This window comes from Pseudoalteromonas shioyasakiensis (genome assembly GCF_022398475.1).
Classification (GTDB): Bacteria; Pseudomonadota; Gammaproteobacteria; order Enterobacterales; family Alteromonadaceae; genus Pseudoalteromonas.
In genome coordinates, this window is sequence record NZ_JAKEVM010000018.1 from 1 (window position 1) to 47,318 (window position 47,318).

The window sequence follows — 47,318 nt, forward strand, 5'->3', positions numbered from 1 at the left end:
ATATTTCGGATAATAAACGTAAGAACAGTGGGTTAGCTTAACTTACGAGTGTAGCTTTGCGGTTGTTTACAATTTGTCAACCTTGAATTGCCATGCTCATTACCTTAACCTTTATTTTAATTGAACGTTCAATCAATAAAAAATTATGCCGAAAGTTGGAATGGAACCTGTTCGTCGTCAGCAGTTAATTGACGCCACAATAGAGTCGGTTGCAGAGCTTGGTTTGCAAGGCACCACCATAAATAGCATTAGTAAAAAGGCAGGCTTATCGTCTGGCATTATCAGTCATTATTTTGGTGGTAAGCAGGGCTTAATTGAAGCCACTGTGCGTTATTTATTGACCAGCTTAAAGCAAGCACTTTTGAATCAAGTAACGCCACAAACTAGTCCAGAGCAACGATTAATGTTTATCGTTGAAGCAAACTTTTCGCGTATTCAGCAGCAAAGCAATAACACCAAAACTTGGTTGAGCTTTTGGGCGCATTCAATGCACGACGCCCAGTTGCATCGCTTACAAAACGTAAATAGTAAACGTTTATTTAGTAACTTATTAAGCTCATTCAAACAGTTAATGAGCGATAGCGATGCCAATTTAGCTGCTGAGCTAAGTGCAGCCATGATCGATGGTTTATGGCTAAGAGCCGTATTAAGTAAGTCAGACCAAGATCAATTCGAAAATTGTGAGCGTTTAGCCAAAGACTACATTCGTTCACTGATAAAACAGTATGGAGCCTAAAATGACCACACCTGTTTACGAAAATTTTATTAATGGCCATTTTTTAAAGAATCAAACTGGCGATACCTTTGCAGTTAAGAATCCTGCAACGGATGAAGTGATTTATCACGTTGAAATTGCTGATGAGTTTATTCAAAACGCGGCAATCGAAAGCGCAAAACAAGGGTTTGCAGCATGGTCTGCAATGACGCCAATTGAGCGTAGCCGTATTTTATTAAAAGCCGTGGCAATCTTACGCGATCGTAACGATGAACTGGCAAAAGTAGAAGTACTTGATACGGGTAAGCCTTGGCAAGAAGCCGAGTGTGTCGATGTTGAAACTGGCGCCGATGTTATTGAATATTTTGCTGGTCTTGCTCCTGCGCAAGTGGGTCAGCAACAAATGGTTGGCAATGATTTTTACTACACACGTAAAGAGCCTTTAGGTATCTGTGCCGGTATTGGTGCATGGAACTACCCACTACAAATTGCTTGTTGGAAATCAGGCCCAGCACTGGCTGCAGGTAATGCGGTTATTTTCAAACCTTCTGAAGAAACACCACTTGGTGCAATTAAACTTGCAGAGATTTTCATCGAAGCGGGTGTACCTGCTGGCGTATTCAACGTTGTGCAAGGCGCTGCTGAAGTAGGGCAATGGTTAACAGCAAACCCAAATATTGAAAAAGTGTCTTTCACTGGTGAAGTAGGCACAGGCAAAAAAGTAATGGCAAGCGCTGCTGGTTCACTTAAAGATGTGACCATGGAGCTTGGTGGTAAGTCACCGTTATTAGTATTTGATGATGCCGATGTATCACAAGCTGTTAGTGCGGCAATGTTAGGTAATTTTTATACGCAAGGCGAAATCTGCACTAACTGTACGCGCATTTATGTACATAAAAATGTTTATCAGCAGTTTATTGATGAGCTGAAAACACGCACTGAGCAAAATATTATTGCTGGCGACCCAATGGATCCTGAGGTGAATTTAGGGGCGCTTATCTCTAAAAAACACCAGGAGCTAGTACTTGGCTATATCGATAAAGGTATTCAAGAAGGCGCAACCTTATTAACCGGCGGTAAGGCACTATCACCAGTATCTGCGCCAAACGGCTACTTTGTGGAACCGACCGTTTTTGTCGACTGTAAAGATGACATGACCATAGTTAAAGAAGAGATCTTTGGCCCGGTAATGAGCGTGTTGGTGTTTGATGATGAAGATGACGTTATTCAGCGTGCAAACGATACGCACCTAGGCTTAGCCGCAGGCGTGTTCACTAAAGATATTCAGCGTGCACACCGCGTTATCCACCAGTTACAAGCCGGTATTTGTTGGATAAACAGCTATGGTAATTCACCTGCAGAAATGCCAGTAGGTGGTTACAAGCAATCAGGTATCGGCCGTGAAAACGGTATCGAAACTTTAGATCACTATACCCAAACTAAATCGATTTATGTGGGTATGAGCAATATAGAGAGTCCATTTTAATGAGTACACAGAACTATGATTACATCATAGTCGGTGCTGGCTCTGCAGGCTGCGTGTTGGCAAACCGACTATCAGCAGACCCTTCGAATAAGGTGTTATTACTTGAAACGGGTGGTAGTGATAAAAGCATTTTTATAAAGATGCCTACCGCGCTATCAATCCCAATGAATACTGACAAATATGCATGGCAATTTCATACCGAGCCAGAGCCATATTTAGATAACCGTCAAATGCATTGCCCACGAGGTAAGGTGTTAGGTGGCTCATCATCGATTAACGGGATGGTCTATGTACGTGGTCATGCCAAAGATTTTGATGAGTGGCAGCAACACGGCGCTAATGGTTGGGATTATCAAGCATGTTTACCGTACTTTAAACGTGCGGAATCATTCTACTTAGGTGGTAACAGTTACCGTGGCGATAACGGCCCATTAGGGGTTAATAACGGTAATGAAATGGCTAACCCGCTTTATAAAGCCTTTATCAAAGCGGGCCAACAAGCAGGTTATGCGCAAACTGATGACTACAATGCAGCCCAGCAAGAAGGTTTTGGGCCAATGCATATGACGGTAAAAGACGGCGTAAGAAGCTCTGCTAGCCGTGAGTATTTAGACCCAGTTAAGTCACGTAAAAACCTAACGCTAATCACCGGTGCCTTAGCTGAAAAAGTTCTGCTAGAAGGCAAAAAAGCCGTTGGTGTTGAGTTTTCAGTGTCTGGCTCTAAGCAGCAAGCATTTGCAGCAAAAGACGTTATTTTAAGTGCGGGCCCAATTGGCTCACCGCATATTCTGCAATTATCAGGTATTGGTGATAAAGATATCCTGAGCGAAGCGGGGGTTGAGGTTAAACATCACTTACCAGGTGTTGGTCAAAACTTACAAGATCACTTGGAGTTTTACTTCCAATATAAGTGTAAGCAACCAATTACTTTAAACGGCAAATTAGGCCTTGTTTCAAAAGGGCTAATTGGCGCTCGTTGGCTATTAAACCGCTCAGGTTTAGGGGCGACGAACCATTTTGAATCATGTGCATTTATTCGCTCAAAACCGGGTGTTGAATGGCCAGATATTCAGTATCACTTTTTACCAGCTGCCATTCGTTATGACGGTAAAAGTGCCTTTGATGGTCATGGCTTCCAAGTTCATGTTGGGCATAACAAACCAAAAAGCCGTGGTGCAGTAACGATTAAGTCGGCGGATCCACAGGTTGCACCTAAGATCCAATTTAACTACTTACAGCACCAAGATGACATTGAAGGCTTTAGAGCTTGTGTACGTTTAACTCGTGAGATTATCGAACAAAATGCGTTTGATGAGTATCGCGATGGTGAAATTCAACCCGGTAAAGATATTCAAAGCGATGAAGAAATCGATGCGTTTGTTCGTCAAGCGGTTGAGAGTGCTTACCATCCGTCATGTTCGTGCAAGATGGGTGAAGACGAGATGGCCGTGGTTAACTCGCAAACTCAAGTGCACGGTATCGAAGGTTTACGGGTTGTAGATTCATCTATTTTCCCAACCGTTCCAAACGGTAATTTAAATGCGCCAACCATTATGGTGGCAGAAAAAGCGGCGGACCACATTTTAGGTAAGCCTGTGTTATCGGCATCAACTGCAGATGTTGCCATGGAAAAACAATGGCAATCAACGCAGCGTAGTTCGGAGATCTAATAAGGCCACCCGCAGTTTCGGCTGTGGGGCTTGCAGTGGCGCGCATCACGAGTTGTTTGTGGTGCGTTAATGCGAGGAATAAAACTGGAGAAACAATGAAGTATTATTACTTATTTTGGGGGGGTAACTATGACCTTTTGGCTTAGTGCTGGCATCATTTTTACCCTGTTAGCAATTGCGGTTATTTTATTTAAATGGGGTACGGTAAGGTGTGTTGGCGTCACACCGGTTAGAACGTTTACGTTCATTGCAATTTTATTTACATCGGGCCTAGATGTTGGCTTGATTATGTTTCCACTGACAGAGTTTGCAGGTTATGCAGACATAAAAGCAAGCCCAGAGTATGCGTTTGCCAATCCATTAGCCATCGAGTTTGGTTTTTGGGGCTTCTTGATCTGGGGATTTTATTTCCTTACGTGCTTTTATTTCTGCGTAATAGAACCTAAAGTAAAATTCTTTGAAATTGCTTGGGTAAAACTAATTAATAACATCGTTATTATTGGTACATGCGCATTTACTGCATTTTTACTGCTGTCGAATTTACCTTGGTATTTACCGTCGCTTGGTGATGGTGAGTCAATTATTCCGACATTCTACGTAATGGTGTTTGCAGCGATTTGTTTTGCTGTTTATTCGAGCACAGACATTAAGTATGTACGCTTTTTAAGTATTTCTACTACTTGGTTGTTTATCGCTTTAATCGCATTTATGTGGTTCGGTGCCTTTGTGGGTTCTGATGCACAAACATCAGCATTTGTTGATAACCTTGCGTTAATTGGCAGCTACTTTGGCAACATCAATGAGTTTGTATTACCACTGAATGATTACCATGCCTTCTACCTGTTTTGGTGGTTTGCTTGGAGCATCATGATTGGTCAATTTACTTCGCGCTTTGTGGGTGGCTTAAAAACTTACCAAGTGCTGGCGGCTATGTTGATTTTCCCGTCTATTCCAATCGCTATCTGGTTTAGTGTTTTGTATCAATATCATGAAGCGGGTATTGCAACAGCAGGCCTGAAAAACATCGCTATGGTGTTTGTTGGTGTGGTGTTTGTGATCAACTCACTTGATTCTTTGATCCGTTTATACACAGATAACCTAAACTTAACGGTGAAGCGTTTAGGTAAATTTAATTACATTGCCTTAAATGTGGTGGCGCTTTCATTATTAACCCTGCTGTTTAAGTTCGACTTTTTACAGATCCAATGGGTTGGTGCGCTCGTTATCGCGTTATTTTTCGGCTGTGCTGTGTTTATTGGCTACAGCAAGTTAAAAACAGTGAAAAATATCGAAGGCTCACCAAAAGACAACAAATTAGATTACACAAAAATAGAAACAGTTAGCTAAGGGAAACCAACATGACAACAAGACAAACAGTATTAGCAGCAGCGTTGCCATTGGCATTACTATCGACATCAGCTATGGCTGACTTATCGACTACGGTTACATTGGCTTCAGATTACACCTTTAATGGTGTAAGCCAAACCATGAATGACCCCGCGATTCAGGGGAGCTTAGATTATGCCTTTGCAGATTCAGGTATGTATGTAGGTACTTGGGCTTCAAATGTAGATTTTGGCGATGGCACAGACATCGAGTGGGATGCGTATTTTGGTAACTATGCTGAGTTAACTGACGCTCTTAGTATTGATTATGGTATTGCTTACTACTCATACCACGGTGAAGATTACTCAAGCGATGGTAATTATTTTGAGACTTATGCAAAGTTTGGCTATACCAATAGCCTAGGTTTTACAGAACTTAACTTCTGGTACGCTTGGGATTACTTCGGTACCGATGCTGGGCATGTGATTTCTATGCTTGCCCATACCTTTGAAATTGCCCCAAATCATGCAATTCGTGCCAGTTTTGATGTATCTAACTCATTAGATGGCAATAAGTTTGCTTGGGATGGTAATGATAAGTCATACAACCATTATCGTTTAGCCTATCAAACAAGCTTTGCAGGTTTTGATTTTGAGCTTGCAGGAGAAAATACCAGCCTTGACTGGGATACCGCAGATGAGCGCATTGTCGCGTCTATTTCACGTAGCTTTGATTTATAAGTAGCGTTTTGCTAGCGCAGCTTTAATAAAAACGGCTAACCTTTGTTAGCCGTTTTTTTATGCTTAGAATATGGGTATTAAATCTCTTCGCCTTCGTGCTGCATCGCTAAATCATCAAGCTCAGCAAGGGTGTAATCAAAGCCACTGGTATCGACTTCGTAGCGTATTTTCACGCCATAACCACCTTGGCAAAGACTCGCAGTGACTTTAGCCACTGACCAATGTTTAAGCTTGTTTAAAAACCGATTAGCGGTTTGCTGTGAGTCAAAGCGATAACTGACTTGCGATTCCATCTCTTTTCTAGCCTAAATTTTTTCGAGAGTGTATGAAATTGCTCTGTTTAAATCAATTGCTCATTGAAAAACGCCAATGTGCGTTGCCATGAAAGCTCCGCCTGTTTTTCATCATAACGAGATGTAGAGTCGTTATGAAAACCATGATTTGCTTGTTCATACATGTGCATCGTGTAAGGCACTTGATGCGCTTTTAAGTCGCTCTCATATTCTGGCCAAGTTGCATTAACGCGGTTATCAAACTCAGCTAAGTGTACTAGCAGTGGGGCTTTGATATTTTGTCTCAGCTCTTTAACAGCCGGAGTGCCGTAATAGGGTACGCCCGCATTAATTAGTTTGCTATCAACTGCAGCTAGGTAGTTAACCATATAACCACCAAAGCAAAAGCCTACCGCACCGAGTTTACCGTTACTATTTGGGTGTCTTTTTATGTATTCAGCTGCGGCGATAAAGTCTTGTTGGATTTTTTCTTTATCCATAGAGCGCTGCATTGCGCGGCCTTCATCATCATTACCAGGATAGCCACCAAGAGGGTGCAATGCATCTGGCGCAAAGGCAATAAAACCGGCTTTGGCAAGGCGGCGAGCAACATCTTTAATATAAGGGTTTAAGCCTCTGTTTTCGTGGATCACTAATACTATTGGGAGCTTGCCCGTTAAATTAGCGGGTTCGACTAAATAGCCTTTACCTTCGCCGTGACCTTTAAACGAATCAAAGGTTTTATAACTGGCTTTAATATCAGGGTCATTAAAGGATACTTGCTCAGCTAATGCGTAGTTCGGTAGTAAAGCGCTACTTAGCATTGCCATTGAATAGCCAAGGGCAGCTAAGCCACCCAGCTTTTTCATAAAGGTGCGACGGTCCATTAAGCCATGTGCGTATTCATCGTACCAATCGAAAGCTTCTTGGGGAATGTGGTTATGGCGTTGCTCAGTCATACTTATATCCTTTAAAAACGAGTTAGGTTTATAACTTTAGCTGAAATATCAGCGATTAACAGCCAGTTGTTTTGTTTGCATTACTACGTCCATAAAGCGGCGTTGCCAAATAGCCTTAAAGGCTTTGTTAAATAGGTATAAAAATATTAGCGGCATTAATAACAGCTTTAAAATCAGCAGTGACAAGATATTCAAAAAGTCGATAAATAAGTCTTCGACGGCAGCCACCATGTTGCTAATACCAGAGGTGACGGTATCGATAATTTTACTCACCTGCGACGATTGGTCTTGATTGAGTGATGCGTTAAGGTTTTCTAGTTGCTTGTTTAAGGCGTCTTTGTCTAGGTTCAGCTGTCTTTGCTGGTTTAGTACCGCATTAAACTGCGCTGTTAATTGCTGCTTTTTATCAAGTAATGGCTTGGCTTGTTCAAGCTCAGTAAAGGTCAGTCGCTCAGACAAGCTGCGGGTTGCTTGAATCGCTTCTATTTGGGCTTCGACCTCTGCTAAATCACCTTTGAGCTCAGTGGCTCGCTGGTGGTTCTTAATCTGCTGCTCATTTAATAGCGAGAGCTTGTCGAAGATGGTTTGTTTTTCACTATCGACCTCGGCTTTTAGCTTGGCTGATAGGGCAGAGGTGTTATTTGCACTACTATTCACCGTCTCGACTTTTTCGCTTACGATTTCACTTTGCTGGTTTATTTGCTCATCTAAGAATACTTGGCTCACGAGGCCTGTTGTAAGCACCACAGCAGGCACTAAAAAGCGAATTAAAATAAGACTCGCCATAATTTTATGACGTAAGTTGGGTAAGAAGTTACGCCATTCACAAATAAAGTATGCGACAACCGAAACTGTAAAGAGACTGCTAAAAATAACCCCAGAAGAAATGGTGTATAAAATGCGTTGTAAAAATAACGAGCCTATAGCTAAGCGCATAGCATCCGACATGTATTCAGCTAGGTCATTTACTGGGTCGAGTAGTTGTGCAGGTTGAATACTCGCAATACCAATGCCCACTTCGGCTGATTGCAATAGCGAAATAGCAGCGTTAACTGTACGTGATGAAGCGTACACTAGGGTTGATTGTACTAGGGCGCTGTCGATAAAGCGCATAATGAAATGGTTATAATGCTCTAGCCAACAAAGAAGTAGCAGTATTGTAAGAGATAAATACTTGATAATATGTTGTTTAGTTAGCATAACGCCCCCGACAGTTAGTACGCTTCTTCACGCTACACTATTCATAGCTGTTGAAGCAATCTAATAGGATTGAATTATTTTTCCGATTAACTGTCTATGAATTGCTATTAACCGCTTTAGAGGAAATATGAAAGAACCTGCATCAATTGGCCAGTGCTGTATTGAAGATTTAGATCCCGTGCAAGACTTAGGTCGCTTAGTCTCTTACTTACGTTCAAACCTAGTGACTCATCTTGATGATGCTTTAGAGGATAAAGAGCTAACGTCGGCTCAGTACATTGTGGTTGTGCTACTTGCGCGCGGTAAAGTAAATACCTTGGCTGAGCTTTGTGAGCACATGGTGTATGACCGTGGTGCCATGAGTCGATTACTTTCTCGTTTAGAAGACAAGGGCTTAGTTGCTAAAAAGCAGTCAGTTGAAGATCGCCGTTCAACTCTTTTATGCCTGACTGAAAAAGGCCAACAGCTTTACCCAGAAATTTTACCTACTGTAAATGATATCTATCGCAAAGCACTCACAGGCTTCTCTGATGATGAGCAAGAGCAACTCGCAAGCTTATTGTTTAGAGCAATTCATAATTTAAAAGCATAAATTTCTCTAAGCGGTACATTGTCGCTGTAGACGCATTTTGATAATATAGTTGCCTAGGCATTTAATTTTAACAAGTCCGGGTTGTTATGTTTGAATCATCTTTGCTTGCGCAGCTTCACGCTCAATTTCCAGCTCATCAATTTAGCCCCGAAGGTTTGTCGGTTGTTCACACAGGCCGCTTTGCCAATGCCATTGTTTATCGTTATAAAGACGCGAAATTTGATTTAATTATTAAAGATTTTCAGCACAGCCCATGGTGGGTGAGAAAAACCATCGCGCCGCTTTTTATCAATCAAGAGTACAAGGGGCTGGCACGCCTGCAAGATGTAGACGGAGTGGTCGATAACTTTTGTCGTTTGTCATCAATTGCTATTGCTTATGATTTTATTGAAGGCACGCCACTTCGCCAGCTTGCCTTGCAACAGCAGCATTTACCGAGTGAGTTCTTTAAAGAATTTGAGCGTTTGGTAGCAAAAATGCATCGCCGCGGCGTGGTGCACCTCGACTTACGTAATTTAGGTAATGTTATTTGTTCAAAAGACGGCAAGCCTTACATTATTGATTTTCAGTCAGCGATTCGCTTTGCACGCTTTCCTCGCTGGTTACAGCGTTTTATGCGTGGTGCCGATATGAGTGGGGTTTATAAAGCATGGCATAAGTTAGCCAAAGACTCGTTACCGCAAGCAAAGGCTGATTATTTGCACGACTTTAATCATGTGCGTAAGCGTTGGATTTTTAAAGGTTATCCGATTCAACGTGCCTATTTATGGTGTAGCGGGGCTGTAACTCAGATTCTTAATTCTGAATTTGTTCGCAGTATATTAGATAGATTGTAAAAAGCGCGCTTGCACGCGCTTAGTGGGGAGAACTAGTATTTAGGCCAACCATTCGCATCCCAATTCAGGGTGCTGATGAGCAATTTAGGGGTACCATTATCACCTGCATCATAGGCATGACGAACAATCACATCGGTATTTAAAATGTCTTGTCCACCTGGACCTACCCATTGGCTATTACCCGCATCAAGAATGCTCCCGCCGCTGGCTAACATGTCGGTACCATTTTTATCTAGGTATGGGCCGCGGATGTCACTAGAGCGACCATACGCAATACGGTAAGTACTATTCGTGCCATCACAGCATTTGCCAACTGAAACAAACAAATAGTAATAGCCTTGGCGATACACTATGGTAGGTGCTTCGATGCCACCAGAGCGACTTGCTAAAGAGTAGATTTGACCAAATGGTTTCATGGTCATTGGGTTAATACGCGTTAGTTTAATACCCGAATTCCATGAGCCAAAGGCAAGCCAAGGTGCTCCATCTTTTGCTACCACGAGATCGGGGTCAATGGCGTTATAATTATTGCTATTGGTCGTGTTAATTACTAAACCATCATCACGCCAATCACCGGCTGCCACACTACTTGCTGAGGTAAGGCCAATAGCGCTAACACGTGAACCAAAGGTCGAAATCGAATAATAAAGCCAGCTACGACCATTGTAGCTTTTTAATTCAGGCGCCCAGACATCAATTCCATCATGATCTGGCACATAGTTACTCCACCAGCTTAAACCATTTGAGAAAATTGGTTGCGCATCATTCCAATCTACACCGTTGCTTGAATATTTACCGTAAATACCAGGGCCTGTTTGAAAAACCCACCAAGTGCCATTTTCATAGCCAAGTGTTGGATCGTGGGTGACTAAATTACCTGTAAGTGGCCAGTGGTCTGCAGCGCCATTAGTTGTGGATGGATCCCAAGGGGTTGATTCAACATTAGCAAGCTTGGTTAGCTGCCACTGCTGTGCATCGCTGCCGTTATAGCTCCACTGGCTAATATTTGCGCCATCGTTGCCATCAAAAGCATATAGGTCAAGAGCCTTACCACTGTGATCGTTAATAAAGCTGTAATAGCCGCTACCTTCCTCATTAATTTGCCAGTGTTGGCTGGCAAGATTAGCGTACTCATATTGCACCACATTGCCGCCATCGGCGGTCGAGAAGTCAAACACCTCTAGGGCTTTACCACTATTTAAGTTAATAACCGAATAGTTGCTGCCACCTATGTTGGTGATTAACCAGCGCTGGGTGTCGTGATTAGTGTCAGCCCACTGACTAACATTTGCACCGTCGTTGGTTTGCGCGCTGGCTACTTCAACAAACTTAGCACTGTACTTTGATTTAATGGTGTATACGCCATTATCAATCGCATAAGCACTGGGCAGTATGAGGGTTGTTGCCAAGCTGAGTGCAGCTAGGGCTTTTTTTGAAAGTATCATTGTGTCTCCAAATCATTGTTATTGAGCTTTCCTTGTGTGTTCTGCTCCTTGGATGAGTTTTGATCTACAGCTACTAACTCAGTTAAGAGTATTGGTGCAAATGAAAACCATTTATAATACTTTATTATATTATTACTTTTGTAAAGGTGGATGGTAAAAATAATTAACAAAAATTTTACCTTTCACGATTTTGGAAGGGACTTTAGTGTTTAGCTGAGATACAAAAAAGCCACTCAGTGAGTGGCTTTTCGGATGTTATTGAGTAATAAACTGGCTGGGAATATCCCATTTGAGGGTATGCAGTTGGCCTTGCCAAGTTTGGATGGTGATCCACAGTTTATCATCTGCTGAGATGGATTTAGGAGCTATCGCATGGGCGTGCTGACCATGATTGGTGCCATGCATTATGCCTTCTTCATCTTTAGCAAACTCCGTTAGTGCTAAAGGTGCTTGGCCAATATTTAAATACGCCTGACGAACATTGCTTATGTCACCTTGATTAAAGGCGATAAAGAAATCTTTCACATACTCATTGTGGTGTGAGTACGGGGCATCTTCATTTAGCGGCATCGGGGCGATTTTAAATTCGCCCGCTTGTTGCTCTTGCCAAAGTGCAGGAAACTGAGGGTTTAATGACTGATAAATAAACCATACAGGTAAAGCCAGTACCACAGCATGTAAAACATACTTTTTACGTTGCCACCAAGTTGCTTGTAAACGAGCCATTAGTTTGCCTCCTGAACGTTATTCACTGGCGCTGATTGGCGCGCTTTTACAGGTTTGTTATTTACTAATTTTGCGGCATACATCATAAAACCAGTGATCGACATACCACTTAAAATTAAACCAAAGATAAACCAGATAACCTTTGTCCACAGACCGCCAATGTTACCGTAATGCAGCGGATCGGCGATATGTGAAAGGGTGAGTAATCCCGACATGGTTTCTGGGCTTTTACTTGCTGCAATTTCACCTGTCCAAGGATTGATTGAAGTTGAGTAAGCGTAGTTATCGTAGAAAATAGTATCGCCACTGCCCATGATATTAAACATGCCGCGGTTATGCTCTGGCAGCATCACATAACTAGGTTTGAAATCTGGGAATTTCTCTTTGGTAATAGCCAGTGCCGCTTTTAAGTCGGTTGGCGGTGTTTGTTTATCCGCAGGTAAAGTTGACACTGCCACGAGCGGTGCGTGCTCTTCAATGTCTATTTCGTTATGCCACATGATGGCTTGCACTAAATACCACAGACCTGTGAGTGCCATTACTACCATAAACCAAATTGACCAAACACCACTTAGGGTATGTAAATCTTTTAGAAAGGTTTTTTTACCTTGGTTAAAACGTAGTTTTGGCTGACTAAATGCACGCCAAAAGTTTTTATAAATCACTAAACCAGTTACTAGTGCACCTAAAATAACAAAGGCCATGGCGCTGACGAGGTAGTAACCTATGCTGTAACCTTCTTGCCAAGGGAAGAATAACCAGCCGTGTAGGGTACGCATAAATTCAATGAATGAGATAGTGTCATTAACCGCTTGTACTTCGCCGGTGTATTGATTGACATAAGCCACAGCATAAGGTTTGTCGGTATCAGTGAAAATAACCGCATTAACCAAGTAAGGCTCATAAGTAAGCACGCTCATTACATCGGCAGTCGGGTAGGCTTTTTCAACGCTATTAATAACTTGATCAACACCAAGTGCAGGTAAATCATTTGGGTTGTTTGCGCGTGCCTCACTGTTGGTGAGCCAGGTAAGCTCATGGCTTATCACAGACACAGTGCCTGTGACACAGATAAAGCAAAATAGCACCCATACAGGGAGTGAAAACCAACCATGTAGTTGGAACCAAAGACGTTTACTCATGGTAAAAATAGCCCGACGTTAATTGATGATAGTAATTGTTATCATTTAAATTGTACTACAATCTTTTGAACAAACACAATCTCTGTCGACGAGCTGCAAAAAAGGCGCTTTAAGCGCCTTTATCATTAGTTTGATTGAGGGTAACAATTCGTTGTGGGAAAGGAATTTCGATATCCGCTCCTTGAATTGCTTTAAATACATTGCGGTTCACCGCTAATTTGGTCTCAATAATTTTGGTGGTTGGCACCCAAAAGCGATAGCTCAAGGTAACACCGCTCTCAGCAAAGCGCTCAATACCGACTTGTGCATGAGGAGAGTCACTAACTAGCTCATGCTCGTCTAACACTTTTTCGATAAGCTCAATAGCGAGGTCTGCATTGGCATCATAAGCGATGTCTATTTCACCTTTAACTAATGAATAGCTAAACGAATTATGTAAAATCTCACCAACAATATGTTTGTTAGGAATGGTGATTTCGACTTTTTCTTCGTTAATCAAAATTGTGTGACCAAGCTCAATGGTTTTAACTTGCCCACTCACGCCTTTTACTTCAATAGTATCGCCAACAACAAATGGCCTTGTTGCAATGATGGCAAGGCCCGCACCATAGTTTGAAAGCATGCCTTGCATTGCTAAACCAGCACCTAAAGATGCAGCACCAATGGCAGCGACAAATGGGGTCACGCTAATGCCAATTTTGCCAAGGGCAATAACCAAGAACATAATGATCAGCAATACTTTGATGACATTACTGACAAAGTTGGTGAGGGTAATATCGATATTGTGACGCTGCATGAGTCCAGCAACCATATTCGATACTTTTTGCGCAATCCATAAACCAATAAATAGAATTAAGATGGCACCTAAAATTTGCATACTGTAGGTGACCAAATATTCCATGATCAGATTGTAGTATTTTTCGACTTGCTGTATTTCTGAGTCAATCATGTGTTTTCCTAACAAGGTTACTGCGAATTCTGACTATACCAGAACATGCTGAATAACAGGATAAAGTATCGGCACTATTATCGCGCTGAGTAGCGCACTTAATGCCATCGCCACAGAGGCAAAGGCACCTGCTTTTGGCTGATCACTAATCAGTGATGCTGTGCCAATGGCATGGCAAGCGGTACCAATGGCAACACCTTTTGCTTGGGCGTTGCGGATATTTATCAGCGAGAAAATCAAATTACCAAATATAGCCCCAAGTACGCCAATAAAAATCACCATGGCTGCCGCCAAAGAAGGAATCCCCCCCAGTGACTCAGTTACTAATAAGGTGATGGGTGTTGTTACAGATAAACTTGCTAGGGATGCGCTTAGCTGAGCAGGGGCAGCAAAAAAATAACATATTAGCGAGGCGACCAAGGTGGCATTGATCACCCCTAAGCTACAACTTATGAGGATTAGCAGTAGGTTCTTTTTTACGTGGATAAATTGCTGATAAAGCGGTAAAGCCAATGCCACAATGGCAGGCTCAAGCAACCAGCTTAAAACTTTACTGTGCTCGGCAAAAGGCTCATAAGGGAGCTTAAATGCCACTAACAACGCTGCAGTTAACACAATTGCCCAGCACACAGGATTACTAAGCGCTTTGGCAGTGGCATGCTGGGTTTTCGCGTTTAAAAACCGCAGTACTAAGAAAAGCGCAATAATGCACGGAACGCAGAGCCACCATAAACTAACTGTCATTTTCGCGGCCCTTAAAATAAGCGATAACAGCGCCTATGAGTAAAACACTGGTCAGTGGCACGACAATAAAAATAGTTAGTAATAAAGTCCAGTTCTGCGAAATTAAACCTAGGTGCTCAATAATGCCAACCCCTGCAGGGATGAAGAACAACGGCATATAATTAAGTAAAGGGCTGGCTGTTGGTTTTAAATGTTGTTCTTTAACGAGGCCCGTTAACAGTAGCACGAGAAGTAACACCATACCGAGTAATGGGGCAGGGAAAGAGCTTTCAAGCAAAGCCGTTAAAAACTTTGCAACGGCTAAGCAGGTAAGAATAATGACACTACTGATAAGGTATTTCATAAGTCAGGATAATTGCGAATAAAGTACAACTACATCATACCCTTGTCAGTTGTACTATGCGACTTTAGCTTACCATGATTTGGCATTATTAAATTGAATATCCTCTGCACCTTTCGCCTTTGCAATCGCCTTTTTAGTATTAGGGTTCATCAGTAAGCGAATTTGACTCCAGGTTTCTTTAGCGAGAATTTTACGCTGCTGTGAACGGTAGCTTTGCTGAGTAATTCGTTTAATTGCTGCCAGAGTATCTGGTGAGCGCGCTAGTAGGGTTTCTAGTACAGCATCGGTTTGTTTATCAACGTCATCAGTGAGCTGTGTAACTAAACCATACTCCTTAGCATCTTCAGCAGAGATTGGCCCTGCATGACTTGCTAACCAAAGTGCTTGATCACGCTTCATTAAACCTGCAAGCACCACGTTAGCTCCCATATCAGGGCATAAGCCCCAACGAGCTTCCATGATCGCTAATTTAGCGTTTTTATCGACGATGCGGTAATCAGCACCGAGTGCGATTTGCATACCGCCACCAAAGCAGTGTCCGGTTACTTTCGCAATCACCGGAATACTTAAGTCTTGCCAACCTAGTACAACTTTTTGCGCTAAGTTTTGGTTTCCTGGTAACCACTTGAATAAAAGCTTGATGATATTGCTTGGCTTTTTCATCACCGCAGCAACATCCAATCCAGAGCAAAAGTGTTCGCCTTCACCAGAAATAACCACCGCACGTAAACTGCGATCACGTTTAATTTTTTTGATTACGTTTGAAAGCTCGACAAACATGGCAAAACTGAGTGCATTTTGTTTCTCGGGACGAGCAAGGCTAACCCATGCGACTTGTTGTTTTATTTCTAGTTTTATCATGGTAACTCCTCTGACCTGTTTGCTAGAGCTTACGAGTTAATTACAACTAAGTAAAGAATTGCTGATGTGTCGCAAGTAATCATTATATTTTCCAAAAATGGGTAACCTTGTCATATATTTAGTTACAAATTGGTGTATATTTTTAAAACAAAGATGCTAGTTCATCGCTAGTTTGATTTTGTGATTAGTTAGATACTTTCGCAAAATCCCATGACACGACTAGACTTAGCTTTAAGTCGCGCAACAAGGAGTAAATATATGCTGATGCGCAAAACAGCTCGCATAACTAAACAATCATCTCGTTCTTTGGCTTTTGCTGCAATTTCTGTAGCATTAACAACTACATTGGTTGGCTGCTCAGATGATAAAGCACAACAACAAGCTACGCCGCCACCGGCCGTATCAGTATTTAATGTCGTCACACAAGAAGTTGGTAATTACCGAGAGTTTGTCGCGCGTACTGAAGCATTCCAAGAGGTTGCTATTAGAGCCCGAGTTGAGGGTGAACTAATTGAACGTCACTTTAATGAAGGTTCATCGGTCGAAAAAGATCAGCTTTTACTGCGTATTGACCCATCAGAGTACCGCTCTACTGTGGCAGAAGTTGAAGCTGACTTAAAAAGTAAAGTTGCCGCAGCGGGCGCCGCTGAACGTGATTTAAAACGCGGCAAAGATGTGGCCGCGCAAGGTTTTATTTCACAATCAGACCTCGATAAACTAACCACTAATTTTGAGCAAACCACCGCAGCTGTTAAAGCCGCAGAAGCTGAACTTGAAAAAGCAAAACTTAATCTAAGTTATACCGAAATTCGTGCGCCGTTTGCAGGGCGTATTGGTAAAGTGAACTATGATGTGGGGAATATTGTTGGGCCATCATCCAATGAGCTTGCGGAGCTGACCGATGTAGACCCAATTTATGTAAGTTTTCAGGTTGAAGAAGCAGACTACATCTCTTATCGCCAAAATCATCAAGCACCGTCAGATAAAGACCCTCGCGATGTGCCAATCGATTTAACTTTACGCTTACCGAATAATTCGACCTTCCCTGATAAAGGCGAACTTGATTTTGCTGATACCAAAATTAACCGCAACACAGGCACGGTTGAGCTAAGAGCCGCTTTTGATAACCCAGATGGCATTGTCATGCCGGGCTTATTTGTCACCTTGATCGTTGAAAGCACCAATAAACAAGACTTGGCACTCATTCCTCAAGTAGCGGTACAAGAAAACCAGCAAGGTAAGTTTGTGCTCGTTGTTGATAACGAAAACAAAGTGGCTATGCGGATTGTTAAACTTGGTCGTCGTATTAATGCAATGTGGGTTGTTGAGTCAGGCTTAGAGGCTGGTGAAAAAGTCATTATTGAAGGTTTACAAAAAGTTCGCCAAGGCGCTGAAGTGAAAGCTGTTGAAAAAAATGTCGATGAAACAACCGGCACTATTTCTAGCAAAGCTAACTCTTAGGAGTGAGATATGATCAGTAAAACTTTTATATCTCGCCCAAAATTTGCCTTGGTAATTTCGATTGTTATTACCATTGCGGGTTTAATTTCAATGGCCTTGCTGCCTGTGAATATGTATCCGCAAATAACCCCTCCGCAGGTACAAATTAGTGCTAGTTACCCAGGTGCAAGTGCGCAAATTGTCGAAGAGTCGGTGATCCGGCCCATAGAAGAGCAGGTTAATGGTGTTGAAGATATGATGTATATCGAATCAACATCGTCGAATAACGGCACGGCCAACATAACTGTGTATTTTAAGGTCGGCACAGATACAGATATTGCCCAAGTTAACGTACAAAACCGTGTGGCACTTGCAGAAGCAGGCTTACCTGAAGAGGTTAAGCGCCAAGGTGTGTCGGTTAAGAAAAAATCGAGCTCGATGCTACTTGGTATCAACTTGTACTCTAACCAAGAAAATATCGACGCTATTTTCTTAAGTAACTATGCAACTAACTATTTAACCGAGCCACTTGGCAGAATAAATGGAGTTGCATCTGCTGAGGTAATGGGTGAACAAACCTATTCAATGCGTTTGTGGTTACGCCCAGATCGAATGGCGTCACTGGGTTTAACTGTGTCAGAAGTTCAAGCTGCGCTGCAAGAGCAAAATACTATCGTAGCAGCAGGTAAACTGGGGGCTGCCCCCTCTGCACCGAGCCAGCAATTTGAATATTCGATTCAGGCAAAAGGGCGTTTAAAAACCCCTGAAGAGTTTGGGCAAACCATCATTCGCTCAAGTAAAGATGGTAACTTCGTGCGCTTAAACGATATTGCCCGTATTGAATTAGGTGCGGCAAGCTACAGCACAACAGCAAAGTTAAACCAGCAAGACACTGCATTCTTAGTTATTTATCAGCTAACAGAAGCGAATGCGACACAAGTGGCTACCGATGTAAAAGCACGTATGGCTGAGCTTGCTAAACAGCTACCTGATGGTGTTGAGTACTCAATTCCTTATGACACTACAGAGTTCATCAATCGCTCGATTGACGAAGTAGTTGTAACCCTTGTTCAAGCGGTTGGCTTAGTTATTTTAGTGGTGTTTTTATTCTTACAAAATTGGCGCGCTACGCTCATTCCAACGGTGGCTATTCCGGTATCCTTGGTGGGGACTTTCGCGTTTATGATGATGATGGACTACTCCATCAACTTAATCACCTTGTTTGGTTTAGTGCTTGCAATAGGTATCGTGGTAGATGATGCCATTATCGTTATTGAAAACGTTGAACGAATACTTAAAGAAGAAAAGCTGCCAATTAAAGAAGCGGTTACCAAAGCGATGGAGCAGGTATCGGGGCCGATAGTGGCAACGACCTTAGTTTTGCTTGCGGTGTTTGTGCCAGTAGGCTTTATGCCGGGAATAACCGGGGAGCTTTATAAACAGTTCTCGGTGACGATTTCTTTTGCAGTACTCATTTCATCTTTAAATGCACTGACATTAAGCCCTGCTTTGTGTGCTTTATTGTTAAGTGAAAAAGCCATGAAGCCGATTAAATGGCTAGCACCATTCGAGAACATTATTACTCGTTCAACTAATGGTTACAGTAAAGTTATTAACTTTATCCTCAAACGTACAGCAAGAATGGCATTGTTTGCAGTGGTTATTTTTGCTGCTGCAGGTTGGTTGGTAAAAACGGTGCCTACAGGCTTTGTACCAGCAGAAGACCAAGGCTTTCTTTTTGTTGATGTGCAATTACCAGATGCCGCAGCTAGCGGTCGTACCCAAGATGTAATGCATAAGCTGGGCGACATTGTAAAAAATGAACCAGCGGCAACCGACTTTATTGCGGTGTCTGGTTTTTCATTACTCGGTGGTGCGGGGTCTAATAATGCGCTTGGTATCGTAGTACTGAAAGACTGGGAAGAGCGAACTAGCCCTGATCTTGGTTTACGAGCGGTACTAACGCGCTTAATGGGGCAGTTCTGGGCGATGCCTGATGCGCAAATCATGGCCTTTAACCCGCCTGCAATTCCGGGGCTTGGTAACAGTGCTGGCTTTGAGTTTAGGTTACAAGATAGTGAAGGGCGCGAGCCTGCAGAGCTTGCTCAAGTTTTAAATGGCTTAATTTATGAAGCGAACCAGCGCCCAGAGCTATCAAATGTTTACAGTACATTTAGAGCCAATGTGCCGCAGTATTTTCTTGAAATTGACCGTAATAAGGCAAAAGCTCAAGGGGTCGCGCTTAGCGATATTTTCTTAACTTTACAGGCGCAACTGGGCTCATTATACATTAATGACTTTAACCAGTTCAGTCGTACTTACCGTGTCATCATGCAGGCGGAAAGCCGTTTTCGTCAAAACCCCGCAGACTTACAGCACTACTACGTGCGTAATGATGAAGGAGCAATGGTGCCGCTCACTACATTGGCTAAACTTGAGCCAATTCTTGGCCCTACAAGTTTAACGCACTTTAACTTATACCGAAGTGCAAGCATTAGCGGACAACCTGCGGCGGGTTATGCTAGTGGTGATGCTATTAAAGCAATGCAAGAGTTGGCTGAGCAATTACCAACAGGCTATGTGTACGAGTGGGCTGGGCAGTCTAAACAAGAGATTGAAGCGGGTAACATGGCGCCAATCTTGTTTGGCTTAGCGGTAGTATTTGTGTATCTATTCTTAGTAGCGCAATACGAAAGTTGGACAATTCCGTTTTCGGTCATTGCAGCGGTACCGCTGGCGTTATTTGGTGCCATGCTTGCGCTGTATGTAATTGGTATGGAAAACAACATCTATGCACAGGTTGGTTTAGTGCTACTGATTGGCTTGTCCACCAAAACCGCCATTTTGATTGTTGAGTTTGCTATGGAAGAGCGCGCGGCAGGCAAAAGTATTTTTGAAGCGGCTCTTAACGCGGCAAGATTACGCTTTAGAGCGGTGTTGATGACGGCACTGTCGTTTGTACTTGGCGTATTGCCGTTGGTGTTTGCAAGTGGCGCAGGGGCAGGTAGCCGAATATCGCTCGGTATTACCGTGTTATTCGGGATGTTAGCTGCAACCATTTTTGGTACCTTGCTTGTTCCTCTATTTTATACGCTCGTGCAATCAATGCGCGAAAAAATAAAAGGCACAGCAAGTGCTGAGTAAAATCTGTTATTAATTACAAAAAAGTCAGGGCAACCTGGCTTTTTTTTTGGTAAAACTCAAAAGAGGTTTGTTATCATAACCAGATTCAAAGCGACACACATGTGCAGAGGTTTAAGGAATGGCTGGTCCACGCTTATACAGTGAAGAAGAAGTAACTCATCAGGCTTATGATATCTTTTTAGAATTAGCGCCTGATAATTTAAGCGAGCAAGATATTGTTGATTTTAACGAGCACAGAGAAGAGCTTGGCTTTATTGAAGAAGGTGAGCCTGACGAGCAGTGGCAAGATTTTGTTGCACTCGAAATTGAACCTGAGCTATTTGTACAAGTCTTAGTAGGACTAGAATTCGACAATCAAGATATCTTGTTTGCGAAAATTTTAATTAGCCGAGACAAAGATGCACCGTTTTGCCACATTCTTTGGAAAGATAGCGAATAACTCTCCAGCCGATGTTTGACTCTACTTTTAGTTGTTTTAATTCAATAAAACGAATTATTTTGCCCGCCCTGCTAGTTTGCAGTTGGCAGGCTTTTGCTGTTGATCCGTTTGAAGACTTCCATGAGTACGGCCAATTATCAGAAGAAGAAATCCATAAAATTCATAAAGGCGAGTTGCTGTACGGAGATATGGAGTTTGGTTTTATGGTAAGCCGTGGCAATACCAACTCAACCAGCTTCAAACTTAAAGGTAACCTATACCAAGATTTCGAAAAGTGGCGTAACCAATTTAAGCTCGATACTTTATACAAACGTGACCGTAATGAAGAAACTGGTGATGAAGAAGTCTCTGCTGACCGTATTTTTGTATCGGGCCAAGGTAACTATAAGCTAAATGTGAAAAATGAGTCATTTTTCATATATGGTGACTATGAGCGAGATAAGTTTAGTGGTCTTGAGTTTAAGAGCACCATAGCGACTGGTTACGGTAACCGCATTTACCAAGGCAGCAAGAATAAAGTCGATATCGATGTGGGCCCTGGTTTATACCGCTCGGTGGCTGATCAAGAGACTGCAACAGAAGAAGATGAAACAAAAACAGGTTATCTGCTTCGTTTAGCGCTGCAGTGGGAGCGTACGGTCTCTGCTCGTACTCGCTTTAATCAAGATGTCAGTTATGAACAATCATTGTCAGGGTTAAACTCGCGTTTAAAGTCAGAAACATCCCTGATCAGCAAAATTATGGGTGATGTATCACTCAAATTTACTTACATGTATCGCTATAACTCAAAACCAGAGGAAGATAAGCTCAAGTACGATTCTGAGCTGAGTGCAACCTTTGTTTATAGCTTTTAAGAGAATACTTCAGAATGTATCAACATAAACAGTACGCTATTTTTATTTTTGTTATCTTAGGCTGGATTGGCGCCTTCATTGCCTTAGCTTGGAACTTAATTGGTGCAGATATTCCTCTTATGGTGTTTAGCGCTATCTTAGTGCTGGTGGCCTTTTTGTTTCATGGCTTAACGATTAAGGTGAGCGATAAAACAGTAAGCTGGGCATTCGGTCCGGGTGTATTTGGTAAAACAGTGACTTTTGATGAGATTGAATCAGTTCGAGCGGTAAGTAATTCATTTCGCCATGGTATTGGTCTGCGTATCACGCATGATGGCTGGGTTTACAGTGTATCTGGATTTAGTGCTGTTGAATTGGCAATGAAAGATGGCACGCACTATCGCTTAGGGACAAATGACCAAGAAGGCTTACTTGCTGCGCTTAGAGAGCATATTGCAGAACCTGTGACAGACGCTTCTGTGGATACAGAAGAAGTAGTCGAATAAGAACACAGCAGATATAAGAAAAGCGCCAATGGCGCTTTTTTTATAGTAATGGTTTAGTGGCTGTGACCACAACCACCTTCACCGTGCACATGACCATGTGCTAATTCTTCTTCAGTTGCATCGCGTACTTCAAGTACTTCAACATCAAAATGAAGGGTAATACCTGAAAGAGGGTGGTTACCATCTACAATAACGTCTTCGTCTTGAATTTCAATGATCATTACTGATTGGTCGCCAGCGTCTGTCGTAGCGCGGAACTGCATACCAACTTCAATTTCCATACCTTCAAACATTGATTTTGGCACTGCTTGCATTAGGTCATCGTGACGCTCACCATAGCCTTGCTCTGGCTCAACTGTTACGCTGAATGTGTCGCCCGCTTCTTTACCTAATAGCGCATTTTCGAGGCCTGGAATTAAGAAACCCGTGCCAACGATAAACACTAGTGGCTCGCCATCGAAAGAGTTGTCGATGGTGTTTTTGTTATTATCCAATACTGAATAATGCATTTTTACCACTTTGTTTGCTGCTACGATCATAGTCATTCCTATTTATTCATCTTCGAGAGAGTAAGGCAGAGCTTGAATAGATAACTCTACCTGAGGGAGGTGTTTTGCTCGCAAAATTTGGCCTGCTTCATTGTCGTTAGGAAGCACAACCAGACCCATTAAGGTTTGCGTTTGTTGATTAAAACTTTGGCTAATAAGCTTGCCAGCACGGCGCCAGTTTTCGCCCATTTGTGTTTCGAGTTCAAGCTCGTCAAGTAAGCCTTCAGCTTTGCCCGAAACTATATACATAGCACGTTTATTTTTGCCTAGGTATTTCATACGAGCGACGGTTTCTTGCCCTGTGTAGCAGCCTTTTCTGAAACTGATACCACCAAGCGCTTGCAAGTTAACCATTTGCGGTACGTATTCGCCAATAGCGTCGCTGTTTAATGACGGCTCGCCTGCGGCAATAGCTGCCTGTTGCCATAACGCGTCATCATCAAGAGCTGTGACGTTATCAGGTAAGCTAAATTCTTCGTTGACCATAAGCAAGACACGGTTATCTGCAAGCTTTAACGCTTTACCGCCAGCAAAGTCGACTGCGCTGTGCTCGTCGTCAAAATTAATTGCTAAGGTTTCTAGAGTCGCTGTTAGGTCATCACCTAGTAAGCCAATTAGCGGTTTTTCAGATTGCTGAATTTCTACTTGCGAAAATACCGCATATTTTTTTAACTCGACTAGCGATTGCTCTACCTCAGGTTTTGAGCCCGCAAGGTAATAGCTATCAAGGTGTGAAAACAACCTAAACACACCCCAAAGCTTGCCTTTTGCATTACAGTGGCCAGCCCAAAGGAAGTTATCATCAGTTAATTTGTTGATATCTTGCGTAATTTGTCCGTGAAGGTAAGACAACTTATCTTTGCCAGTTAGGCTGATAAGTGAATAAGATAAAGGACATGCGTAAACAGTCGACATAAAAACCTTCTTTACGATATGAATGAGCGCTAATGATAACTTAGTTAGGGTAGCAATTTAAATAGCTGTTTATTCGATAGCAATTTGGTAAACTGCAGACAAATAAGTACGAGGTTTAAAATGACTGAAATTCACAGTAAAGAACGTATTCGTTGGGCATGCCGTCGCGGTATGTTAGAACTAGATGTTTTATTTATGCCATTCGTTGAAGAAGCGTTTGACTCACTATCAAAAGAACAGCAAGCCGTTTTTCAACGCTTACTTGAGTGCGATGATCCTGATTTATTCGCCTGGTTCATGGGTCATGAAGAGTGTAAAGACCCAGAGCTTAACGGTATGGTCGCGTTAATTTTAGACCGAGTTCGTGTATAGATTTACCGTTACAAATAACACCCCAGACCACAAACCCTTTGTGGTCTTTTTTTGCTTAACAGCCATCATATTATGCTTTGTTTACCAGCATGTTTTCGCTCAACTTTTGGCTTGTTTAGCGTGCTTTTTCTTAGCCATTCTTAGTTTTAAAAAAGTCCAGCAAGCACAGCCTGAAAAGGGTTTTATAATTTTAGAGCAAGCAGAGCTCAGGTTTGTTAACGACAAACTTAAAATTCAAGGCCAGATAACAGCTAAAAGTTATGTGTTTGCTAATTTTGTAGTGCTGAGGCTGGTTGGGTTTTATCAATCACACTGGCTGATTATAAGCTCAGCCAGTGTTGATAAAGAAAGTTTCTCGCGTTTAAAGCGTGCGATTATTGCAGTGCAGCAACCGACTTAGGGGTTAAAATTGTTGGTGTTGGATTTTCGTTTTGCTCTGGGTAATCAATCGTGTAATGAAGACCACGACTTTCTTTACGCTCAAGGGCGCTGCGAATAATAAGCTCTGCAACCTGTACTAGGTTTCGAAGTTCTAATAAGTTATTTGTAACTCTAAAGTTGGCGTAATAGTCGTGAATCTCTTGCTGCAGTAATTCAACGCGGTGAAGCGCACGTTCTAAACGTTTTGTTGAGCGTACAATACCCACGTAATCCCACATAAATAACCTTAGTTCATGCCAGTTGTGGGTAATAACGATTTCTTCGTCTGAGTTAGTTACGCGACTTTCATCCCAAAGTGGTAAGGCTTCAAGGGCAGGGCTTGCATCGATTTTGCTCAGAATATCTTTCGCGGCAGCATGGGCAAACACGATACATTCAAGTAACGAATTACTCGCCATACGATTAGCACCATGTAAACCTGTGTAAGCTACTTCGCCAACCGCGTATAAGTTATCTAAATCTGTACGGCCATTAAAGTCGGTCATAACACCGCCACAGGTATAGTGTGCAGCAGGCACCACAGGAATGGCTTCTTTGGTAATGTCGAGGCCAACACTTAAGCATTTTGCGTAGATAGTTGGGAAGTGTTCAATGATAAAGTCTTTGTCTTTGTGACTAATATCAAGGTACACACAGTTCGCACCAAGGCGTTTCATTTCAAAATCGATAGCACGAGCAACAATATCGCGAGGGGCAAGCTCTTCGCGCTCATCAAAGTCTTTCATAAAGCGAGTGCCATCAGGGCGTTTTAAATACGCACCTTCACCGCGCATTGCTTCGGTGATCAAAAAGTTTTGCAGCTCTGGGTGGTACAAACTTGTTGGATGGAATTGGTTAAACTCCATATTGGCAACACGGCACCCTGCACGCCATGCCATTGCTATACCATCACCACTCGATACATCAGGGTTAGAAGTATATAAGTACACTTTACTTGCGCCGCCTGTTGCCAGTGATACGAATTTAGCTGCAATGGTTTCAACTTTTTTATCAACACAATTCCAGACGTATAAGCCGTGAACATGCTTGCCTTTTTTGGCTAAGCTTTTATCTGTAATTAAATCAATGGCATTGTAGTTTTCTAACAGAGTGATGTTAGGGTGTGCTTGTACTTGGCTAATTAAGGTTGTTTGCACTGCTCGGCCAGTTGCATCGGCAGCATGTAAAATACGACGATGACTATGACCACCTTCGCGAGTTAAATGAAAACGCTCTTTACCTTTTGAATCGAATTCCATATCAAAAGGTACGCCTTGCTCAATAAGCCACTTTAAACATTTTTTAGCATTGCTTGCTGTGTAGTGAACCGCATCACGGTCACATAATCCGCCGCCTGCATCGAGTGTATCTTCAACATGAGATTCAATACTGTCATTCTTTTTATCAAATACTGCTGCAATACCACCTTGAGCATATAAGGTAGAACCTTCAGTTAATGCGCCTTTACTAAGTACCGTCACCTTACAGTAATTAGCAAGCGATAAAGCAAGAGAAAGGCCAGCGGCGCCGCTGCCAATGATAGCGACATCAGTAATGTGATGTTTATTTTGGTTCATGTCTGTGGTCTTTGCGGTTACAATGCTCGGCTAGTAGTGCCAAAAGTTTGAGCAAATAAATTTTTATGTGGTATACGTATATGTACCATATTTGCTTTAACACTATTAGTCATTTTAATACGTTATACCAATCTTATTAGTTTTATCGTCACATAAACAGTTTATTGTTAGCTGTTTTTAATTGTGAATTCAATTTAGATAACCGTTGATTTTTAAGCAGTTATTGAGGTTGTCGTGTAATAAGATTGGTATGACTCAATTTATTTGCGTGCTATTTTATAAAAAAATCATTTTAAACTGAACTTTTATATTCATGGTGCAGTCAGAGTTTGTGTAAACAATGGCGAGTATATGAATAGCAAGCAAGAATCAAACAGAGGAGTACCGGCTCGAATGAGCGAGCAGGATTTGGATTTAGCGCTAGTTAAAAGGGTCCAGCAAGGAGATAAAAACGCCTTCAACCTATTAGTTAGAAAATATCAGAATAAAATTGCAGGTTTGATTTCACGTTATGTATCGAACCAAGGTGATGTTGCTGATGTCGCACAAGAAGCTTTTATTAAAGCTTACCGTGCTTTACCTAACTTTAGAGGTGATAGCGCCTTTTATACTTGGTTGTACCGTATCGCCGTAAATTGTGCTAAAAATTACTTAGTTGCGCAGGGCCGTAAGCCCCCAGCTAACGATGTTGATGCCGAAGAAGCAGAATTTTATGACAGTGCAGATGCAATGCGTTCAAACGCATCGCCAGAAAACCTGTTATTAAGTGACGAAGTACGTGCTGTAATTTTTAATACGATTGATAGTTTGCCTGAAGATCTTAAAACCGCGATTACCCTTCGTGAAATTGAAGGTATGAGCTATGAAGAAATAGCCGTGGTTATGGATTGCCCTGTGGGAACGGTGCGTTCACGTATTTTCCGTGCCCGTGAGGCGATTGATAATAAATTGAATCCATTAATAGGTGAGTCTTAGTATGACAAAAGCAGACGTTAACAAGTTGGATAATGAGCAGTTGTCCGCGTTACTTGACGGCGAGCAGCAGTTAACTGATCAAGCGATCACAAACGACGATGTATCTACATTTGGTCGTTACGCAATGATTGGTGATGTAATGCGTGCTGAGGCAAATAATAACGCTTTTAATTTTGACATTGCAGATGCAGTGGCAGAATCACTTGAGCAAGAACCTGTTTACGCAGATTTCGCGAATAAAACAACGGCACCAAAAAGCGAAGAAATCGTGGCGGCAACAGGCACAGATAACGTGGTAGCATTTAATTGGCGCCGTCCATTTGCCCAAGTGGCTATTGCTGCTAGTGTTGCTATGTTTGCGATTGTGGGCGTACAAACATTGCCACAAAACACCGAGTCACCGCAAAGTGACATTCCAACATTACAAACAGTACCGTTAACGGGTATGGCTTCTCCTGTAAGTTACTCATCTGAGCAGCCTGCATTAGAAAATGCAGAGCAAGGTTTACGTGAGTTACAACAGCAGCGTATTGGCGCATTAGTTCTTGAGCACCAACGTCAAGCACGTGTTGCATATTCGCTAGAAAAATCGCAAACTGCAGAAAATGCAGACGAGGAAAAAAACTAATTAAATGAAAGTTTTTACTTTTATTTTGTCGCTGGTATTAACGGCTCCTGCCATTGCCAGCGACGAAAATCCCGCCAAGACTTTATTAAATGATATGGCTACGGCCGTTCATACTCGCAACTTTGACGCATCATTTGTGGTTGTAAAAGGCCAAGCTATGGAACCCTATCGCTGGTTACATGCAAAACAAGGTGATATTGAACTTGAGCATCTAAGTTTACTCAACGGCGCTGGCCTAGAAATGGTGCGCGTTGACGATCAAGTTACCTATTTTGAGCCTCATTCAGAGCCTTATTCAGTTAAAACAGACTCTATCGCTGGGCCAATTCCTGAAGTACTTTTTAAAGATATTAACCGACTAAGCGCTCATTATGATTTTGTGCTTGGCGGAAAAGGCCGTATTGCAGGGCGCTCAGCACAGTTAGTGCGTATTGAATCAAAAGATGAATACAAATATAACTATTGGATTTGGTTAGATACTGAGTCATCGTTGTTACTTAAATCTGCCTATGTGAATCACAAAGGTGAGATGCTTGAGCAGTTACAGTTAACTCATATCAGCGTAACAGAACAGCCAGCGCCTATGTTAGTTGAAATGCAAAATCGTGACTTTCCTGCGGTGTTGGCGACTAACGATTTAGCCAATAATGAAGACAGCGCAGCGAATGATTGGAAAATTGGTTGGTTGCCAGATGGCTTTAAATTATTAAAGTCAGATCGTCATAAACTTGACTTAAACAATGAACTTGCTGACTATTATTTATATTCAGATGGGTTTGTTGAAGTGTCTGTTTTTATTCAAAGACCTTTACCGGGTAAGCGCGCAAGCGGTGCTTTAACGTCAGGCGCAACGACTGTGTATGTACACAATGGTGGTAGCTTTGATGTATCGGTTGTTGGTAATATCCCTGCTATGACAGCCAAAGCTATAGCTGAGTCGGTAGCGCGACCTCTTTAAATCATGATTGAACAAACACTCACTGTCGTGTCGGTAAAAGGCACGACAGCGAATTTAGAAGCAGAGCAAAAGCAAGCCTGTGCCGGCTGTAATGGTCGTTGTGGTTCGCAAGTTTTTGCAAAGCTGTTTGGAACAGCTAAAAAAACCTTTCCTTATACCTTCGAAAAAGAGCTCCAAGTAGGGCAAAAAGTAACATTAGCACTCGATGATAGTCACTTAGTTAAACACGCTATGGCTGTTTACATGCTACCCCTTTTGTTTAGCTTAGGGTTTGCTTTGATCGCATTTTCGGCTTTTTCGCTTACAGAAGGCTGGCAAATTTTAGCCGCCGTGATTGGTGGCATAACGGGCTATGCGATAGCAAAATCAAGGGTTAAGAGCCTTAAGCATGATATTAAAGTAATAAAAATTCACCCAATTACTATTCCTTTCACTCAAATAGATGGTGATTAAAGCCAATTAAATGTAAAATTGTCGCTTTATACACTTAGTCCATTTTATATAGAAGTTTAGAATCCAGTTTATGAAGCATATCCGTAATTTTTCGATCATCGCCCATATTGACCATGGTAAATCGACTCTCTCTGACCGTCTTATCCAAGTTTGTGGTGGTTTAACAGACCGTGAAATGCAGCAGCAGGTGTTAGACTCAATGGACATTGAGCGTGAGCGTGGTATCACCATCAAAGCGCAAAGTGTAACGCTAAATTATAAAGCTAAAGACGGCGAAACATATCAGTTAAACTTTATCGACACGCCAGGACACGTTGACTTCACATACGAAGTATCACGTTCACTTGCAGCCTGTGAAGGTGCACTTTTAGTTGTTGATGCGGGTCAAGGTGTTGAAGCTCAAACTTTAGCTAACTGCTACACAGCAATCGAAATGGACTTAGAAGTTATTCCAGTTCTAAATAAAATCGACTTACCACAAGCCGATCCACTTCGTGTAGCAGAAGAAATTGAAGACATCATTGGTATCGATGCCCTTGATGCTGTGCAATGTAGTGCTAAAACCGGTATTGGTATTGAAGAAGTACTCGAAATCATTGTTAAAGATATTCCGCCACCAGAAGGTGACAAAGATGAGCCACTACAGGCGCTTATCATTGACTCATGGTTTGACCCATACCAAGGCGTTGTATCATTAGTACGTATTAAGCACGGTGAATTGCGCGCGGGCGATAAAATTAAGATCATGTCGAATGATCAAGTTCACATCGCAGATAAAGTAGGTATTTTCACGCCAAAACAAACCAACACGGGTATCTTAAAAACCGGTGAAGTAGGCTTTGTTATTGCGGGTATTAAAGAAATCCATGGTGCACCTGTAGGTGATACCATCACTTTACAACGTAATTCTGCTCCAGAGCGTTTACCAGGCTTCCAACGCATTAAACCGCAGGTTTATGCTGGTATGTTCCCAATTTCATCAGATGACTATGAATCATTCCGTGATGCGCTTGATAAATTAAGCTTGAACGATGCGTCGTTATTCTTCGAGCCAGAAAACTCAACAGCACTAGGTTTTGGTTTCCGTTGTGGCTTCTTAGGTATGCTACACATGGAAATCATTCAAGAGCGTCTTGAGCGTGAATACGACATTGACCTTATTACTACTGCGCCAACAGTAATCTACGAAGTAGAGACTAAAGACGGAACTAAACAGATAGATAACCCGTCTGACTTACCGCCGGTGAATAATATTCTTGAAATCCGTGAGCCAATTGTTGAAGCTAACATATTAGTTCCGCAAGAGTTTTTAGGTAACGTAATTACGCTTTGTGTTGAAAAGCGTGGTATGCAAACTAAAATGAGCTACCATGGTAAGCAAGTTGCGGTGACGTACGAATTACCGATGGCTGAAGTAGTCATGGACTTCTTTGATAAGTTAAAATCAACAAGCCGTGGTTTTGCATCGCTTGATTATAACTTTAAGCATTTCCAAGCTTCAGACATGGTACGTGTTGACGTATTAATTAATGGTGAGCGTGTTGATGCGTTAGCGATTATTGTACACCGCGATATTGCACAATCACGTGGTCGTCAGTTAGCCGAAGCACTGAAAGACTTAATTCCACGTCAGCAGTTTGATATTGCGATTCAAGCAGCGATTGGTCAGCATGTTATTGCCCGTACAACAGTTAAGCAATTACGTAAAAACGTAATCGCGAAATGTTACGGTGGTGACGTGAGCCGTAAGAAGAAACTACTACAAAAACAAAAAGAAGGTAAAAAGCGAATGAAGCAACTAGGTAACGTTGAAGTACCTCAAGATGCATTCTTAGCTATCCTTAAAGTTGGTAAATAATTAGAAGTAAATAAAGGAATTAATGCATGGCGGGTTACTTTTCTATTTTCTTAGTGTTGTTAACGCTAGGCTCAGGATTAATTTGGTTAATTGACCACTTTATGTTTGCGCCAAAGCGTCAGCAACGCATTGCCCTTGCTCAAAACGCAGCAGGTGGCGAATTAGACGAAGAAACCGCTGCATTAATTGCGCCTGAGCCAAGTATCACTGAAACGGCAAAGTCAATTTTTCCGATGATTGCAGCGATCACTATTTTTCGCTCTTTCATTTTTGAACCGTTTCAAATTCCATCTGGTTCAATGATGCCAACCCTATTAGTGGGCGACTTCATTTTAGTGCAGAAGTACTCATATGGCGTTAAAGATCCTATTTGGCGTAGCCAGTTAGTTGATGTTGATGAACCTGAACGTGGTGATATTGTGGTATTTAAATACCCATTAGACGAGCGCGTAGATTACATTAAACGTACGATTGGTTTACCGGGCGATAAAATTGTATATCGCAATAAGCACCTTTATATTCAGCCAAAATGTGCCGAAGGTGTAACGCAGCAAGGTGATTTGCTGTGTAATGAATACAACAAAATTGATATGGAAATCCTCAATAGTGACGAGTTCAAGCAGGGTTCGATGAATTTAGTGCGCTTAGAAGAAAACCTAAGCACATTGAATCATAATATTTTAATTAACCCGCAAGCTCCTGAAATGAAAGGCCGTTATTATCAACAACCAGGTACACGCTCAGACGAGTGGGTTGTTCCTGCCGATCATTATTTCATGATGGGTGATAACCGTGATAATAGCCAAGACAGTCGCTTTTGGGGCTTTGTACCTAAAGAAAACTTGGTAGGTAAAGCCGTCTTTATATGGATGAGTTTTGAATTTGAGAATGGCCCAGATGACTTTTTACCAGGCTGGGTTCCAACTGGTGTTCGTTTTGAACGCCTAGGTAATATTCAGTAACGATGAAAAAAAACGTAACAGAGTTATACAACAAAATAGGTTATACATTTACTGATCAAGCTTTGCTTGAGCAGGCAATGACGCACCGCAGTCATAAAGGCCAACATAACGAGCGCTTAGAGTTTTTAGGTGATTCGATTTTGAGCTTTGTGATTGCGAATGCACTTTACACTAAATTTCCAAAAGCACGTGAAGGTGATTTAAGCCGCATGCGTTCGACCCTAGTTCGTGGTCAAACGTTGGCTGAGTTTGGCCTAGAGTTTGGCTTAGGCGATTACTTACGCTTAGGTCCAGGCGAGCTTAAAAGCGGTGGTTTTCGCCGTGAATCAACCCTTGCTGATGCCGTTGAGGCGATCATTGGTGCGGTGTTCTTAGACTCAAACATTGAACAATGTGGTGAGTTAATTTTAAGCTGGTACGAGTCGCGTCTTGATGCAATTTCGCCGGGCTTAAATCAAAAAGATCCAAAAACATTACTTCAAGAATACTTACAAGCGCGCAAATTATCGTTACCTGGCTACACTGTAATTGATACAAAAGGCCAAGCGCACAATCAAACATTCACGGTTGAATGTATTGTTGAAGGGATGGATAGCATTATCTCAGTAGGTAGCTCACGTCGTAAAGCTGAGCAAAAAGCCGCTGAAAAAGCCTTAAAGATACTTAAAAATGAATCTTGATGATTTAATTAGCAAAGAACCTGCAGAGCTAGACACGCACTGCGGTATGGTTGCCATTGTTGGCCGCCCAAATGTAGGTAAATCAACCTTACTTAACTATATTGTTGAGCAAAAGGTGTCTATTACTTCTCGTAAGCCACAAACCACACGCCACCGTATCATGGGTATTCATACCGAAGGTAAATACCAAGCTGTTTATGTGGATACACCAGGCTTACACGTCGAAGAAAAACGTGCTATTAACCGTTTAATGAACCGTGCCGCATCAAGCTCAATTGGCGATGTAGAACTGATCATCTTTGTGGTTGAAGGCACACACTGGAACGAAGACGATGAGATGGTACTAAATAAAGTACGTCAGAGCGGTCGTCCAGTATTATTAGTTATGAATAAAATTGACCAAGTTAAAGACCGTGATTTAGTGCTTCCGCACATGCAGTTTTTAGGTGGTAAATTTGATTTTGTGGCTATTATGCCGGTCTCAGCAAAGCAGGGTAAAAATATTGATTTAATCAAAGATGAAGTGAAAAAGCGTTTACCGCTTTGTGAGTTTTACTTCCCTGAAGATTACGTAACAGACCGTTCAATGCGCTTTATGGCGGCTGAAGTGATCCGTGAAAAGCTGATGCGCTTTATGGGTGATGAGCTACCATATTCAGTCACCGTCGAGATCGAGCAGTTTAAATGGCAAGAAAACGGTGTTTGGCAAATTAATGGTTTGATCCTCGTTGAGCGTGAAACGCAAAAGCGTATGGTGATCGGCAATAAAGGCGAAAAGCTCAAAGTGATTGGCCGTGAAGCTCGTAAAGACCTTGAAGACATGCTTGATAACAAAGTGTTTTTAGAACTTTGGGTAAAAGTGAAGTCTGGCTGGGCTGACGATGAGCGTGCGCTACGTAGCCTTGGCTATGGTGAAGACTAAGTAAAGTCTTACACGCCATGGATAGCGAATTCTACACAGCATACTTGCTGCACCGACGTCCATTTAGCGACTCGCAAGTCATGCTCGATATGCTGGTAGAAGGCGTAGGTCAGCTGAGAATGCTGGCCCGTGTTAGTGGTCGCCAGGCCACTAAACATAAAGCACAATTACAACCTTTCCAATCTCTGCTCGTACAATATAGCGGCAAGTCTGATTTAAAATACATTAATCGTTTTGAACCCCATGGCCGGCAAACTATGTTGCAGGGTACCGAGCTTTATTGCGGCTTCTATATGAACGAATTAACCAATCGTATCGTACCTATCAATGAGCCGATGGAAAGTGTATATCATCTTTATAAACAGCATCTAGACGAGTTATCATGCACTAAAAACCTACAAGCTGTGCTGCGCTCTTACGAGTTTCAACTATTAGAGATGCTGGGTTATGGCGTTGATTTTAGTGTTGATGCCGAAGGTGATGAAATTAACGATGCAGCAAATTACCAGTACTTTGCTGAATACGGTTTTTTACTGCATGACGACCCCCATAGTGGCTTTTCAGGAAAGCAATTAAATGCCATAGCAGCTCATGACTTTAGCGCCCCTGATGTGTTATATATGGCAAAGCAATTAAGTCGATACCTACTCAAGCCTTTACTTGGTAAAAAGCCATTAAAAAGCCGTGAGTTATTTATTAAGTAGGCTGATGTTCAGCCTTGAATCGTTGTTTTAAACAGGTAAAAAAATGAAAGATATTCTTCTTGGTGTAAACGTTGATCACATTGCCACTTTACGCCAAGCGCGTGGCACGAGTTACCCAGATCCTGCGCATGCTGCAGCTGTTGCAGAGCATGCTGGTGCAGATGGTATCACCATTCATTTGCGTGAAGACCGTCGTCATATTCAAGACCGCGACGTATATGTGATGGCAAAAACGATTCAAACACGTATGAATCTTGAAATTGCAGTCACCGATGAAATGATCGACATCGCCCTTGAAGTGAAACCTGCTTATGTTTGTTTAGTGCCTGAAAAGCGTGAAGAGCTCACCACTGAGGGTGGCCTGGATGTTGTGGGTAATTTTGAAAAAGTAAAAGCAGCAACAGAAAAGTTAACTGCAGCAGGAATTAAAGTCTCGTTATTCATTGATGCCGACAACGCACAACTTGACGCTGCAAAAGCGTGTAATGCTCCATACGTTGAAATTCACACAGGTGCTTATGCTGATGCTGAAAATGACGAAGAGCTTCACACTGAGCTTGAGCGTATTCGTAGCGGCGTACAATATGCTGATAGCTTAGGTTTAATCGTTAATGCCGGCCATGGTCTTCATTATCACAATGTAAAACCTATTGCGGCAATGCCAGAAATTTATGAGTTAAACATTGGTCATGCGATTATTGCCCGTGCAGCGATTGATGGTTTAGAAAAAGCAGTCAGCGATATGAAACGTTTAATGATTGAAGCAAGACTTTGAACTGCCGCTCTTTTATAGACGCTGGTAAGTTTGAATACTGAGCGCGGTGGATATGATATCCACCGCGTTTTTATTTACTCATTTATTTACTCAGATAAACAATAAATTGTGCAAGCAATGAAGATAGCCAAGGCGAAAGGCAGAGTAGGGCCACTAAATATTGATGTTTTTTCTTAAAGCTTTTTAAAACATCATCATCTATTGCCGACAATTCACCTTTCTTGATTGAATGAAAAACCATTGAGTTAGGTTTTGCCTTCATCAAACGGGCTTGGCTTTCGTATGTTTGCCATTGCTCTGTGTAATTGGTTTTTACGTAATTATTAGCTTCAATACTTAGTTTTTTATAGCGGAGGAAAAACCAAGTGATTGAAATAGCACTAAAGATGATAAGTAAGATAAAATACAAAGCAAGCTCCCTTTAATACTTCACTACGCGTGTACCCGTGGAATAAATAATATCTGAACTAGGGCATGAATAGTTAGGTTTTAGCTTTTTGCAAGATTGCTCAGGTGTGTCAAAACAAAAATCAAAGCGAGTTTGGGTTTTCACCGCTTTATCAGTAATATTTTTCGCCAGTTCATTCCAGTGCCAATTAGTGATTACATCTTTTGCTGCAGCGGCAAATACAGGGTTAGTTGAGGCAACTACCTGAATATCTCTAATCTCATTTTGTGGCGTAATGACATACTCAATAGTTGCGCAACCTTCTTTTGCTTGGATAACTGCTTTTTTGGGGTATCTGGCAGGAAAGCGTTCAAGCGGTTGCCATTTTGCTGACTCCATTTCATTATAGCTAACAGCTAAATCTGCATACTCTAATTTTACGGGTTTCTCTTCGGTTGATGTGCAACCAAATACAAACAAACTACCAGCTAGCAATAAATAGTTTTTCATTAATATATTCCTTTATACAATTTATTGAGTGTTCTCTTATCGTTGTTGCTCAACCATTCCCGCATCACTTAACAAGTTATTCAGCTCATCAATCAGCTCAAATAATTCAGGCTCAATGTAATTTAAATCGCAATCGCCTTTTAAAGCGGTTTCGAGTGTTTCTGCAAGTGATTTTAGTTTTGGTACGCCGGTGTAACAACATGCGCCATGGAACTTGTGGACTATACTAAGTACATGTTCACAATCTTCTTTTTCTATAGCTTCATTGAGTAGGCGCAAGGTTTCAGGCACGCTGAGTAACAACATATTGAGCATTTCAAGTGCTAGTTCTTCTTTTCCGCCTGCGCGTTGTAGTGCCAATTGCCAATCGAGGCGGGCACTTTCAAATGGAGGTTCAGAGTCAACTGCGGCAGTTTTGCTACGTTCACGATTAATCGGCGCTTGTGGGCTATGATCGCTAATTATTTGTTTTAGCATGTCTTCATCAATAGGCTTAGTTAAATAGCCTTTAAAGCCATCTTTAAGTAGTTGCTCTTTTTCACCTGCGAGGGCGTGAGCAGTAACCGCAATGATGGGGGTATCTTCATTGAGAGATGACTCGCGAATAAGTTTACATGCGGTAATACCATCCATAATTGGCATTTGGATGTCCATGAAGATCAAGTCATATTTATGGCTTTTACTTAAGCTGTAAGCTTGTGAGCCGTTGTGTGCGGTATCAATTAGCTCAATTTGTTCTTCAAGCAAGGTGCAAATTAGTTTTAGGTTAGCATCGTTATCGTCAACAACCAGTACTTTAAGTGGTAATAATTTTTCATCACCTTGCTCAATGTTATGCACCGGGTGGTCAAGACGGTAAGGCGCAGCAAGTACCTCACATAATTTACGGTGGTTAAGCGGTTTACTTAAGCAAGCATCTGCGCCGCTACCAACAAAGGCTTCACGCATATTATGCGAAACAGTATTAAGCATTATGTATAAATAATCAGTGACAGGACGCACTGCTTTTACATAACTCTTAAGTTGCTGCATATCGTCAATAGTAGCGGTATGGCCAATAATACAAATATCGTAGCTGAAGTCTTTGTTGATCTCATTTAAGAAGCTTTCTTCATCCATGCAGGCGGTAACGCGAGTTTGCCATTCATGCAGTAGCGATAACGTTGCTTGATGGGTATGCTCATGAGGCTCAAGATACAAAATACGCTTATTGATCAGTGATTGTGTTGGTAAGTCACTGGTAATTGAGTTACTTGGCGTTCTGAATACGGCGTTGAACGTAAAGCAGGTACCATTACCTGGTGCTGAGTTTAGGGTAATGCGGCCATTCATCGCTTCAACAATATGTTTAGTGATGATTAACCCAAGACCTGTGCCACCAAATTTACGGGTGATACTCGAGTCTGCTTGGCCAAATGGTGTAAATAACGCATCTTGTTTATCCATTGGGATACCCACACCGGTGTCGGTGACAGACACCAAAATAGAGGCGCGCTCTTCATCTAATAAGCGGTAGCCAACATCAACCTTGATTGAGCCTTTTTCAGTAAATTTAATGGCATTACTTAATAGGTTTATCAAAATTTGTTTAAAGCGGGTCGGGTCGCCAGTTAGGTTGTCTGGTACTTGCGGATGGATAAATATTGAAAGCTCAAGTTGCTTTTCGTGGGCACTTGGTGCCAACAAGGTCATAACTTCATTAATATTGTCACGGAGCTGGAATTGCATTGACTCAAGTTCCATGGCACCGGCTTCTAATTTCGAAAAGTCTAAAATGTCACTGATAATTGTAAGTAAGCTATTGGCCGACAGTTCAATGGTATCTAGATAATCTTTTTGATGCTTATTCAGCGGGGTTTTATAAAGCTGACGCGTAAAACCAATTACACCATTTAAAGGCGTACGTAATTCATGACTCATTTTAGCTAAGAAGTCTGATTTTACTCGGTTCGCATCTTGCGCGTCTTTTTTAGCAATACTTAACTGAATATTTTGGGTTTCGTATTGTTCAAGTGTTTCGCGGTAATCAGAGGTTGCTTGGTCTATGTGTTTTTGCATCTCATCACGTTGTACAACCATGGTTTCTGAAATGGTATTTAAACCTGTGCGTAGTAGCTCAAACTCGCCAAACATTTTTTGATCAAGCCCGGTGTCTACTTTACCTTCAATGAGTTTGTCGGTAGCTAGTACTAACTTATTAAGAGGCTGAATGAACATGCGAGTTAATCTAAACGCTAATACGGTGGCAAGTATGAGCGCGAGTAAAATTACCACGCCACTGACTAATAATGCCCGTTGCTGGCCAATAATGGCTTGTTGTTTGTTAAGCATGATCACCACAGTGCCTAGCGATGCTTGGTAGCTGTGATGATTCCAAATCATGTCTTGGCGGCTATGATTAATTATGGCAGTAGAAAATGTTAAATAGTGCTCAGAATTTTGTACTTGAATGCCATCCATGCTGTTTGCATTGCTGCTAACAATTTCTTTGAATTCACTTTGGTATTTACTAAAAATCACTAACTCATTGTTTTCATCAAAAATAGCAATTGATTGGATAGCAGGGGAGTGTTTGTTATGTGTATGACTAACTAAGCGAGTTAATAAGGCTTTATCACGCTTTATTAATGGTTGCTCAACAGCAATGGCGAGGGGCTCAATAATAGTCACGCCCTGTTGATACAAAATTTCATCGAGCTCAATGTAACGATTTATTGTAAAATAACCGCCCAGCAACAAGCCTATGATCACAGTCGGTATAAGTGTAAGGGTTAAGACTGAGTCACGTAAGCCAAATTTAGTCATAAAGAATGTTGTTATCATTATTATCGTTGTTTAAGAGTATATACTTACTCCCGCTTTATCAATAATTAAGGTGTTGCCCGATGGCACAGATTTTCAAAGCCAAAAAGAAATCCGTTTCGCAAAAAATGCTAACCCTCAATGTCACTGCTATGGATCACCAAGGGCGGGGCGTTGCTAAGCAGGGAAATAAAGTCTGTTTTGTTAATGGTGCTTTGCCGGGTGAAGAAGTAAAAGCGTTATTGATTGAAGATAAGGCACGTTTTGCCAGTGCTGATTGTAAAAAAGTACTATCAGCCTCAGCGCATAGGGTTACTCCTTTTTGTCAGCATTATCAGGTTTGTGGTGGTTGTCAGCTACAGCACCTTAATGCAGAGCAACAATTGGTTGAGAAGCAAGCTGCGGTGAGTCAGCTGTTTAGCAAGTTTGCTAAAGCTGATGACTTAAATTGGCAAGCACCTCTGCTTAGTGAAGAGCACCATTATCGTCGCTCTGCGCGTATTGCTGTAATGCATGACAAATCCGCAAAGAAAATGCGCGTAGGGTATCGAGCTCAGGGTTCTAAACAATTGGTGAGTATTGAAAGCTGTGATGTGCTGAGCAGCACTTTTAAAGACGTTTTTTCAGTTTTTGATGTTCTTATCAACAGCCATTCAGGTCTGAGCAGTATTAGTCACTTACAATTATGTGAAGCTGATAACGCGGCCTTTGTGGTTATTAGGCATACCAAAGCTATTAATGCAGAGTTAAAAGCCATAGTCGTAGCGGCGTGTGATGAATATAGCTGGCGTGTTGTGTGGCAATCACAAAGTGGTGAAATTGATCACAGTGACCATCCAATGCCGTCCTACCAGATACCAGCTTATGATTTACGCTTTGAGTTTGGCCTTGAAAACTTTATTCAAGTTAACCCGCAAGTGAACCAAGCTATGCTGCATCAAGCAAAACAGTGGCTTGATTTACAAGGTCATGAGCAGGTATTGGATTTGTTTTGTGGTATTGGTAACTTTTCATTATTGATTGCAAAGTATGCTAAATATGTTATTGGTGTTGAAGGGGTCGATTCTGCGGTTGCATTAGCAAAACAAAATGCGCAAACTAACTCATTGTCGAATACCGATTTTTATTGTTTTGATTTAACAAAATCAATGCAATCAGCTGCTTGGTTTAGTGCCGAACTTGACGTGTTAGTTCTTGATCCATCACGTACTGGCGCAATGGCTATTTTAGAGCAGTTACCACTTACTCAGTTTAAAACGATTTTATACGTCTCTTGTGATCCTGTTACTTTAGCCCGTGACAGTGCAATTATTTTACAAGCAGGCTTTAGCATTGAAAAAATTGGGCTTATGAATATGTTCCCGCATACCGGGCATATTGAAACGATGGCGTTATTTCACAGGAGGTAAAGCGCACATGGTAGCCACTAGACAGTCACATCAGCTAACTAAGCCGAGTGATTTTGCCAGCCGTATCGAGCTGTTAGCGCTAACAGAAGACAAACATACCTTATTAGAGCAGGCCCACCAACTGTGCCTGCATTGCGATGATGCAAAACGTGAAAACACAGCCATTGAAATGGTGGAGATTTTAGCTGAGCTAAATTTAGATGCAGACTCTCTTGCCACTGCTTTTTTAACGCCTTATTTTTTAGCCGAAAAAATCTCAATTGAGACAGTCACCGAAAAGCTGGGTAATCACGTTGCGTTATTACTAACAGGCGTAAGCCAAATGGCTACCATCAGCACCTTAGCCCATCAAGGAAAAGGCACAGTACAAATCGATAATATTCGCCGTATGCTGTTAGCCATGGTTGAAGATGTGCGCGCCGTAGTGATTAAACTTGCAGAGCAAGTGTGCCACCTGCGTGATGTTAAAGACGCCAGTGAAGAAGAGCGCGTCATTGCCGCTAAAGAAACACGCGACATTTTTGCTCCCCTAGCTAACCGTTTAGGGATTGGTCAGCTTAAATGGGAACTTGAAGATCTTTCGTTCCGTTATTTGCACCCAGATACCTATAAAAATATCGCCAAACAGCTGGATGATAAGCGCCTTGCCCGTGAAGCCTACATGGAGAACATGGTTGCTTTAGTAAAAGCACGCTTGGCTGAAGCAGGTATTGAAGGTGAGGTGTATGGCCGCCCTAAACATATCTACAGCATCTACAAAAAAATGGCACAGAAGAACTACGAGTTCGACCAGCTTTTTGATATTCGCGCTATGCGCATAGTGGTAGAGCGCCTGCAAGATTGTTACGCGGCATTAGGTATCGTGCATACTAACTGGCGCCATTTAAATAAAGAATTTGATGATTACATCGCAACACCTAAGCAAAACGGTTATCAGTCAATTCATACCGTGGTATTTGGCCCAGAAGGTAAAACCGTTGAAATTCAAATTCGTACGAGCGAAATGCACCAAGATGCTGAGCTAGGTGTTGCTGCGCACTGGATGTACAAAGAAGGTGCATTGCCAGGACGTGGTTCAGGCTACGAGCAAAAAATTAGCTGGTTACGTAAGTTACTGCAATGGCAAGAAGAAGTTGTTGATGGCAGTGACCTAGCGGAAGAGCTTAAAAACCAAGTAGTAGAAGATCGTGTTTATGTGTTTACGCCTAAAGGGGATATTTTCGATTTGCCGCTGGGTGCAACACCACTTGATTTTGCTTATTACATTCACTCAAATGTAGGGCATCGCTGTATTGGCGCAAAAGTGTTTGGCAAAATTGTGCCATTTACTCACCAATTAAGCACCGGCGATCAGGTTGAAATTTTAACTCAAAAGCAACCTAACCCAAGCCGTGATTGGTTAAACCCATCGCTAGGTTATATTAAGTCTTCACGAGCACGCTCTAAAATCCATCATTGGTTTAAGCAGCTTGATCGCGATAAAAACTTAAGTGCCGGTAAAGAAATACTCGAAACTGAGCTGCAAAAACTAGATTTAACAACCAAAGATCTAGCGCCAGCAATCGAGCGCTTTAACCTTAAAGGCCTTGACGACCTTATGGTTGCGGTAGGTGCTGGAGATGTTCGCTTAAACCAGTTATTAAACTTTATTAGTGACCGTGAGCATGACGAGCCACAAATTAAGTTTAAAAAACCAAAAAGTGTCACCGGCGATAAGAACGGTATTGTTGTTGATGGGGTAGGTAGCTTAATGAGCCATGTTGCTAAATGCTGCCGACCTGTGCCGGGCGATGAAATTATTGGCTACATTACGCAAGGCCGAGGGATTGCAGTTCACCGTGAAGATTGCGATTCGTTTGAGAAACTTCGCGAGAAGCATCCTGAGCGGGTTATATCAGTAAGTTGGTCAGACGATGTCAATGGCTCTTACTCATTAACGATTAAAGTTGAAGCGACCGATCGCTCAGGCCTTATTCGAGATATCAGCTCAGTGCTTGCAAACGAAAAAGTGAATGTGCTGAACATGAACGTCAACACGGTTGAAGATAAGCAGCTTGCGCTGTTTTCAATGCAGGTTGAAGTACATGACTTATCAAGCACCAACCGCTTATTGTCTAAGTTACACCAAATCGAAGGTGTACATGATGCAAAGCGTGGTCATTCGTAATGGATGATAAACAGGCAATTGAGCAGTCGCTTGCAATTATGTCTAAACTACGGGACCCAGAATCTGGGTGCCCGTGGGATTTAAAACAAGACTTTAAGTCAATAGTGCCGCATACCCTTGAAGAAGCTTACGAAGTAGCAGATTGCATTGAAAAAGGTGAGCTTACTGAGCTTAAAAGTGAACTTGGCGATTTACTGTTTCAAGTCATCTTTTATGCTCAACTTGCCAAAGAGCAAGGATTATTTGATTTTGCCGATGTGGCTAATACGCTTAATGATAAATTAGTTCGTCGTCATCCCCATGTCTTTGCAGAGCAAAGTGAGCTGACTGACGCTGAGCTTTCTGAGCAGTGGCAGGCTATTAAAGCACAAGAGCGAGCAGAAAAAGCAGCTTCACCACAAATGAGCCTGTGGCAAGACATTCCTGATGCTATGCCAGGGTTATCAAAAGCGAAGAAGATTCAACAGCGTGTAGCAAGCCTAGGGTTTGATTGGCCAAGTTATCATGGTGCGCTCGATAAAGTTGCTGAAGAAGTAGACGAAGTAAAAGAAGCGCTGGCTCACGACCCTTATTCAGAGCACAGTGCAGAAGAGCTTGGTGATTTACTGTTTGCAACGGTGAATGTAGCACGTCATATTAAGCGCGATCCTGAGCAATTATTACGAAGTGCCAATGCTAAGTTCGCGTCACGCTTTGAAAAAGTGGCTGCTTACTTAGATGAGCGTGGCCAGAGCCTAGAAACGGCTAGCCTCGAAGAAATGGATAACGCATGGGAAGCCATTAAAAAGCAAGCCAAGTAAGTGCATTGTAGAGCAGTTTGGGTACAGTGTAGCCAAGCTCGTTTTTTGTGCACTTATTTGCTAATTTTATCTGGATTGATAGCAGCCCCTTTGCTATAATATCGCCCCGTCTTGATTCTATATTATTCCTTTTAATTCCTGATATTCTAGGGTTCGCATGAGTACAAAATTTATCTTCGTAACTGGCGGGGTTGTTTCTTCGTTGGGTAAGGGTATTGCAGCAGCGTCATTAGCCGCTATTTTAGAAGCACGTGGTCTTAACGTGACTATTTTAAAGCTGGATCCTTACATTAACGTTGACCCAGGCACTATGAGCCCAATTCAGCACGGTGAAGTATTTGTAACTGAAGACGGTGCAGAGACTGACCTTGACTTAGGTCACTATGAGCGTTTCATCCGTACCAAGATGACTAGCCGCAACAACTTCACACAAGGTCGTGTTTATGAAGATGTATTACGACGTGAGCGTCGTGGTGAGTACCTTGGTGCAACAATTCAGGTTATTCCACACATCACAAACGACATTAAGCAACGTGTATACGACGGTGCTGAAGGTCGCGATGTAGCAATCGTTGAAATTGGCGGTACAGTTGGTGACATCGAGTCACAACCTTTCTTAGAAGCAATTCGTCAGCTTGGCACTGAAATTGGCCGTGAGCGCGCATTGTTTATCCACCTAACGCTAGTGCCATTCTTAGGCCCTGCAGGTGAAGTTAAAACTAAGCCAACACAACATTCTGTAAAAGAATTACGTTCGATTGGTATCCAACCAGATATCTTGATCTGTCGTTCTGATCGTAAATTACCAAATAACGAGCGCGCGAAGATTGCACTTTTCACTAACGTTGAAGAAAAAGCTGTTATTTCATTACCAGACGTAGAAAGCATCTATAAGATCCCTGCGTTACTTAAGTCACAAGAATTAGATAACTTCGTATGTCGTCGTTTCTATCTTGAGTGCCCAGAAGCAGATTTATCTGAGTGGGAACAAGTGTTATACCAAGAGTCTAACCCAACAGGTGAAGTGACAATTGGTATGGTTGGTAAGTACATCGAACTACCAGATGCATATAAATCAGTAAACGAAGCATTAAAGCATGCAGGTCTGAAAAACCGTTTAACTGTGAATATCGAATACGTTGATTCACAAGACTTAGAAAGCAAAGGTACTGAGTTACTTTCTCACCTTGACGCTATCTTAGTTCCAGGTGGCTTCGGAGGCCGTGGTGTTGAAGGTAAGATCTTAGCGGCTAAATATGCACGTGAAAACAAAGTTCCTTACTTAGGCATTTGTTTAGGTATGCAAGTAGCGCTTATTGAATATGCGCGTAATGTTGCAGGCCTTGAAGATGCAAACTCAACAGAGTTTAACGCTAAATCAGCACACCCAGTTGTTGGTTTAATCACTGAATGGCAAGATGCTGACGGTAACGTTGAAATCCGTGATGAGCAATCTGACCTAGGTGGTACTATGCGTTTAGGTGCACAGAAGTGTCATTTAACACCAGGTTCTAAAGTAAGCGAAGTATACGGTAGTGACGAAATTGTTGAACGTCACCGTCACCGTTACGAAGTGAATAACCACTTTGTAGAGCAGCTTGAAAAAGCAGGCTTAAGTTTCACTGGTTTATCTGAAGATAAGAAACTAGTCGAAATTATCGAGAATAAAGATCACCCTTGGTTTATTGCCGCGCAATTCCACCCGGAATTCACGTCAACACCACGTGATGGTCACCCGCTATTTGAAGGGTTTGTTGCAGCTGCACACACTCACCAAAAAGCGTCATCGTAATTTAAATAGGCCGTGCTTTATGCACGGCTTATTTGTTTAATAAGCCAATGGCATTAAGGATAATTAATAAAATTGGCACTAACTCACCATTTTCGGGAAAAGAGGAATCAAGATGTCAGAAATCGTAAAAGTGATTGGTCGCGAAATCATGGACTCGCGTGGTAACCCAACTGTTGAAGCTGATGTACATTTAGCTGATGGTTCATGGGGCCGTGCTGCAGCACCATCTGGTGCATCAACAGGTACTCGCGAAGCGCTTGAATTACGTGATGGTGATAAAGCACGTTACCTAGGTAAAGGTGTTTTAAAAGCAGTAGGCTATATCAATAACGAAATCGCTGAAGCGCTTAAAGGCCAAAACGCAGTTGATCAAAAAGCTGTTGACCAAGTAATGCTTGACTTAGATGGTACTGAAAATAAAGAAAAACTAGGTGCTAACGCTATCTTAGCTGTGTCTTTAGCAACAGCTAAAGCGGCTGCTAACTCTAAAGGCGTTGAGCTTTATGAGCACATTGCGGACCTAAACGGCACGTCAGGTGTTTACTCAATGCCATTACCTATGATGAACATCATCAATGGTGGTGAGCACGCTGATAACTCTGTTGATATTCAAGAGTTCATGATCCAGCCAGTTGGTGCTTCAAATTTCCGTGAAGCATTACGTATGGGCGCTGAAGTATTCCACAGCTTAGCAAAAGTACTTAAAGCTGAAGGTCACTCTACATCAGTAGGTGATGAAGGTGGTTTTGCTCCTAACCTTGAATCAAACGAAGCGGCACTTGCTGCAATCAAGGTTGCTGTTGCAAATGCAGGTTATGAGCTTGGTAAAGATATCACTCTAGCTCTAGACTGTGCGGCATCTGAGTTTTACGACAAAGAAGCGAATATCTACGACCTTAAAGGCGAAGGTAAAAAATTCACTTCTGAAGAATTCAACCACTTCCTTAAAGGCCTTACTGAGCAATACCCAATTGTTTCAATTGAAGACGGCTTAGATGAGTCTGATTGGGATGGTTTCGCACACCAAACACAACTAATTGGCGACAAAGTACAATTAGTAGGTGATGACCTTTTCGTAACTAACACGAAGATCTTAAAGCGTGGTATTGATAACGGTATTGCTAACTCAATCCTAATCAAGTTCAACCAAATCGGTTCATTAACTGAAACGCTTGCTGCTATCAAAATGGCTAAAGGCGCTGGTTTCACAGCTGTTATCTCACACCGTTCAGGTGAAACTGAAGATGCGACAATTGCTGATTTAGCAGTAGGTACTGCAGCTGGTCAAATCAAAACGGGTTCATTAAGCCGTTCTGACCGTATTGCTAAGTACAACCAATTACTTCGCATTGAAGAAGTATTAGGTGAGAAAGCACCTTACAACGGTCTTAAAGAGGTTAAAGGTCAGTAATCTGGCTTAGCTCATCAAGACTTTAAAAAACCTCCTTCGGGAGGTTTTTTTATAGCTGAAATTGTTGTTTTAGGATTTCGCCAGTAAAGCTGGTTTTTAGGTAAAAGCCGCGAGGTAAGGTTTGTACTATCTGGCCATTTGGGCCAATAGCGTCAGTCAGCGCTTTGCTATTGGCAGCTTTTGGCCTTATTTGCATTACATCACCTAAATGACCCGAAATTTCATCTACGCGACCAAGGGCAATTAGCTCCATTTGTTCTTCCCAATCACGCTGTAAAAGGGCATCTTGCTCTGCACTTGGCTGCCATAAAAAGCCACTGCCTATGGTACGGTGAAAAGGCAGTATCTCGCGCTCGCCTAAAATTGGTAACCACAAAACATGATTCAACTTTTTACGAACCGTACTTTGTTGCCAAGTCATTCCGGTTACATTTAATAGCGGCGTTACCGAAACAAAGGTTGTTTCGAGTGGTTTGCCTTTAAATGAAATAGGAAGAGTTTTTAGCTCAATGCCTAACTCTTCAAAATCAGGTGTTGGTTTTGAACCCGCTGTTGCGCCAAGCACATATTCGATAAGTTGCCCGGTCCAGCCTTTTTCACGAAGTAAATCGTCAGGGGTTTTAAACTGATATTGCTCAGCTAGCTGCCCTAGGGTGAGGCCTGCAATAGCATCAACACGTTGCATTAATTCGTTTATAGAAGCGGGTTTTATTGGTCGCATAAGGCGTTTATTTGATTGTCTATTTATCCGGTTCATGATAGCAAATGCACGCCTTAGTGGATATCTTTGTGTTTGGGTGTTTTTTGCGCACGTTAAGTGTGGGCTAAAAATAATCAGTTTTACTTTTGGATGTTCTAGTCTAACTAATTGATATTTAGTTGTTTTACTGTTTTTTTATGTTGTTTCTATTTCATTAATTAAAC

The 47,318-nt window shown here is 42.0% G+C and carries 46 protein-coding genes; 29 read left to right on the forward strand and 17 right to left on the reverse strand.

The window, feature by feature from the left end:
* Positions 1 to 145 precede the first annotated feature (145 nt).
* The 5 genes from betI (at position 146) to L1D51_RS05485 (ending at position 5,937) form a co-directional block, all read left to right on the forward strand.
* Positions 146 to 736 carry a transcriptional regulator BetI gene (gene betI / locus L1D51_RS05465; RefSeq protein WP_055020667.1) on the forward strand — a complete coding sequence of 197 codons (591 nt, stop codon included), beginning with the start codon at positions 146 to 148 and terminating at the stop codon, positions 734 to 736.
* A 1-nt stretch (position 737) separates the two neighbouring features.
* Positions 738 to 2,201 carry a betaine-aldehyde dehydrogenase gene (betB, locus tag L1D51_RS05470; protein WP_054562277.1) on the forward strand — a complete coding sequence of 488 codons (1,464 nt, stop codon included), beginning with the start codon at positions 738 to 740 and terminating at the stop codon, positions 2,199 to 2,201.
* Positions 2,201 to 3,871, forward strand: a complete 1,671-nt coding sequence (betA, locus tag L1D51_RS05475; protein ID WP_055197897.1) for a choline dehydrogenase — start codon at positions 2,201 to 2,203, stop codon at positions 3,869 to 3,871. Before betB ends, betA begins: the two co-directional genes overlap by 1 nt.
* A gap of 129 nt (positions 3,872 to 4,000) precedes the next feature.
* The gene (locus L1D51_RS05480) at positions 4,001 to 5,218 is read left to right on the forward strand and encodes a BCCT family transporter (RefSeq protein WP_239963137.1); all 1,218 of its coding nucleotides are present in this window, start codon (positions 4,001 to 4,003) and stop codon (positions 5,216 to 5,218) included.
* Between the two features lie 11 nt (positions 5,219 to 5,229).
* Positions 5,230 to 5,937, forward strand: a complete 708-nt coding sequence (locus L1D51_RS05485) for a TorF family putative porin (RefSeq protein WP_054562274.1) — start codon at positions 5,230 to 5,232, stop codon at positions 5,935 to 5,937.
* A gap of 77 nt (positions 5,938 to 6,014) precedes the next feature.
* Here L1D51_RS05485 and L1D51_RS05490 read toward each other — a convergent pair whose 3' ends face one another.
* From L1D51_RS05490 to L1D51_RS05500, 3 genes are read right to left on the reverse strand one after another with little or no spacing between them, the layout of a single operon-like run.
* Positions 6,015 to 6,230: a hypothetical protein gene (locus tag L1D51_RS05490; protein ID WP_054562273.1), complete on the reverse strand. Its 216-nt coding sequence runs from the start codon at positions 6,228 to 6,230 to the stop codon at positions 6,015 to 6,017.
* Between the two features lie 47 nt (positions 6,231 to 6,277).
* Positions 6,278 to 7,168: a dienelactone hydrolase family protein gene (locus L1D51_RS05495; protein WP_054562272.1), complete on the reverse strand. Its 891-nt coding sequence runs from the start codon at positions 7,166 to 7,168 to the stop codon at positions 6,278 to 6,280.
* Positions 7,169 to 7,216: 48 nt separating this feature from the next.
* On the reverse strand, positions 7,217 to 8,368 hold the full coding sequence (locus L1D51_RS05500) for a hypothetical protein (RefSeq protein ID WP_054562271.1): 1,152 nt from the start codon (positions 8,366 to 8,368) through the stop codon (positions 7,217 to 7,219).
* Positions 8,369 to 8,495: 127 nt separating this feature from the next.
* Here L1D51_RS05500 and L1D51_RS05505 point away from each other — a divergent pair, with 127 nt between their 5' ends.
* Both L1D51_RS05505 and L1D51_RS05510 read left to right on the forward strand, forming a co-directional pair.
* Complete coding sequence (locus L1D51_RS05505) at positions 8,496 to 8,960, forward strand: MarR family winged helix-turn-helix transcriptional regulator (protein ID WP_054562270.1); 465 nt, start codon at positions 8,496 to 8,498, stop codon at positions 8,958 to 8,960.
* Between the two features lie 86 nt (positions 8,961 to 9,046).
* The gene (locus L1D51_RS05510) at positions 9,047 to 9,796 is read left to right on the forward strand and encodes an RIO1 family regulatory kinase/ATPase domain-containing protein (RefSeq protein WP_054562269.1); all 750 of its coding nucleotides are present in this window, start codon (positions 9,047 to 9,049) and stop codon (positions 9,794 to 9,796) included.
* A 32-nt stretch (positions 9,797 to 9,828) separates the two neighbouring features.
* Here the strand turns inward: L1D51_RS05510 and L1D51_RS21730 are convergent, their stop codons facing one another.
* The 7 genes from L1D51_RS21730 to L1D51_RS05550 form a co-directional block, all read right to left on the reverse strand.
* The gene (locus L1D51_RS21730) at positions 9,829 to 11,241 is read right to left on the reverse strand and encodes a family 43 glycosylhydrolase (RefSeq protein ID WP_054562268.1); all 1,413 of its coding nucleotides are present in this window, start codon (positions 11,239 to 11,241) and stop codon (positions 9,829 to 9,831) included.
* A gap of 255 nt (positions 11,242 to 11,496) precedes the next feature.
* Entirely contained in the window at positions 11,497 to 11,967 is a 471-nt protein-coding gene (locus L1D51_RS05525) for a hypothetical protein (protein ID WP_054562267.1), read from the reverse strand.
* A complete protein-coding gene (locus L1D51_RS05530; protein WP_152966950.1) occupies positions 11,967 to 13,118 on the reverse strand; it encodes a PepSY-associated TM helix domain-containing protein in 1,152 nt (383 codons plus the stop codon). The genes L1D51_RS05525 and L1D51_RS05530 overlap by 1 nt, the downstream gene beginning before the upstream one ends.
* Before the next feature lie 100 nt (positions 13,119 to 13,218).
* Positions 13,219 to 14,058, reverse strand: coding sequence for a mechanosensitive ion channel family protein (locus L1D51_RS05535; RefSeq protein ID WP_054562265.1), 840 nt, complete (start codon positions 14,056 to 14,058; stop codon positions 13,219 to 13,221).
* A 33-nt stretch (positions 14,059 to 14,091) separates the two neighbouring features.
* Entirely contained in the window at positions 14,092 to 14,802 is a 711-nt protein-coding gene (locus tag L1D51_RS05540; protein ID WP_054562264.1) for an LrgB family protein, read from the reverse strand.
* Positions 14,792 to 15,145: a CidA/LrgA family protein gene (locus L1D51_RS05545; protein ID WP_054562263.1), complete on the reverse strand. Its 354-nt coding sequence runs from the start codon at positions 15,143 to 15,145 to the stop codon at positions 14,792 to 14,794. The genes L1D51_RS05540 and L1D51_RS05545 overlap by 11 nt, the downstream gene beginning before the upstream one ends.
* Positions 15,146 to 15,214: 69 nt before the next feature.
* On the reverse strand, positions 15,215 to 16,006 hold the full coding sequence (locus L1D51_RS05550) for a crotonase/enoyl-CoA hydratase family protein (protein WP_054562262.1): 792 nt from the start codon (positions 16,004 to 16,006) through the stop codon (positions 15,215 to 15,217).
* Positions 16,007 to 16,264: 258 nt separating this feature from the next.
* Between L1D51_RS05550 and L1D51_RS05555 the strand changes: the two genes are divergently transcribed.
* The 5 genes from L1D51_RS05555 (at position 16,265) to L1D51_RS05575 (ending at position 22,368) form a co-directional block, all read left to right on the forward strand.
* Entirely contained in the window at positions 16,265 to 17,467 is a 1,203-nt protein-coding gene (locus tag L1D51_RS05555; protein WP_235575478.1) for an efflux RND transporter periplasmic adaptor subunit, read from the forward strand.
* A 9-nt stretch (positions 17,468 to 17,476) separates the two neighbouring features.
* Positions 17,477 to 20,590, forward strand: a complete 3,114-nt coding sequence (locus L1D51_RS05560; RefSeq protein WP_054562261.1) for an efflux RND transporter permease subunit — start codon at positions 17,477 to 17,479, stop codon at positions 20,588 to 20,590.
* A 118-nt stretch (positions 20,591 to 20,708) separates the two neighbouring features.
* The gene (locus tag L1D51_RS05565; RefSeq protein WP_054562260.1) at positions 20,709 to 21,029 is read left to right on the forward strand and encodes an HI1450 family dsDNA-mimic protein; all 321 of its coding nucleotides are present in this window, start codon (positions 20,709 to 20,711) and stop codon (positions 21,027 to 21,029) included.
* Between the two features lie 59 nt (positions 21,030 to 21,088).
* Entirely contained in the window at positions 21,089 to 21,883 is a 795-nt protein-coding gene (locus L1D51_RS05570) for a DUF481 domain-containing protein (RefSeq protein WP_370316364.1), read from the forward strand.
* Positions 21,884 to 21,897: 14 nt separating this feature from the next.
* Positions 21,898 to 22,368, forward strand: a complete 471-nt coding sequence (locus L1D51_RS05575; protein ID WP_054562259.1) for a hypothetical protein — start codon at positions 21,898 to 21,900, stop codon at positions 22,366 to 22,368.
* A 53-nt stretch (positions 22,369 to 22,421) separates the two neighbouring features.
* On the opposite strand, the gene L1D51_RS05580 is transcribed toward L1D51_RS05575, so the two are convergent.
* Together L1D51_RS05580 and ygfZ are read right to left on the reverse strand one after the other, a co-directional pair.
* A complete protein-coding gene (locus L1D51_RS05580) occupies positions 22,422 to 22,907 on the reverse strand; it encodes an FKBP-type peptidyl-prolyl cis-trans isomerase (RefSeq protein WP_054554327.1) in 486 nt (161 codons plus the stop codon).
* Between the two features lie 12 nt (positions 22,908 to 22,919).
* Entirely contained in the window at positions 22,920 to 23,831 is a 912-nt protein-coding gene (ygfZ, locus tag L1D51_RS05585) for a tRNA-modifying protein YgfZ (protein WP_054562258.1), read from the reverse strand.
* Between the two features lie 120 nt (positions 23,832 to 23,951).
* On the opposite strand from ygfZ, the gene L1D51_RS05590 reads away from it, so the two are divergent.
* The gene (locus tag L1D51_RS05590; protein ID WP_054562257.1) at positions 23,952 to 24,203 is read left to right on the forward strand and encodes an FAD assembly factor SdhE; all 252 of its coding nucleotides are present in this window, start codon (positions 23,952 to 23,954) and stop codon (positions 24,201 to 24,203) included.
* A gap of 40 nt (positions 24,204 to 24,243) precedes the next feature.
* On the forward strand, positions 24,244 to 24,603 hold the full coding sequence (locus tag L1D51_RS21850; protein ID WP_425605532.1) for a protein YgfX: 360 nt from the start codon (positions 24,244 to 24,246) through the stop codon (positions 24,601 to 24,603).
* On the opposite strand, the gene nadB is transcribed toward L1D51_RS21850, so the two are convergent.
* Positions 24,578 to 26,200, reverse strand: coding sequence for an L-aspartate oxidase (nadB, locus tag L1D51_RS05595; protein WP_054562255.1), 1,623 nt, complete (start codon positions 26,198 to 26,200; stop codon positions 24,578 to 24,580). The genes L1D51_RS21850 and nadB overlap by 26 nt on opposite strands.
* A gap of 393 nt (positions 26,201 to 26,593) precedes the next feature.
* On the opposite strand from nadB, the gene rpoE reads away from it, so the two are divergent.
* The 10 genes from rpoE to pdxJ all read left to right on the forward strand — a co-directional run bounded on the left by rpoE (position 26,594) and on the right by pdxJ (position 35,115).
* Complete coding sequence (rpoE, locus tag L1D51_RS05600) at positions 26,594 to 27,175, forward strand: RNA polymerase sigma factor RpoE (protein WP_036969086.1); 582 nt, start codon at positions 26,594 to 26,596, stop codon at positions 27,173 to 27,175.
* Position 27,176: 1 nt separating this feature from the next.
* Positions 27,177 to 27,803, forward strand: a complete 627-nt coding sequence (locus L1D51_RS05605; protein WP_054562254.1) for a sigma-E factor negative regulatory protein — start codon at positions 27,177 to 27,179, stop codon at positions 27,801 to 27,803.
* A 4-nt stretch (positions 27,804 to 27,807) separates the two neighbouring features.
* Positions 27,808 to 28,761, forward strand: coding sequence for a MucB/RseB C-terminal domain-containing protein (locus tag L1D51_RS05610; protein WP_054562253.1), 954 nt, complete (start codon positions 27,808 to 27,810; stop codon positions 28,759 to 28,761).
* A 3-nt stretch (positions 28,762 to 28,764) separates the two neighbouring features.
* Positions 28,765 to 29,214: a SoxR reducing system RseC family protein gene (locus L1D51_RS05615; RefSeq protein ID WP_054562252.1), complete on the forward strand. Its 450-nt coding sequence runs from the start codon at positions 28,765 to 28,767 to the stop codon at positions 29,212 to 29,214.
* Between the two features lie 70 nt (positions 29,215 to 29,284).
* The gene (gene lepA, locus L1D51_RS05620; protein ID WP_054562251.1) at positions 29,285 to 31,072 is read left to right on the forward strand and encodes a translation elongation factor 4; all 1,788 of its coding nucleotides are present in this window, start codon (positions 29,285 to 29,287) and stop codon (positions 31,070 to 31,072) included.
* Positions 31,073 to 31,098: 26 nt separating this feature from the next.
* Positions 31,099 to 32,034 (forward strand): signal peptidase I, encoded by a 936-nt coding sequence (gene lepB, locus L1D51_RS05625; protein ID WP_054562250.1) that lies wholly within the window; start codon positions 31,099 to 31,101, stop codon positions 32,032 to 32,034.
* A 2-nt stretch (positions 32,035 to 32,036) separates the two neighbouring features.
* Positions 32,037 to 32,714, forward strand: a complete 678-nt coding sequence (rnc, locus tag L1D51_RS05630) for a ribonuclease III (RefSeq protein WP_054554337.1) — start codon at positions 32,037 to 32,039, stop codon at positions 32,712 to 32,714.
* Complete coding sequence (gene era, locus L1D51_RS05635; protein WP_054554338.1) at positions 32,704 to 33,636, forward strand: GTPase Era; 933 nt, start codon at positions 32,704 to 32,706, stop codon at positions 33,634 to 33,636. The genes rnc and era overlap by 11 nt, the downstream gene beginning before the upstream one ends.
* A gap of 17 nt (positions 33,637 to 33,653) precedes the next feature.
* Positions 33,654 to 34,340, forward strand: coding sequence for a DNA repair protein RecO (gene recO / locus L1D51_RS05640; RefSeq protein ID WP_054562249.1), 687 nt, complete (start codon positions 33,654 to 33,656; stop codon positions 34,338 to 34,340).
* 43 nt (positions 34,341 to 34,383) lie between these two features.
* Positions 34,384 to 35,115, forward strand: coding sequence for a pyridoxine 5'-phosphate synthase (pdxJ, locus tag L1D51_RS05645; RefSeq protein WP_054554340.1), 732 nt, complete (start codon positions 34,384 to 34,386; stop codon positions 35,113 to 35,115).
* An 82-nt stretch (positions 35,116 to 35,197) separates the two neighbouring features.
* Here pdxJ and L1D51_RS05650 read toward each other — a convergent pair whose 3' ends face one another.
* The 3 genes from L1D51_RS05650 to barA are packed head-to-tail and all read right to left on the reverse strand — an operon-like array spanning position 35,198 to position 38,818.
* A complete protein-coding gene (locus L1D51_RS05650) occupies positions 35,198 to 35,524 on the reverse strand; it encodes a hypothetical protein (RefSeq protein ID WP_054562248.1) in 327 nt (108 codons plus the stop codon).
* A gap of 12 nt (positions 35,525 to 35,536) precedes the next feature.
* Positions 35,537 to 36,013 (reverse strand): energy transducer TonB, encoded by a 477-nt coding sequence (locus L1D51_RS05655; protein WP_054562247.1) that lies wholly within the window; start codon positions 36,011 to 36,013, stop codon positions 35,537 to 35,539.
* A gap of 36 nt (positions 36,014 to 36,049) precedes the next feature.
* A complete protein-coding gene (gene barA / locus L1D51_RS05660) occupies positions 36,050 to 38,818 on the reverse strand; it encodes a two-component sensor histidine kinase BarA (protein WP_054562246.1) in 2,769 nt (922 codons plus the stop codon).
* 80 nt (positions 38,819 to 38,898) lie between these two features.
* Between barA and rlmD the strand changes: the two genes are divergently transcribed.
* The 5 genes from rlmD to eno all read left to right on the forward strand — a co-directional run bounded on the left by rlmD (position 38,899) and on the right by eno (position 46,394).
* Complete coding sequence (gene rlmD, locus L1D51_RS05665; RefSeq protein WP_239963144.1) at positions 38,899 to 40,224, forward strand: 23S rRNA (uracil(1939)-C(5))-methyltransferase RlmD; 1,326 nt, start codon at positions 38,899 to 38,901, stop codon at positions 40,222 to 40,224.
* Between the two features lie 7 nt (positions 40,225 to 40,231).
* Positions 40,232 to 42,391 carry a GTP diphosphokinase gene (gene relA, locus L1D51_RS05670; protein WP_055197911.1) on the forward strand — a complete coding sequence of 720 codons (2,160 nt, stop codon included), beginning with the start codon at positions 40,232 to 40,234 and terminating at the stop codon, positions 42,389 to 42,391.
* Positions 42,391 to 43,191, forward strand: a complete 801-nt coding sequence (gene mazG / locus L1D51_RS05675; protein ID WP_055020680.1) for a nucleoside triphosphate pyrophosphohydrolase — start codon at positions 42,391 to 42,393, stop codon at positions 43,189 to 43,191. Before relA ends, mazG begins: the two co-directional genes overlap by 1 nt.
* Before the next feature lie 157 nt (positions 43,192 to 43,348).
* Positions 43,349 to 44,983, forward strand: coding sequence for a CTP synthase (pyrG, locus tag L1D51_RS05680; RefSeq protein ID WP_054562242.1), 1,635 nt, complete (start codon positions 43,349 to 43,351; stop codon positions 44,981 to 44,983).
* Between the two features lie 112 nt (positions 44,984 to 45,095).
* On the forward strand, positions 45,096 to 46,394 hold the full coding sequence (eno, locus tag L1D51_RS05685; protein WP_239963146.1) for a phosphopyruvate hydratase: 1,299 nt from the start codon (positions 45,096 to 45,098) through the stop codon (positions 46,392 to 46,394).
* Between the two features lie 49 nt (positions 46,395 to 46,443).
* Here the strand turns inward: eno and mutH are convergent, their stop codons facing one another.
* Positions 46,444 to 47,115: a DNA mismatch repair endonuclease MutH gene (mutH, locus tag L1D51_RS05690; protein ID WP_054554349.1), complete on the reverse strand. Its 672-nt coding sequence runs from the start codon at positions 47,113 to 47,115 to the stop codon at positions 46,444 to 46,446.
* Between the last annotated feature and the right edge of the window lie 203 nt (positions 47,116 to 47,318).

Excerpts from the sequence above, each read along its gene's own strand:
- betI (WP_055020667.1), top strand. The coding sequence starts at position 146 with ATGCCGAAAGTTGGAATGGAACCTGTTCGTCGTCAGCAGTTAATTGAC.
- betB (WP_054562277.1), top strand. The coding sequence starts at position 738 with ATGACCACACCTGTTTACGAAAATTTTATTAATGGCCATTTTTTAAAG.
- betA (WP_055197897.1), top strand. The coding sequence starts at position 2,201 with ATGAGTACACAGAACTATGATTACATCATAGTCGGTGCTGGCTCTGCA.
- L1D51_RS05480 (WP_239963137.1), top strand. The coding sequence starts at position 4,001 with ATGACCTTTTGGCTTAGTGCTGGCATCATTTTTACCCTGTTAGCAATT.
- L1D51_RS05485 (WP_054562274.1), top strand. The coding sequence starts at position 5,230 with ATGACAACAAGACAAACAGTATTAGCAGCAGCGTTGCCATTGGCATTA.
- L1D51_RS05490 (WP_054562273.1), bottom strand. The coding sequence starts at position 6,230 with ATGGAATCGCAAGTCAGTTATCGCTTTGACTCACAGCAAACCGCTAAT.
- L1D51_RS05495 (WP_054562272.1), bottom strand. The coding sequence starts at position 7,168 with ATGACTGAGCAACGCCATAACCACATTCCCCAAGAAGCTTTCGATTGG.
- L1D51_RS05500 (WP_054562271.1), bottom strand. The coding sequence starts at position 8,368 with ATGCTAACTAAACAACATATTATCAAGTATTTATCTCTTACAATACTG.
- L1D51_RS05505 (WP_054562270.1), top strand. The coding sequence starts at position 8,496 with ATGAAAGAACCTGCATCAATTGGCCAGTGCTGTATTGAAGATTTAGAT.
- L1D51_RS05510 (WP_054562269.1), top strand. The coding sequence starts at position 9,047 with ATGTTTGAATCATCTTTGCTTGCGCAGCTTCACGCTCAATTTCCAGCT.
- L1D51_RS21730 (WP_054562268.1), bottom strand. The coding sequence starts at position 11,241 with ATGATACTTTCAAAAAAAGCCCTAGCTGCACTCAGCTTGGCAACAACC.
- L1D51_RS05525 (WP_054562267.1), bottom strand. The coding sequence starts at position 11,967 with ATGGCTCGTTTACAAGCAACTTGGTGGCAACGTAAAAAGTATGTTTTA.
- L1D51_RS05535 (WP_054562265.1), bottom strand. The coding sequence starts at position 14,058 with ATGATTGACTCAGAAATACAGCAAGTCGAAAAATACTACAATCTGATC.
- L1D51_RS05540 (WP_054562264.1), bottom strand. The coding sequence starts at position 14,802 with ATGACAGTTAGTTTATGGTGGCTCTGCGTTCCGTGCATTATTGCGCTT.
- L1D51_RS05545 (WP_054562263.1), bottom strand. The coding sequence starts at position 15,145 with ATGAAATACCTTATCAGTAGTGTCATTATTCTTACCTGCTTAGCCGTT.
- L1D51_RS05550 (WP_054562262.1), bottom strand. The coding sequence starts at position 16,006 with ATGATAAAACTAGAAATAAAACAACAAGTCGCATGGGTTAGCCTTGCT.
- L1D51_RS05555 (WP_235575478.1), top strand. The coding sequence starts at position 16,265 with ATGCTGATGCGCAAAACAGCTCGCATAACTAAACAATCATCTCGTTCT.
- L1D51_RS05560 (WP_054562261.1), top strand. The coding sequence starts at position 17,477 with ATGATCAGTAAAACTTTTATATCTCGCCCAAAATTTGCCTTGGTAATT.
- L1D51_RS05565 (WP_054562260.1), top strand. The coding sequence starts at position 20,709 with ATGGCTGGTCCACGCTTATACAGTGAAGAAGAAGTAACTCATCAGGCT.
- L1D51_RS05575 (WP_054562259.1), top strand. The coding sequence starts at position 21,898 with ATGTATCAACATAAACAGTACGCTATTTTTATTTTTGTTATCTTAGGC.
- L1D51_RS05580 (WP_054554327.1), bottom strand. The coding sequence starts at position 22,907 with ATGATCGTAGCAGCAAACAAAGTGGTAAAAATGCATTATTCAGTATTG.
- ygfZ (WP_054562258.1), bottom strand. The coding sequence starts at position 23,831 with ATGTCGACTGTTTACGCATGTCCTTTATCTTATTCACTTATCAGCCTA.
- L1D51_RS05590 (WP_054562257.1), top strand. The coding sequence starts at position 23,952 with ATGACTGAAATTCACAGTAAAGAACGTATTCGTTGGGCATGCCGTCGC.
- nadB (WP_054562255.1), bottom strand. The coding sequence starts at position 26,200 with ATGAACCAAAATAAACATCACATTACTGATGTCGCTATCATTGGCAGC.
- rpoE (WP_036969086.1), top strand. The coding sequence starts at position 26,594 with ATGAGCGAGCAGGATTTGGATTTAGCGCTAGTTAAAAGGGTCCAGCAA.
- L1D51_RS05605 (WP_054562254.1), top strand. The coding sequence starts at position 27,177 with ATGACAAAAGCAGACGTTAACAAGTTGGATAATGAGCAGTTGTCCGCG.
- L1D51_RS05610 (WP_054562253.1), top strand. The coding sequence starts at position 27,808 with ATGAAAGTTTTTACTTTTATTTTGTCGCTGGTATTAACGGCTCCTGCC.
- L1D51_RS05615 (WP_054562252.1), top strand. The coding sequence starts at position 28,765 with ATGATTGAACAAACACTCACTGTCGTGTCGGTAAAAGGCACGACAGCG.
- lepA (WP_054562251.1), top strand. The coding sequence starts at position 29,285 with ATGAAGCATATCCGTAATTTTTCGATCATCGCCCATATTGACCATGGT.
- lepB (WP_054562250.1), top strand. The coding sequence starts at position 31,099 with ATGGCGGGTTACTTTTCTATTTTCTTAGTGTTGTTAACGCTAGGCTCA.
- rnc (WP_054554337.1), top strand. The coding sequence starts at position 32,037 with ATGAAAAAAAACGTAACAGAGTTATACAACAAAATAGGTTATACATTT.
- era (WP_054554338.1), top strand. The coding sequence starts at position 32,704 with ATGAATCTTGATGATTTAATTAGCAAAGAACCTGCAGAGCTAGACACG.
- recO (WP_054562249.1), top strand. The coding sequence starts at position 33,654 with ATGGATAGCGAATTCTACACAGCATACTTGCTGCACCGACGTCCATTT.
- pdxJ (WP_054554340.1), top strand. The coding sequence starts at position 34,384 with ATGAAAGATATTCTTCTTGGTGTAAACGTTGATCACATTGCCACTTTA.
- L1D51_RS05655 (WP_054562247.1), bottom strand. The coding sequence starts at position 36,013 with ATGAAAAACTATTTATTGCTAGCTGGTAGTTTGTTTGTATTTGGTTGC.
- barA (WP_054562246.1), bottom strand. The coding sequence starts at position 38,818 with ATGACTAAATTTGGCTTACGTGACTCAGTCTTAACCCTTACACTTATA.
- rlmD (WP_239963144.1), top strand. The coding sequence starts at position 38,899 with ATGGCACAGATTTTCAAAGCCAAAAAGAAATCCGTTTCGCAAAAAATG.
- relA (WP_055197911.1), top strand. The coding sequence starts at position 40,232 with ATGGTAGCCACTAGACAGTCACATCAGCTAACTAAGCCGAGTGATTTT.
- mazG (WP_055020680.1), top strand. The coding sequence starts at position 42,391 with ATGGATGATAAACAGGCAATTGAGCAGTCGCTTGCAATTATGTCTAAA.
- pyrG (WP_054562242.1), top strand. The coding sequence starts at position 43,349 with ATGAGTACAAAATTTATCTTCGTAACTGGCGGGGTTGTTTCTTCGTTG.
- eno (WP_239963146.1), top strand. The coding sequence starts at position 45,096 with ATGTCAGAAATCGTAAAAGTGATTGGTCGCGAAATCATGGACTCGCGT.
- mutH (WP_054554349.1), bottom strand. The coding sequence starts at position 47,115 with ATGCGACCAATAAAACCCGCTTCTATAAACGAATTAATGCAACGTGTT.